The organism is Streptomyces sp. NPDC107538 (assembly GCF_055657445.1).
This window is the reverse complement of record NZ_JBVKAY010000005.1, coordinates 214,403-264,265: the sequence shown is the minus strand read 5'-3', so window position 1 is coordinate 264,265 and position 49,863 is coordinate 214,403. Positions and strand designations below refer to the sequence as shown.

Here is a 49,863-nt window from a genome sequence, read left to right as displayed (position 1 = left end):
CGACCCACCGGTTTGTCCGACTCCGGGGGCGTGTCAAAGGTCCCCCCCCCCCCCTTGTGTTTCCCTTTTCCCCCCCCTTTTCCCCCCGCCGCCCTTCAGGGGCGCGGGGAACTGCGCGACCAGCCCGAGCGGACCCGCAGTCGTGGACGGCCGTCAGCGCCACGGCGCCCCACGGCTCACCCGGCGGAGCCCTACCGCAGCCAGGGCAAATCCGCCCCCGCCTCCGACGGCTGCAACCCCTCCGCCAAGATCCCCATGATCTCGCCGAGGGCCCGCTGCTGCTCCACCGACAACCGGTCGAACAACGCCTGCCGCACCGCCGCCACATGCCCCGGCGCACTCTTCGAGAGCATCTCGTGACCGCCGTCCGTGAGCACCGTGAACTGCCCCCGCTTGTCCGAGGGGCAGTCCTCGCGCCGTACCCACCCGTTCTTCTCCAGCCGGGCCACCGCGTGCGACAGCCGCGACCGCGTGATCTTCGTCCGCATCGCCAGCTCGGTCATCCGCAGCCGCCGCTGCGGTGCCGAGGACAGCACCACCAGCAGGTGGTAGTAGAGGTGCGGCATACCCGCGTCGCGCTGCAACTGACGGTCGAGATGGTCCTCGAACAGTGCTGTGGCGTGTACGTAGGCGAGCCAGATGCGCTGCTCCTCGTCGGTGAGCCAGCGGGGTTCTTCCTCAGCGGATGGGGTCTTCATGCCCCCACTGTACGAGGGTCCTTCTTGAAATTTGAACTATAGAGATGTAAGGTGAAACAACAAATATTGAGACTTCAACTACTGGGGAGTCAGCGGGAGTCTCAAGGAGACAGAAGCGACCACCGGGCCCGCCGAAGCGCGTGAGGCGTATGGGGCGTATGTGTCGTGTGCGTCGCGTGTGTATAGAGGGAGTCACCCCTATGTCCGCCGCCACCGCCGCCACCGCCGAGCGCATGCCCGCCCTGTATCTGAGCCACGGGGCCCCGCCGCTCGCCGACGACCCGATCTGGCCCGGCGAACTCGCCGCCTGGTCCGCGACCCTGCCCCGCCCCAAGGCGGTCCTCATGGTCTCCGCCCACTGGGAGGAGGCTCCCCTCGCCCTCGGTGCGGTCGACCCCGTACCCCTGGTTTACGACTTCTGGGGCTTCCCCGAGCACTACTACAAGGTCCAGTACGGGGCCCCGGGCGCCCCCGAGCTGGCCGCCTCGGTCCGCAAGCTCCTCCAGGCCCCCGGCATTCCCGTCCAGGACATCCCGGACCGGGGCCTCGACCACGGCGCCTACGTCCCCCTCGTCGAGATGTTCCCGGACGCCGACATCCCGGTCCTGCAGATCTCCATGCCGACCCTGGACCCCGTGAAGCTGATGGACATCGGCCGCAAGCTCGCGCCCCTCCGCGACGAGGGCGTGCTGATCATCGGCTCCGGCTTCTTCACCCACAACCTCGCCGCCCTCCGCCAGCCCGGCACCCCCACCTGGTCCGCCGAGTTCGACGACTGGGGCCACCGCGCACTCGAATCCCGCGACTGGGACGGCCTCCTCGACTTCCTCCACAAGTCCCCGGCCGGGCAACTGGCCCACCCCCGCACCGAGCACTTCGCCCCGCTCTTCGTCACGATGGGCGCGGCCGAGGCCGCCGGTGAACTGGACGCCCAGAAGTCGGTGATCGACGGCTTCTGGATGGGCCTGGCGAAGCGCTCGGTGCAGTTCGGCTGACCCCGCGTCGGTGCCCCCGGGTCGGCTGACCCCAGGGGGACCGGTCCCCGTGCCGGTCCCCGTACGGGTACGGGCGCGGTCCCGGGCCCGGGTCGATTACCCGCGAGGTCATCGACCCGGGTCCGTACGGCTGCCAGGCTCGTCGGCGTAGGAACACCCCGGCTCGCCCGCCGGCCGGACCGCCCGAAAGGACGCCTCATGCCCGCCTACGCCATCGCCCACCTCAAGGACGCCGCCCCGCACCCGGAGATCGCCGAGTACATCGAGCGGATCCCCGCCACCTTCGAGCCGTACGGCGGCCGCTTCCTCGTCCATGGCACCGCGCACGAGGTGAAGGAGGGGAGCTGGCCCGGAGCCGTCGTGGTGATCGGCTTCCCCGGCATCGCCGAGGCGCGGAGCTGGTGGGACTCGCCCGCGTACCAGGAGATCGCCCCGCTGCGGTCACGCCACATCCAGGGCAACATCATCCTGGTCGAAGGGGTACCCGAGGACTACGACCCCCGGGCCACTGCCAAGGCCATGAGGGAGCCCCTGTCCGCCGAGCGGTGACCCCGGCCCGGCCCCGCAGGACCCCTCACAGCACCCCTCACAACCCCTTCTCGTACCAGGCCACGTCCCAGTACCGCCCGAACTTCCGCCCGACCTCCCGGTACGTACCGACGTACCGGAACCCGAACCGCTCGTGCAACCGCGTCGACGCCTCGTTCGGCTGGGCGATCCCGGCGTAGGCGCGATGCACGTCCTCGTCGGCGAGCGCCTCGAACAGTGCCTTGTACAGCAGCGTGCCCACGCCCCGGCCGCCCGCGTCCGGGGCCAGGTACACCGACACCTCCACCGAGGTGTCGTACGCCGGTTTCCCGCGAAACGCGCTGCTCGTGGCGTACCCAAGAATCCGCTGTGAGTCGTTGGAGGTGGCAACCATCAGACGATGCGGGCCGTCTTCAGGGTGGGAGAGCAGCCAAGGGCGGCGCTCTTCCGGAGTGAGGACAGCGGTATCGAAGGTGATCGGCGTCTCACGGACGTAGTGGTTGTAGAGGTCGGTGAGGGCGGCGAGGTCGGTCTCGACTCCTGGTCTGACCTGCACCTCTGCGGCCTTCGCGGACATCTCGCCTCCCCTTGTGGCGGCACAGGGTACTGCAAGATCAGAAAAATAGTGGGACGGGTTGGGAATTCTGTCCTGATTCCAGTCGTTGTTTCCTTCGGAAGCAGGGCACTCGGAAGAGTGTCCGGGCGGCCACCTCACCACCCCGTAGGAACACGTACGACCAGACAGCCAGATACCACCCTGCCAGCCCACCATCGCAAGGGAGCACGCATGGCAACCCGTGCCGTCGCCGCTCGTCGTTCGTCCGCCTCCGGCCGGACCGACGCGGCTCGCAGCGTTCGCGCCTCTGGCGGCGAGATCGCCGACCGCGACCTGGTCGGCATGTACCTCGACGAGATCGCGCGTACACCGCTGCTCGACGCCGCCAAGGAAGTCGAGCTGTCCCAGATCATCGAGGCGGGTGTGTTCGCGCAGCAGATCCTCGACGGCGAGGAGGAGCCCAAGGCGGACGCCACCCGTGAGGAGCTCGAAGCCCTCGTCGCCGACAGCGAGCGGGCCAAGGACATCTTCATACGGTCGAACCTGCGGCTCGTCGTGGCCGTGGCCCGGCGCTACCCCCGCAGCGGCCTGCCCCTGCTGGACCTCATCCAGGAGGGCAACGCCGGCCTGGTCCGCGCGGTCGAGAAGTTCGACTACCGCAAGGGCTTCAAGTTCTCGACGTACGCCACCTGGTGGATCCGCCAGGCCATCACCCGTTCGATAGCGGACCAGTCGCGCACCATCCGGCTGCCCGTTCACCTCGTCGAGGAGCTGGGCCGGATCCGCCGCGTGCAGCGCGAGTTCAACCGCGAGCACGGCCGCGACCCCGAGCCCCAGGAGATCGCCACCGAGCTGGGCTCCAACCCGGACCGTGTCGTCGACGTCCTCGACTGGGCCCGCGACCCGGTCTCGCTGAACATGTCGGTGGACGACGACGGCGACACCCAGTTCGGCGACCTCCTGGAGGACACCTCCGCGGTCTCGCCCGAGCAGTCCGTCCTCACGCTGCTGCGCAGCGAGGAGCTGGACGGCCTGATCGGACGCCTCGACCAGCGCACCGCGTCCATCATCAAGATGCGGTACGGCATCGAGGACGGCCGCGAGCGCACCCTCACCGAGGTCGGCAAGGAGCACGGGCTGACCCGCGAGCGGATCCGCCAGATCGAGAAGCACGCCCTGCTCGAACTGAAGAAGCTCGCCCGCGACACGGGCTTCGACGCGGTCGCCTGATCCACCCGGTACGGACCAAGGCCCCGTATGGCCCAACCCCCGGGGCCGCCACGGGGCCTGGCCGTACTCTGCCGCTACTTGGCCGTACTACGCCGCTTCAACTCCCCGTTCCCGGGGCACAAGACATCCGGGCCCACGACTCACGGGCCCGGAGCCGCCAGGCCCGGGACCCGAGTTCGACCGCCACGACCACGACTACGACCATGACCGCGAGTACGGCCGCGAGTACGGCCACGACCGTGACCGCGGCCATCCGAAGCCGAGTCCCGACGCTCTCCCCCCAGCGCCGGGACTCTCCCAGAGCCGGGCTTCGGCGCCTCCCCCCCCCTGGCGCCGGAGCCCGGCTCCATGCGCACGACAGGATGCACGACAGCATGAATGACGGGACGCACGACAGGATGAATGACGGGACGTAAGACGGGTCGCCCCGGACCTGAACCCCGGGGCGACCCGAACGGCAGATTCTGTCACAGCGGCCCACCCCACCGGAGCCCCGCCGACCAGCAAACCCGCACGTCAACGCCCGGTTCTCACTCCCTTCACCCCTCCTCGGCCCCCGCCGCCCGAGCCAGCCGCGCGCCCAACTCCCGTACGTACCCGACCAGTTCCGGCGGCTCGTGCACCGTGAAGTCGCAGTCGACCACGGCCAGCCGTACGGCCAGCCACTCCACGGAGTCACCGACGGAGGCCCGCAGCCGGCAGCTGTGCTCGTCGACCGGCTCGGGCGTACCGAACCAGCGGGGGAGCCGCGCCGCGATGAACTCGGCGGGCGCGGCGAAGCTGACGTCGAACGCGTACGTCTCCTGCCGCCGGTACATCGACTGCCGCAGATACTCCTCCGCGCTCCCCGTCGGCAGCTCCCGCGGTGCGAAGCGGGCACCCGTGGCGAAGGGTTCCCCGACCCGGTCGACCCGGAAGGTGCGCCAGTCGTCGCGTTCGAGGTCGTACGCGACGAGGTACCAGCGGCGGCCGGTCGACACCAGCCGGTACGGCTCGCAGTGGCGCCGTGAGTCCGTGCCGTCGCCGGCCCGGTAGGCGAAGCGCAGCCGCTCCCGCCCCGCCACCGCCGACGCCATCACGGTCAGCGTCTCGGGTGTGACGGTCGCCCCGTCGCCGCTGGTCAGGGGAGTGGTGGCGGCCTGCAGCGTGGAGACCCGGTGGCGCAGCCGCGACGGCAGTACCTGTTCCAGCTTGGCGAGCGCCCGTACGGACGCCTCGTCCACGCCCTCCACCGCGTGCCCGGCCCCGGCCCGCAGCCCCACCGCGATCGCCACGGCCTCCTCGTCGTCCAGCACCAGGGGCGGCATAGCCTTCCCCGCCACCAGCCGGTACCCGCCCTCGGCCCCCATCGTCGCCTGCACCGGATACCCCAGCTCGCGCAGCCGGTCGATGTCCCGCCGCACGGTCCGCCGCGAAACCCCGAGCCGCCCCGCGAGTTCCCCACCGGGCCACTCACGGGGCGTCTGAAGGAGGGAGAGAAGCTGAAGAAGCCGCGCCGGAGTGTCAGTAGTCATGCGATGAGCATCCCGCGAAAGTAGGACACCATCCGACCTACTGGGCCTCTACTTTCAAGGCATGACCTCGACAACAAGCGCCCTTGAGGGGCGCGGGGAACTGCGCGACCAGCCACGAACCACCCGCACGGAACCCCCGACAGAAACCCCGACGGCGCTCGACGCATCCCCCGGCGGAGCCCACCGCGGAGCCCACCACGGAGCCGACCGCCGCCGCTGGATCGCGCTCGCCATCGTCATGACCGCCGCCTTCATGGACCTCGTCGACGTCACCATCGTCAACATCGCCATCCCCTCCATCCAGCGAAGCGAACACGCCAGCTTCAGCCAGATCCAGTGGATCACCGCCGGCTACGCCCTCGCCTTCGCCGCCGGCCTCGTCACCGGCGGCCGTCTCGGCGACATCCACGGGCGTCGGCGGATCTTCCTGATCGGCATCGGCGGCTTCACGCTCGCCTCCGCGCTGTGCGGCCTCGCCGCGAACCCGGAGATGCTGGTCGCGGCGCGTATCGCACAAGGCGCGACCGCCGCGCTGATGGTGCCTCAGGTGCTGTCGATCGTGCACGCGACCTTCCCGGCGCACGAACGCGGCAAGGTCTTCGGGCTGTTCGGCGCGATCGTCGGCCTCGGCGCGGTCTCCGGCCCGCTGCTCGGCGCCCTGCTCATCGAGTGGAACCCGCTCGACCTCCAATGGCGGGCGATCTTCCTGATCAACCTCCCGGTCGGCATCGCGGGCCTGATCCTGGGCCGCCGTTTCATCGCCGAGTCGAAGGCCCCGCACGCCCTGAAGCTGGACCTCGTCGGCGTCGCCCTGGTCACCGCCGGCCTGCTGATGCTGCTGTATCCGCTGACCCGGGGCCACGAGACGGGCTGGCCGCTGTGGGGCTACGTCTCGATGGCCGGCTCGCTCGCCGTGTTCGCGGCGCTGGTGGCGTACGAGCGGCGCAAGTCGGCGCGGGACGGGTCTCCGCTGATCGAACTGTCGCTGTTCCGGGTGAAGAGCTTCGCGGCGGGCATCGCCGTGCAGACCGTCTTCGGTGTCGCCCTCGGCGTCTTCTTCCTCGTCTGGACCCTCTACCTCCAGACCGGCCTCGGCTGGAGTGTGCTGAAGGCCGGCCTGACCGGCATCCCGTTCTCCCTCGCCGTCTCGGTCGCGGCCGGGATCTCGGTCCAGAAACTGGTCCCGCGCTTCGGCCGCAAGGTCCTCCAGGCGGGCGCCCTGCTGATGGCGGCCGGGGTGCTCCTCTACCTCGCGGAATCGGAACGGTACGGCCTCGCCATCACCCCCTGGCAGATGGCGTTGCCGCTGGTCGTGATGGGCGCGGGCATGGGGCTCATCGTGGCCCCGCTGACCGACGCGATCCTCTCGGGGGTGCCGCGTGAGCACGCCGGTTCCGCGTCCGGGCTGATCAGCACGGTCCAGCAGATGGGCAACGCGCTCGGCCTCGGCCTGGTCGCCGTCGTCTTCTTCGGCGTCATGGACGACCACCTCGCCCCGGCCGACATCGGCCCCGCCTTCGTCGACTCCTTCGAGTACGCGCTCGGCTGGGTGGCCGCGGTCCTGATCGCGATCTTCCTGCTGATGTTCGCCCTGCCGGCCCGGCCCGCCGGGGAGAGCGAGCAACTCGACGTAAGCCCGATCATGTCCGAGTAGGCCCGAATGTTGCCCGAACCTGTTTACTTTCTGGAAATCCGGGCGTAGCCTCCGAGCGAAACCACAGAATCGGGCATCGGGCATCGAGCATCAGGCATCGGTCGGAGGCGAACGGACATGTACGCACCGGAGCGGCAGCAGGAGATCCTCCGGCTCGCCCGTGACGGCGGCCGGGTGGACGTGGTGTCGCTGGCGGAGGAGTTCCAGGTCACGGCGGAGACGATCCGCCGTGACCTGAAGGCCCTCGACCGCGCCGGCCTCGTCCAGCGGGTGCACGGCGGCGCGATCCCCGCCGGACGCCTCGACTTCGAGCCCGACCTCGCCGAACGCGAGGGCACCGCCGCCGACGAGAAGGACCGCATCGCCCAGGCGGCCCTCGCCGAACTCCCGAACGACGGCACCGTCGTCCTCGACGCCGGTACGACCATCGCCCGCCTCGCCGCCGCCATCCCGCTGGAGGCCGCCCTCACGGCGGTCACCCACAGCCTGCCGATCGCGGCCCGCCTCGCCGACCACCCCGGCATCCAGCTCCACCTGGTCGGCGGCCGGGTCCGCCACCGCACCCGCGCCGCCGTCGACGCCTGGGCGCTGCGGGCGTACGGCGAGATCCGCGCCGACGTCCTCTTCGTCGCCGCCAACGGCTTCTCCGCCGACCACGGTCTGACCACCCCCGACCTCGCCGAGGCCGCCGTGAAGCGGGCCGCGATCGCCGCCGCCCGCCGGGTGGTGCTGCTCGCCGACTCCTCCAAACACGGCCAGGAGCACTTCGCCCGCTTCGGCGACCTGAGCGACGTGGACCTGCTGATCACCGACAGCGGACTGAGCCCCGAGGACGCCCTCACCATCGAACGCAAGGGCACCCAGGTGCTGCGCGTCCCCGGCGGCGCCAACGGCGGCACCGGCGGCGGCCTCGGCGCCGGCATCAGCGCCGGCACCAACGGCCGGAAAGACCACCGCTCATGATCCTCACCGTCACCCCGAACCCCTCCCTCGACCGCACCTACGAGGTCCCCTCCCTCGACCGTGGCGAGGTCATCCGGGCCACCGGCGAACGCATGGACCCCGGCGGCAAGGGCGTCAACGTCTCCCGCGCGGTCGCCGCCGCCGGGCAGCGCACCGTCGCCGTCCTGCCGCTCGGCGGAGCCCCGGGCGCGCTGGTCGCCGACCTGCTCGACGCCCAGGGCATCGAGGTCGCCCGGGTCGCGGTGGCCGGGGCCACTCGCTCCAACATCGCCCTCGCCGAGTCCGACGGCGTCCTCACGAAGATCAACGCGCCCGGCCCCGAGCTGTCCCCCGCAGAACAGGAACTCCTCCTGGAGACCGTCCGCGCCCAGTCCGCCGACGCCTCCTGGATCGCCTGCTGCGGCAGCCTCCCGCGCGGCCTCGCCCCGTCCTGGTACGCCGAACTCGTCGCCCGCGCCCACGCCGCCGGCGCCCGTATCGCCCTGGACACCTCCGGCCCGGCCCTGCTCGCCGCCCTCCGCGAACGCCCCGACGTCGTCAAGCCCAACGCCGAGGAACTCGCCGAAGCCGTGGGCCGCCCCCTCGCCACGGTCGGCGACGCCGTCAAGGCCGCGGAGGAACTGCGCGAGATGGGCGCCGCCGCCGTCCTGGCCAGCCTCGGCGCCGACGGCCAACTCCTCGTCGACGCCTCGGGCGCCTGGTTCGGCACCGCCCGCGTCGACGCCGTCCGCAGCAACGTCGGCGCCGGCGACTCCTCCCTCGCCGGCTTCCTCATCGCCGGCGGCCACGGCCCCGAAGCCCTCGCCTCCGCCGTCGCCCACGGCGCCGCCGCCGTCCAACTCCCCGGCAGCGTCATGCCGACCCCGTCCCACCTGAACCCGGCGGCGGTGACCGTCACGCCGGAGGTACCGGTGGACCGGGTGTTGCGGGAGCCGGTGTCATGAGGGGGCGATCGCGAGCGAACGTTCGTTTTGGCGGAGTTGGCGGAGCTGGTGGCCGACCTCCGCGAACGAACATTCGTTTTGCCCGCCGGGTCGAGCCAGATGACTCCGCCGGTCCGAGCGCAGCGCGAACGAACCTTCGTTTTCCCTTAGCCGCCGCTGCCCCACCCCTCCTCCCCACCCTCCTCTCCACCCCCCTCCCTTGGCCGGCCCCCATGGCCCGCGCCCCCCACACTTCCGTCCCCACCCCCGCCCACCACACCCCCCGGGCGATACGCGTGCGAAGGAGCCCGCGATGAGCGAGATGATCACCGCGGACCTGGTCGATCTCGACCTGTCCGCCGATACGAAGGAAGCGGCGGCGCGTGCCCTCGCCGAGCGCATGGTGGCGAAGGGCCGGGTCACCGACCTGGACGGCTTCCTCGCCGACGTGGCCGCCCGTGAGGCCCAGATGCCGACCGGCCTCGACGGCGGCATCGGCATCCCGCACTGCCGCAGTGAGCACGTCACCGAGCCGACCCTCGCCTTCGGCCGCAGCGCGGCCGGCGTCGACTTCGGCGCGCCCGACGGCCCCGCCGATCTGATCTTCCTGATCGCCGCCCCGGCGGGCGCGGACGACGCCCACCTCACGATCCTTTCCTCGCTCGCCCGTCAGCTGATGAACACCGAGTTCACGGACGCCCTGCGCGCCGTGGACGACGCGGCCCGCGCCGCCGCCCTCATCCGGGGCGACGCCCCGGCCGAGGGCACCGAAGACTCCGCGGCGGCGTCGGGCGGAACGGCCTCCCCCGACGCCGCCGCGGGCAACACCACCCCGGCCCCGGCGACCCCGGCCCCCGCCGAGACCCCGGCCGCGCCGGAAGCCGCGGCCCCCGCCGAGGCCCGCCGCCCGTTCCGTATCGTCGCCGTCACCTCCTGCCCCACCGGCATCGCGCACACCTACATGGCCGCCGAGTCGCTGGAGAACGCGGGCCGGGACGCCGGTGACGTCGAGATCGTCGTCGAGACGCAGGGCTCGGCCGGCTTCAGCCGCCTCGACCCGGCCGTCATCGCCGCCGCGGACGGCGTGATCTTCGCCCACGACGTGCCCGTACGGGAGAAGGACCGGTTCGCCGGGAAGCCCACCGTCGACGTCGGTGTGAAGGCGGGCATCAACCGCCCCGCCGCACTGATCACCGAGGTCCGGGAGAAGGCCGAGCGCGGCGAGGTCACGGCGGCCCGCCCCGGCGGCACCCCGGTCGACCGCGCGGGCGACTCCGGCGACGGCTACGGCACCAAGCTGCGCAAGTGGCTGATGTCCGGCGTGAGTTACATGGTCCCCTTCGTCGCCGCCGGCGGTCTTCTCATCGCCCTGGGCTTCGCGATCGGCGGCTGGGAGATCAACCAGGCCAAGCCGGTCACCGAGCACTTCGACTGGCTCCAGGTCGACAGCTGGGCAGCGCTGATGTTCCAGATCGGCGGCGTCGCCTTCGGCTTCCTGATCCCCGTCCTCGCCGGTTACATCGCGTACGGCATGGCGGACCGGCCCGGTCTCGTCCCCGGCTTCGTCGGCGGCATGATCGCCGCCAACATCAACGCCGGTTTCCTCGGCGGTCTGGCCGCCGGTCTGATCGCCGGTGGTGTCGTCCTCGCCATCCAGCGGATCAAGATCCCGCCGGTGCTGCGCGGCATCATGCCGGTGGTCGTGATCCCGCTGATCTCGTCGTTCGTCGTCGGCTTCCTGATGCTGGTCGTGATCGGCAAGCCCATCGCCGAGGCCCAGAAGGGCATGACGGACTGGCTCGGCAGCCTCTCCGGCTCCAACGCGATCCTGCTCGGTGTCCTCCTCGGCCTGATGATGTGCTTCGACCTCGGCGGCCCCGTCAACAAGGTGGCGTACGCCTTCGCCACCGCCGGTATCGCCGTGCAGGACCCCAGTGACTCCGCGATGAAGATCATGGCGGCGGTCATGGCGGCCGGTATGGTCCCGCCGCTGGGCATGGCCCTCGCCACCACGATCCGCAAGAAGCTGTTCACCACCGCCGAGCGCGAGAACGGCAAGGCGGCCTGGGTGCTCGGCGCCTCGTTCATCTCCGAGGGCGCGATCCCGTTCGCCGCCGCCGACCCGCTGCGGGTGATCCCGGCCTCCATGGCGGGCGGCGCGGTCACCGGAGCGCTGGCCATGGCCTTCGGCTCGACCCTGCGCGCCCCGCACGGCGGCATCTGGGTCACCCCGCTGATCGGCAAGCCGCTGCTCTACCTGCTGGCCATCGCCATCGGTACGGCGATCACGGCCGGCCTGGTCATCGTCCTCAAGGGCCTGCGCAAGGCCCCGGCGGACACGGCGCCCGAGTCGGCCCCCGCGGCCGCCGAGACGGCGGCGAAGGAGCCGGTCGCGGCCTGAACCCGGGACCGTACGACGGCCGCGGCCCCCTCGCACCCGAGGGGGCCGCGGCCGTCAGCCTTTCCACCCCGTGCGCCCCTTTGGGTGCGATTGGGATCCTTTACAGCCCGTGTGACGTGTAAGCCGTACCTGCGAGATACATCACGGTCCGGGCTCAAAGTCCCATCCGGTGGTGTCTACTGGACGGCATGCCTGAGCACGTGTCGATCCTCCAGCCGTTGGGCGTGGCCGCCCTCGTCCTCGCGGCGGTCATCTGGGTCGCCGTCCTCGTCCGCGTCCTGCGCCGCGACCGCGAGGTCCACCGGGGCCGCTTCGCCGACCTGGCCCGCGGGCGCGGACGACGGCTGCGGGGCCTGCCCCACCAGCGCCGCAAGGGCCCCCACGTGGAACATGTGGAGCTGACCCCGGCGGAACAGGACGCCTTCGCCTTCCTGGCCCGCCAGTTCAGCGACGACCGCCTGGCCTGAGCCTCCGCCGTCGCAGGCCCGGCCAGGGCCCGCTGCCGGGAAGTCGACCGGGCGGTTAGCCGAGCGTCCCCGCCCGCCGCTCCATCGCGTCCCGGGCCGCGTCCTCCGACGCGTACACCTCGCACATGTGACGGCCGTCCGGCGTGGCCGTGTGCTCGACCTCCCACAGGGAGATCTCCTGCCCGTCCGTGAGCAGGAACGCGTGCTCGTAGAGCGAGAAGCTCAAGCCCGGCCGGCCACGCCGCGCGGGGCGGTGCGGGCGGCCGAAGGCCTGCGTGATCTCGTGCGCGAACGCCGTCCGCAGCAGCAGTGTGGCCAGCTCGTCCCCGGGCGGGTCCGGGTTCTCCGCCCGCCGCAACAGCCGACGGGCGTGGTCCGCCGAGTCGTCCGGCACGTACTCGTGGCGCGGCTCCGGGAACGCCGCCAGCTCCACCATGACGGGCAGGTCGAAATCGGGGGCGTCCGGCGGCAGCGGCAGCCGCGCGGTGGCGGCCCGCAGCTCCTCGTCGTCCGTGTAGACCTCGTGCTGGGTGTCACTGCCGAGGACCGTGTTGTGCACCAGCTCCCACAGGGTGACGGCGGAGCCGTCGGCGAGCAGCCAGGTGTGCCGGTACGTCGCCCGGTGCAGCCCCGAACTGTAGTGCGCGGAGTGCAGCGAGCTGTCGTGCGCGAGGGCGCAGTCGAGCTGCCGTATGGTCTCGTCGGGCAGCTCGAAGGAGTTCAGGGCGCGGCCGAGGAGTCGCGCGAGGTGCTCCTCCGGAGACTCGGGCGACTCGGGTGGCTCGTACGCTGCCGTCTCGTACGGAACGCTCAAGGTTTCTCCCGGCGTTGCTGCATGTCACCTTGTGGGTGCATACCGTAGCCCCTCGGTCGGACATCATGTCCGGGAACCGAGAAAACGTACGTCCCTAAAACGCCGGAGCCGCGCGATTGGTTCCCGCGCGGCCCGACGAACTCCCTGAACTACATGGTCAGATGGCGTCCCCCGCCGTCCACTCGCTCCACGGCATGTTCCAGCCGTTGAGGCCGTTGTCCGGCGCGACGGTCTTGTCGGGGGAGTTCTTGACGATCACCACGTCACCGATCAGCGAGTTGTCGAAGAACCACTTGCCGTTCGTGTCGCTGTTCGCGCCCTGGGCGTCCGCGAGACCGACACAGCCGTGGCTGGTGCCCTCGCGCCCGAACGGCGGGTTGCCCCTGTTGTACCAGTAGTTGCCGTGGACGAAGGTGCCCGACGTCGTCAGCCGCATCGCGTTCGGCACGTCCGCGATGTCGTACTCACCGCCGAAGCCGACCGTCGACCCGTTCATCCGCGTCTGCCGGAACTTCTCCGAGATCACCATCTGCCCGTTGTACGTCGGGTTCGCGGCGGCGCCCGCCGAGATCGGCACGGACTTGAGCGTCTTCCCGTCCCGCACGACCGTCATCGTCTGCGTGTTCACGTCGACCGTGGACACCTGCGAGCGCCCGACCGTGAAGGTGACCGTCTTGTCCTGCACGCCGTAGAGGCCGTTCGCGCCCTCCACCCCGTCCAGGTCGATCTTCATCGTGACCTTGGAACCGGCCTTCCAGTACTCCTCGGGCCGGAAGTCGAGCCGCTGCTCCCCGAACCAGTGCCCCACCACCTCCTGCCCGCTGCTCGACGTCACCGTGATGTGCGACTGCACGGCCTTCCGGTCCGTGATCGCCTTGTCGAAGGTGAACGACACCGGCATCCCCACGCCGACCGTGGTGCCGTTGTCCGGCGTGTACGTCCCGATGAAGCTGTTGGCCGTGGACACGGTCGTGAAGATGGAGTTGGCGGCCGACGTCTTGCCCTCGGCGTTCTTCGCGGTCGCGGAGATCCGGTACTTGGTGCCCCGCTCCAACTGCTCCTTCGGCTTCCAGGACCGCCCGTCCGCGGCTATCTCGCCCGCCACGGCCGCGCCACCCTCGGCGGCGGTCATCTCCACCTTCGTCAGCTCGCCGCCGCTGACCTTCACGCCGGTGGCGTTGATCGACGCGCCCGTCGAACCGTCCTTCGCCGAGATCGTGATCCGCGCCGCCGCGTCCGCGGCCGAAGTCCCCTTCCCGTCACTCTTGTTGTCGGCCTGGGCGTCCCCGCCACAACCGGTGAGGGTCAGCGCACCGACCACCAGCACGGCACAGGTCCCCAGCACACGCCGCACAGCAATCTTCGGCCTCGTCACGATCTGCTCCAGCTTCTTCGCGCCTACGTGATCCGCTCCCTTACGAGGACGAAGAGCACCCGAAGCCCAAGAGGGTTCCCCGAACCCGGGCCTGACACCACCGCGTGACAGAACCGGGACAATCGCCCCTGTCGCCCTCTGCTGGAACTACTGGAACTGGCCGTACAACTCCCCGTACGACGGCCACACTCCGCCCGGGCCGGCGACCGGCTCGGCTGCTCTCACCGCCCGTACGATCGCGCGGGTCACCAAGTCGGCGCTTGCCGCGAGGAGTTCGTTGAGGGCGAGAGGGCCCGCCTCGGGGGGCAGGGGGCGGCTGCCGGTCGCCAGGGTGAAGACCGTGTCGCCGTCATTGAGGAGGTGGACGGGGCGTACGGCGCGGGCGATGCCGTCGTGTGCCGTGCCGGCCAGTTTCTGGGCCTGGGCGCGGGTCAGATCGGCGTCGGTGGCGACCACGGCCAGGGTGGTGTTCAGCGGAGGAGGCGGGCTCTTCGCGGCGGCCTCGGCGATCCGCCGCCGCGCGTTGTCGTGGACCTCCGGCGCCGGATACGCCACCCGGCCCTGGAACAACTCCCCGTACAGCACCCCCGTCTCCGCGTCCATCACCGATCCCGCCGCGTTGGCCACCACCAGCGCGGCCACCGTGATCCCCGAGTCCAGCACCGTGCTCGCGGTGCCGATGCCCCCCTTGAGCAGCCCGACCGTCGCCCCCGTCCCCGCGCCCACGCATCCCTCCGCCACCGGCGCCCCGGGCCCGCTCGCGTCGGCCGCCTCGACCGCGGCCCGGCCGGTGGCCGCGTCCGGTCTGGCCCCGAAGTCCCCGCCCCGGCCCAGGTCGAAGACACAGGCGGCCGGCACGACCGGCACCACATGCGCCGGGTCGGGCCCGACCCGGACCCCGCGTCCGCGCTCCTCCAGCCAGGCCATCACGCCCGACGCGGAGTCCAGCCCGTACGCGCTGCCCCCGGTCAGGACCACCGCCTCGACCTTCTGCACGAGGTTGCGCGGGTCGAGGGCGTCCGTCTCCTTGGTGCCGGGCCCGCCCCCGCGCACATCCACCGCCGCGACCGCGCCGCCCTCCGGGGCCAGCACGACCGTGGTGCCCGTGAGCCAGCCCCCGCCGACCCGGGTGGCGTGCCCGACCCGCAGGCCGGGGACATCCGTCAGCGCGTCAACTGCCATGGGAGTCACGGGAGTCATGGGGGTCATGGGAGCCGTGGGCGCCGGAGACGGCCTGGGCGCGGTGGTCGTGGTGGGTGAGGTGCCCTCGGGCCGTGAGTATCACTCCGGCCGCGACCGTCACGGTCGTCACGAGGCCCGCCGCCAGCACCGCCCAGTGGCCCAGGAACGTGCACAGCACCACGGCCAGCGCGGCGAGCGGCAGGACGGTCTGCTGGGCCGTGCCCACCTTGTAGTGGCGGGCGTGCAGTGCCCACACGGAGAGGAGGTACAGCGCCGTCGGCAGGGTCACCGCGGCGGACGCGGCCAGCGTGGAGATGTGCGCCTTGTGCACCGCCTCCTCCACCGAGACCTCCAGCCCGGCGCCGATCGCGGCGGCCGAGGCGAAGATCAGGTAGTGGCCGTACCCCCACAGGAAGCTCTCCTTGTTGGAGCGCAGATGACCGTGGATGGGCACGGTGAAGTAGACCCACCACGCCGAGAACACGATCAGCAGCCCGCCCACCGCGATCGGCAGCAGCTCGCCCAACGCGTCGTTCTCGTCCACCGCCGACTTCACGGCGACCGTCGCCGCCAGGATCGTCTCGCCGAGCACGATGATGGTGAACAGGCCGTACCGCTCGGCGATGTGATGCGGATGCCAGGACGTCTGGAAGCCTCTCTCCGCGTACACCGGGACGGACAGTTCGGCGATCGCCATCACCAGGAACAGCCACGGTCTGGCCGGCTCGGGCAGGACCAGCAGCCCCAGCCAGCCGATCTGGCACAGCGCCACACCGCCCGCGTACCGCAGGGCCGTGACCCGCTCGGCGCCCGTCGCCGTGCGCGCGGCCCGCAGCCACTGCGCGGTCATCGCCAGCCGCATGATGATGTACCCGAGTACGACCAGCAGCCAGTCGTGGTCCTCGAAGGCCCGGGTGACGCCGGCGGCGAGCACCAGCACACCCGCTATCTGGACGAGGGTCACCAGGCGGTAGGGCACGTCGTCGTTGTCGTACGCCGAGGCGAACCAGGTGAAGTTCATCCAGGCCCACCAGATCGCGAAAAAGACCATCGCGTAGTTCACGATGCCCTCGGCCGCTTGCGCCTCCGCGACGGAGTGCACCAGTTGGACGCCCGCCTGGGCGACGGCGACCACGAAGCACAGGTCGAAGAAGAGCTCCAGCGGCGAGGCGACCCGGTGGATCTCCTCACGCCCCCGCGCGATCAGCCTGCGCACCGGCGCCCGGCCGGGGCCGGCAGCCGAGGAGAGGGGCGGGGGCGAGGCCGGGGGCGGGGGACTGGACGTCATGGGGCCAAGCACACCAGAAAATCCGGTGGAATTCTCGCTCGGGTGTTCACCGGTGCCTGGACGGACCGAGGCAGTGCGCGGACGGGTCCGACGCGGGTGCGGGCGGGCCGGGGGAGGGGCCGCGGCGGGACGGGCCGCGGCCTTCGGTGGTCCGTGCCGGGGGCCGTACCCTGGAGGCATGACCACCGCCCCGCCTCCCGCCCCCGAACCGCGTGACCCCAAGGCCGCGCTGGTCTTCGACGACCCGCTCAGCCGGCCGTCGTCCGACGACACGGACCGCGGTTGGGGCGAACGGCCCGGCGACGGCGGCGGCGACAGCGCGGCCGACCTGCGGCGCTTCCTCGACGAGAAGCCGCCCCACCACATCTGACACCGCCGGCCGAAGGCCCTGAGCGCCGCTACGGGCGGTCGTGGCCCGAGCCGCGCTGGGCCACCAGGGCGTCGCGGATCTCCTTCAGAACCTCCAGCTCGGTCACCTCGATGACCTCGTGGGTGCCCTCCTTCGCCTTGCGGCGGGCCTCCTGACGGGCCAGGTACTTGGCCATGGGGAGCACCATCAGGAAGTAGACGACGGCCGCGGTGATGAGGAACGTGAGCGTCGCGTTCAGCACCGTGCCCCAGAGGATCGCGACGCCGTCGGTGACCGTTCCGTCCGCCGCCACCGTGCAGGGGTCCTTCAGACACGAGCGGTACTGGTCGAGGTTCTTCGTGCCGAACGCCCCCACCAGCGGGCTGATGACGCCCTTCACCACCGAGTTGACGATGTTGGTGAAGGCCGCGCCGATGACCACGGCGACGGCCAGGTCGACGACGTTCCCCCGCATCAGGAAGGCCTTGAAGCCCTCCCAGACGCTCGGCTCGTTCTTCTCGCTCACCACGAGGCCTTTCTGCGCTGGTTGTGGAACAAACGACTCCGCAACCTACGTCAGGGCCGGGCCCGGGTGTCGAATGGGGTCCCTCCATCGTGGGACTTGACCGATGTGGGACCACGCCGGGGCTCTTGATCACCACAGGGTCACCGCCAGGCGGGACGTGGCGCTCGCACCGGCCAGCCGGGCCGCCGTGCGCCGGGGCACGCTCAGCACGACCAGGGCTCCGCTCTCGGCGGCTTCGTCGGCCGACGGCACTTTCGACACCCGGGCGCCGCGCGCGACGACCCGTACGGCACCGGCACCCGTCGCGGACTCCTCGGCCGCGATCACGTCGACGCGGTCGCCGGGGCGCAGCAGCCGTACGGTCGCGCCGTCGGCGATGCGGACCGGGGCCGTCACCGTCTCGACCCGGGTGGGGTGCTCGGGGACCGGGTCGGCCACCGGGTGCCCCCTGACCCGTTCCGCTTCCCTCGGGCCCGCCCCCGTCACCAGCAGGGCGGCGGCCGTCACCGCCAGGCCCGCCGCCATGGCGCGCCGCCGGCAGCGGGCGAGGCGACGGAGCCGCTGGGCGCCGCCCCTCACCCGTAGCGGCGCGAAGTGCGGGACCTCGCAGGTGGGAGGTGTATCGGTGCCGGGCGGGCCGGCGGCCCAGGAGGGGCGGCGGCTGGAGGCGGAGGAGGACGGGGACGAGGGACGGGACATGGGGTCACCACCTGCTGTGTGAGATCGGCTTGCGGTCCCACGATGAGGCTTCGCGGCGAAGCCCGCTGAAGCCTGTGGACCACTCACCGACTGTGGAAAACCCCGCCACCCGAACGAGGAGTTCCGCCCCTCACCCTCCCCGGCCGAGCGATGTGGTCACCCCGTCACGGCAGCTCGAACCCCGGGTCCATCCCGCCCAGCGCCTTCGCGCACAGGCAGTCGCGGCCGTCGTTCGACGGCAGGGCGGCGACGGCGTCGAAGAGCACGCCGCGCAGGCGGTCGATGTTGGCGGCGAAGACCTGGAGCACTTCCTCGTGGGAGACGCCCTCGCCGGTCTCGGCGCCGGCGTCGAGGTCGGTGACGAGGGTCAGGGAGGTGTAGCAGAGCTCCAGTTCACGGGCGAGGATCGCCTCGGGGTGGCCGGTCATGCCGACCACGGACCAGCCCTGGGCCCGGTGCCACAGGGACTCGGCGCGGGTGGAGAACCGGGGGCCCTCGACCACGACGAGGGTGCCGCCGTCCACCGGCTCCCAGTCGCGCCCGCGCGCCGCTCCGAGGGCGGCCTCGCGGCCGACGGGGCAGTAGGGGTCGGCGAGCGAGACATGGACGACGTTGGGGACGGCGCCGCCGGGCAGCGGAAGGCCGTCGAAGTAGCTCTGGACGCGGGACTTCGTACGGTCCACCAGCTGGTCCGGGACGAGCAGGGTGCCCGGTCCGTACTCCGGCCGCAGACCGCCCACCGCGCACGGGCCGAGCACCTGGCGGGCCCCGAGGGAGCGCAGGGCCCACAGGTTGGCGCGGTAGTTGATGCGGTGCGGCGGCAGATGGTGGCCGCGGCCGTGCCGGGGCAGGAAGGCGACCCGGCGGCCCGCGATCTCACCGAGGAAGAGGGAGTCGCTGGGCGGCCCGTAGGGGGTGTCGACCTGTATCTCGGTCACGTCGTCGAGGAAGGAGTAGAACCCCGATCCGCCGATGACGCCGATCTCCACGTGCTCCGTGTTCGCCATGCCCGCACCCTAACCGGGCCCCGGGACGCCGAGAGACGCCGAGGACCCCGCCGGTCGTCGTACGACGGCGGGGTCCCGGACGAAGAACACACACGCGGCGGCAGCGCCACGCGGCGACAGGCCTGTTACGCGGTGGCAGTGCTGCGCGGCGACAACGCGCTACGCGGCCGACGTGCTGCTGGCGGAGGAGGACCCCGAGGACGACGACTTCGACTCGGAGGACGACGAGGACGAAGAAGAGGACGACTTCGTGTCCGACGAGGACGACGAAGACTTCGCATCCGAGGACGAGGAGGACTTCGACGCCGGGCTGCTGCTCGACGACGAGCCGCGGCTGTCGTTCCGGTAGAAACCGGAGCCCTTGAAGACGATGCCGACCGCGGAGAACACCTTCTTGAGGCGTCCGTTGCAGCTGGGGCACTCGGTCAGGGCGTCGTCGGTGAACTTCTGCACCGCTTCGAGGCCCTCACCGCATTCGGTGCACTGGTACTGGTACGTCGGCACTGGTCTTCCTCCTGGCACTCTCACTCGATGAGTGCTAACGACGGTCCATAGTGGCCTATTCCCCGGGTATCAGTCCACTGTCACCGGCACTCGGTGACCGACGACACGCGCGACGGTACGGCTTCCGGCCCTGCCCACCAGCCGTGTACGCAGCGCCAACAGGGTCGCCAGCGCCAGTACCGTACCGGCCGCCGGCACCAGGAAACCGGCGCCGGTCCACAGCCGGTCCTCCAGCTGTCCGGCGGTCGTGACGGCCGCCGCCTGGCCGAGGGCGACCGCGCCGGTCAGCCAGGTGAAGGCCTCCGTGCGGGCCCCGGAGGGGACCAGGGAGTCGACCAGCGTGTAGCCGGTGATCAGGGCGGGGGCGATGCACATGCCGACGAGCAGGCCGAGCGCGGCGAGGACCAGGACCGAGTCGGCGGTCCACAGGGCGGAGGCCACCAGGGCGAGGGCCGTGTAGCCGATGATCAGGCGCCGTCGCGGGGACACCTTCCAGGCGATCGCGCCGCAGATGATGCCCGAGAGCATGTTGCCGGCGGCGAAGACGCCGTACAGGACGCCGTTCAGGCCCGGTTCGCCGATCGACTCGGAGAAGGCGGCGAGGGAGACCTGCATACCGCCGAAGACGGAGCCGATGCCCAGGAAGGTGACTATCAGGACGCGCACCCCGGGGACGGACAGGGCGGAGACATGCTCCACGCGCGCGTGGGCCGAGGGAACGACCTTCGGCTGGGTGGAGCGCTGTGCGGCGAACAGCAGGCCGCCGACGAGGGTGAGCCCCGCCTCGGTGAGCAGGCCGGCGGCCGGGTGGACGGCGGTGCAGAGCGCGGTCGCGACCAGCGGGCCGAGGACGAAGGTCAGCTCGTCGGTGACGGACTCGAAGGCGGCCGCGGTGCCCATCAGGGGCGAGTCCTGGAGCTTGACGCCCCAGCGGGCCCGCACCATGGGGCCGACCTGCGGCACCGAGGCGCCCGTCGGCACGGCGGCGGCGAAGAGCGCCCACAGGGGGGCGCCCGTCAGGGCCAGCGCCGTCAGGGACAGGCCCGCCGCCCCGTGGACGAGGATGCCGGGGATCAGGACGGCCCGCTGGCCGTGCCGGTCGGCGAGACGGCCGCTCCAGGGAGCGAACAGCGCCATGGAGACACCGGTCACGGCGGCCACGGCGCCGGCCGCCCCGTACGAGCCGGTGGTGTGCTGGACCAGCAGCACGATGGAGATGGTCAGCATCGCGAACGGCTGGCGTGCCGCGAAGCCGGGCAGAAGGAACGTCCACGCGCGCGGGGTGCGCAACAGCTGCCCGTAGCCCGGGCGGGACGCCTTCGAGTTGTTCGACGTGTTCGAGGAGACCGTGGATGCCACGGCCGTGCCTTTCCGCCGCCTGGTAGCGCGCCCGTGCGGGGGCGCCGAGAGCTGTCCTCTTGCGCTACTGCGGTAGATGCCGGGCCCTGGAGAGGGGTTGTGACGGCCGCCATACGGTCGCGCCAGCTCTGCGTCAGACAGAGTTGGTCCGATCAAGTGCGCCTTCATCGTACAGGGGGATCAGTCGGCTCACCTGTGAAAGTGAGCACCATGGGCGGCCGCGCCCGTGATTCCAGGGGGGTGTGAACGGTATGAAACTCGCATTTAACGACGGGGGCCGCCGTGCCCCTTCCCCCGCCCGTTCCCGTCGCCGTTCCCCGTCCCCAGCCAGTCGGCCAGCTTGCCGCCCTGGCCGACGGCCCTGAGGCGGCGTTCGGCCTGGTCCCGCACGGGATCCGTGGCGACGACGAGCAGTTCGTCGCCACGGCGCAGCACGGTGGTCGGCAGCGGTACGAAGGACGTGCCGTCGCGGACGACGAGGGTGACGGCGGCGCCCGCGGGCAGCCGTAGTTCGTTGACCTCGACGCCGTGCATGCGGGACTTCTCGGGGATGGCGACGGACAGCAGATGGCCGCGCAGCCGCTCCAGGGGAGCCGACTCGATGCCGAGGTCGGCGGCCTCGTCGCCGGAGCCGCCCAGCCGCAGCGTGCGGGCCAGCCAGGGCAGTGTCGGGCCTTGGACGAGGGTGTAGACCACGACCAGCACGAAGACGATGTTGAAGATCCGGTGGCTGCCCTCGACGCCGCTCACCATGGGGATCGTCGCCAGGATGATGGGCACCGCGCCGCGCAGTCCGGCCCACGACAGCAGGGTCTGCTCACGCCACGGCACCTTGAACGGCGTCAGCGCGACGACGACGCTCAATGGTCGCGCCACCATCGTCAGCACCAGGCCGATGACGAGCGCGGGCCAGATGTCGTCGCCCATCTCGTGCGGGGTGACGAGCAGTCCGAGCAGGACGAACATGCCGATCTGGGCGATCCAGCCGACGCCTTCGGCGAAGCCGCGCGTGGCCGGCCAGTGGGGCAGCTTGGCGTTGCCGAGGACCATGGAGGCCAGGTAGACGGCGAGGAAGCCGCTGCCGTGGGCCAGGGCGCCGGCCGCGTAGGCGGTGACGGCGATGGCCATGACGGCGATCGGGTAGAGGCCGGAGGCGGGCAGGGCGATGTGCCTGAGGCCCCAGGAGCCGAGCCAGCCGACCGCGAGACCGATGGCGGCGCCGATCGCCAGTTCCAGCACTATCTCGCCGATCAGGACGTACCAGTGTTCGACCGGTCCGGCCATGGAGAGCGAGGCGACGAGGATGACCACCGGGGCGTCGTTGAAGCCGGACTCGGCCTCCAGGGTGCCCGTCACGCGCGCGGGGAGCGGGATGCGGCGCAGCACGGAGAAGACGGCCGCCGCGTCCGTGGAGGAGACGACCGCGCCGATGATGAGTGACTGTCGCCACTCCAGCCCGATCAGATAGTGCGCGCCCGCGGCCGTGACGCCGACGCTCGTGGCGACTCCGACCAGCGCCAGTGAGGTGGCGGCCGGCAGGGCCGGCTCGATCTCCTTCCACTTCGTGCCGAGGCCGCCCTCCGCCAGGATCACGACGAGGGCCGCGTAGCCGATGACCTGGGTCAGTTCGGCGTTGTCGAAGTGGATGTCGCCGATGCCGTCCTGGCCCATCGCGATGCCTATGCCCAGGTACACGAGCAGGCTGGGGAGCCCGCTGCGCGACGAGATCCGGACCGCGGCGACCGCGACGAGAAGGACGAGCGAGCAGACGAGCAGGAGCTGGTTGAGGTCGTGGACAGTCAGCGGGCCGTACCTTTCTTGCCGAACCGCACGTGGTTCCGAGTGTGGGATGCCGATGCACCGGGTGCGGGCACGCGCGCGTGTGGGCATGCGAAGCCGATCACGGAAACCGTGCGGTTGCGGTTACATCAGTGCAAGTACTTCGTTACCTTACCTAACTCTTGACGATTTCTTGACGCTTGCGAGGGCAAGATCGAACGGCCGTCCGTGCCAGTTCCCGACTCCGCGTCAAGTCGTGTCGGACCCTGCGCCTATGGTTGCTCCAGCGTTCAGTACAAAGCACAGCCCGACCTGCCGCTCGTGTTAGGACAGCAAGGACAGCGATGCCCACCGACAATCCCGCCTCCTCCGGCCAGCAGTCCGGCAAGTCCGGCAGGAAGAAGAGGGGACGCAAAGTCCGCCTTCTCCTGATCGTCCTGGTCCTGGCCATCATCGGTGGCGTCGGCTATGGGGCGTTCTGGTCCGTCTCCACCGTGCGCGCCTCCTTCCCGCAGACCAAGGGGTCGATAACCCTGGACGGTCTGTCGGGACCGGTCGACGTCAAGCGCGACGGCAACGGCATCCCGCAGATCTACGCCTCCTCCGACGAGGACCTGTTCATGGCCCAGGGCTTTGTCCAGGCGCAGGACCGGTTCTACGAGATGGACGTGCGCCGCCACATGACGGCCGGCCGCCTCTCGGAGATGTTCGGCGAGGGCCAGGTCGACAACGACGAGTTCCTGCGCACCCTCGGCTGGCACCGGATCGCCGAGGAGGAGTACAAGAAGACGCTCTCGGCGGAGACGAAGAAGTACCTCGACGCGTACGCCAAGGGGGTCAACGCCTACCTGGCAGGCAAGGACGGCGACGAGATCTCCCTGGAGTACGCGGCCCTCGGCTTCGCCAACGACTACAAGCCCGAGGAGTGGACCCCGGTCGACTCCATCGCCTGGCTGAAGGCGATGGCCTGGGACCTGCGCGGCAACATGCAGGACGAGATCGACCGCGCCCTGATGACCAGCCGCCTCGGCCCCAAGCAGATCGCCGACCTGTACCCGCAGTACCCGTACGACCGCAACAAGACGATCGTGCAGGAGGGGCAGTACGACGAGCTGACCAAGACCTGGTCGGACGGGTCCGGCTCGACACAGAGCACCGACGGCTCGACGCAGGGCACGAGCGGCACCGGTGGCACCAGCGGCACGGCGGGCTCCACGCAGGGCACCGGCGGCACGGGGACGGGCACGGGCACCGCCGGGACCTCCACCGACTCCTCGGCCCTCCAGACCCAGCTGGACGGCCTCTACACCGTCCTGGAGGACCTGCCCGAGGCCGTCGGGGTGAACGGCAACGGCATCGGCTCCAACTCCTGGGTCGTCTCCGGCGACCACACGATCACCGGCAAGCCGCTCCTCGCCAACGACCCGCACCTGTCGGCCACGCTGCCCTCGGTCTGGTACCAGATGGGCCTGCACTGCAAGTCCGTCTCCGAGAAGTGCCAGTACGACGTCTCCGGCTACACCTTCTCCGGCATGCCCGGCGTGATAATCGGCCACAACGCAGACATCTCCTGGGGTATGACCAACTCCGGCGTCGACGTCACCGACCTCTACCTGGAGAAGCTCACCGGCGACGGCTACCAGTACGGCTCCAAGGTCCTGCCGTTCGACACCCGCGAGGAGACCATCGAGGTCGCCGGCGGCGAGTCCAAGAAGATCGTCGTCCGTACGACCAACAACGGTCCGCTGCTGTCCGACCGCAACGACGAACTCGTCCAGGTCGGCAAGAAGGCCACCGTCGACCAGGACGCCCCCGACCGCGGCGACGGCTACGGCATCGCCCTGCGCTGGACCGCGCTCGACCCCGGCACCTCCATGGACGCCGTGTTCGCCATGAACAAGGCCAAGGACTGGGACGACTTCCGCGAGGCCGCCGCCCTGTTCGACGTCCCCTCGCAGAACCTGACCTACGCCGACATCGAGGGTCACATCGGCTACCAGCTGCCCGGCAGGATCCCCACCCGCGGCAAGGGCGACGGCTCGCTGCCCGCGCCGGGCTGGGACCCCGCGTACCGCTGGACCGGCTACATCGACCAGGACGAACTGCCGTACGAGTTCGACCCGGAGCGCGGCTACATCGTCACCGCCAACCAGGCCGTCGTGGACGACAAGTACCCGTACACGCTCACCGCGGACTGGGGCTACGGCACGCGCGCGCAGCGGATCACCAGCCTCATCGAGTCGAAGATCAAGGGTGGCGGCAAGATCTCCACCGACGACATGCGGCAGATGCAGATGGACAACAGCAGCGAGATCGCCAAGCTGCTGGTGCCGCTGCTGCTCAAGATCGACGTGAACGACAAGAACGTCCGCCAGGCGCAGAAGCTCCTGGAGGGCTGGGACTACACCCAGGACGCCGACTCGGCGGCCGCCGCGTACTTCAACTCGGTCTGGCGCAACATCCTCAAGCTCGCCTTCGGCAACAAGCTGCCCAAGGAGCTGCGCGTCGAGGGACAGTGCCTGTCGGTCGAGCCGGTCGACTCCACCGGGCCCGCCGACGAGGACCAGCGGGTGCGCGAATGCGGCAGGCGCGACGCGGACCAGGCGCAGCCGGACGGCGGCGACCGCTGGTTCGAGGTCGTCCGCCGGATCATCGACGACCAGGACAACGCCTGGTGGTCCACGCCGAAGACGCGCACCCAGAAGGCCGTCGACACCCGTGACGAGCTGTTCAAGCGGGCCATGCGGGACGCCCGTTGGGAGCTGACCGCCAAGCTCGGCAAGGACATCGACACCTGGAGCTGGGGCCGGCTGCACCGCCTGTTCCTGAAGAACCAGACCCTCGGCACCGAGGGCCCCGGTTTCCTCCAGTACATGCTCAACCGCGGCCCCTGGAAGCTCGGCGGCGGCGAGGCCACGGTCAACGCCACCGGCTGGAACGCGGCGGGTGGCTACGAGGTGGTGTGGGTGCCCTCGATGCGCATGGTGGTCAACCTCGGGGACCTCGACAAGTCCAAGTGGATCAACCTCACCGGCGCCTCCGGGCACGCCTACAACGCGCACTACACCGACCAGACCGACAAGTGGGTCAAGGGCGAACTGCTGACGTGGTCGTTCACGGACAAGGCGGTCCAGGCGAACACGAGCGACACGCTGCTGCTGAAGCCGTAGCGCCCGCCTGAGCACGCAAAGCGGCCTCCACGCACGCGTGGAGGCCGCTTTCGCGTCCGGATCACCGGAAGCGCCGTACCCCCGACGGCGTCACCACCGCGTGCACCGGGCGGTCGTGCGGCTCCGCCGGGACCTGGTCCACGACCTCCGTGTCGTACAGGAGCACCACCAGCGCCGGGTCCGCGCCCGCGCGTTCCAGCCGGGCCAGGACCCGGTCGTAGGAGCCGCCGCCCCGACCCAGGCGCATCCCGCGCGCGTCGACTGCCAGGCCCGGCAGCAGGACGGCGTCGGCTGTGGTCACGGCGTCCGGGCCGAGCCGCTCACCGGCCGGTTCGAGGAGCTCCATACGGCCGCCGTGCCGCACGCGCGCGAGGGAGGCCTCTCCCTCGTAGACACCCCAGTCGAGGTCGTTGTCGGGCAGCAGCGCGGGCAACAGGACGCGCACGCCCCGCGCGCGGAGTGTGTCGAGCAGCGCGAGGGTGCCGGGCTCGCTCCCCACGGAGACGTACGCCGCCACCGTGCGCGCGTGCGCCAGTTCGGGCAGATCGAGGGCCCGGTCCGCAAGGGCGCCGGTCGTTCTCCGGACGTCATCCGGCGTCAACCCGTTCCTCACCAGGAGGAACTCTCGGCGCAACATTCGCTTGGCAGAGTCCGGTCCGGATCCCATCTGGCTCACAGGTTGCTCCAGTACTGTTCGTAATCAGCTCATATGAGAGCGAATTCATCGGAGCCACAGATTCCCCACAAAGGCACCCGATAGGGTTCGGGCCATGAGTGAGGCGAACCCCAGGATCAGCAAGGCTGTCATCCCCGCCGCGGGTCTCGGAACCCGGTTCCTGCCGGCCACCAAAGCGACTCCCAAGGAGATGCTGCCGGTCGTGGACAAGCCGGCGATCCAGTACGTGGTCGAGGAGGCGGCATCGGCCGGCCTCGACGACGTCCTGATGATCACCGGCCGCAACAAGCGCCCCCTCGAAGACCACTTCGACCGCAACTACGAGCTGGAGTCCGCCCTCCAGAAGAAGGGCGACGCCCACCGGCTCGCCAAGGTCCAGGAGTCCAGCGACCTCGCCACCATGCACTACGTCCGCCAGGGCGACCCCAAAGGCCTCGGCCACGCCGTCCTGTGCGCCGCCCCGCACGTCGGCGACGAACCCTTCGCGGTCCTCCTCGGCGACGACCTGATCGACCCCCGCGACCCGCTCCTGCGGCGCATGGTCGAGATCCAGGAGGGCAACGGCGGCAGCGTCATCGCCCTCATGGAGGTCGCACCGGAGCAGATCCACCTCTACGGCTGCGCGGCCGTGGAGCCCACCGAGGACGGCGACGTCGTCAAGGTCACGGGCCTCGTCGAGAAGCCGGACCCGGCCGACGCCCCGTCGAACTACGCGATCATCGGCCGCTATGTCCTCGCCCCGCAGATCTTCGACGTCCTGCGCCGGACCGAGCCCGGCCGCGGCGGCGAGATCCAGCTCACCGACGCCCTCCAGCAGCTCGCCGCGGACGAGAAGGTCGGCGGCCCCGTGCACGGCGTCGTGTTCAAGGGCCGCCGCTATGACACCGGGGACCGCGGCGACTACCTGCGTGCCATTGTCAGACTCGCATGCGAACGTGAAGACCTGGGACCGGACTTCCGGACCTGGCTTCGCAGTTACGTAGCCGAGGAGATGTAGCCACATTGAGCACCGCCGCGACCCGCACCACCGGACCGGGCCACCTCTGGTCGGTGACCGAGCACCTGGAGGACATCCTCGCCACCGTCCGCCCCCTGGAACCCATCGAGCTGCAACTCCTCGACGCCCAGGGCTGTGTGCTGGTCGAGGACGTCACGGTGCCGATCTCGCTGCCGCCGTTCGACAACAGCTCGATGGACGGGTACGCGGTGCGGGTCGCGGACGTCGCGGGCGCCAGCGAGGAGTTCCCGGCCGTGCTCACGGTGATCGGGGACGTCGCGGCGGGCCAGGCCGAACAACCCCACGTGGGCCCCGGCGAGGCCGCCCGCATCATGACCGGCGCCCCCCTGCCGCCCGGCGCGGAGGCGGTCGTCCCCGTGGAGTGGACCGACGGCGGCCTCGGCGAGGGACCCGTCTCCGGCATGCGCGCCCGCAGCGCCGGCCCCGAGGGCGCCACCGGCCAGGTCGCCGTGCACCGCGCCGCCGAGGCACGCGCGCACGTACGCGCGAAGGGCAGCGACGTGAAGGCCGGGGAACGCGCCCTGGCCGCCGGGACGATCCTCGGCCCGCCCCAGCTCGGCCTGCTCGCCGCCATCGGCCGCGCCTCCGTACGCGTACACCCGCGCCCGCGCGTGGTCGTGCTCTCCACCGGCAGCGAACTGATCCCGCCCGGCGAGACACCCGCCACCGGCCAGATCTACGACTCCAACAGCTTCGCCCTCACCGCCGCCGCCCGGGACGCGGGCGCCATCGCCTACCGCGTCGGCGCCGTCGCCGACGACGCCGAGACCCTCCGCTCCACCATCGAGGACCAGCTCGTCCGCGCCGACCTGGTCGTCACCACCGGCGGGGTCAGCGTCGGCGCGTACGACGTGGTCAAGGAGGCCCTGGAGTCCGTCGGCGACGAGGACGAGGAGGGCGCCGGCATCGACTTCCGCAAGCTCGCCATGCAGCCCGGCAAACCCCAGGGCTTCGGCACCATCGGCCCCGACCACACCCCGCTCCTCGCCCTCCCGGGCAACCCGGTCTCGTCGTACGTCTCCTTCGAGATCTTCGTCCGGCCCGCCATCCGCACCCTGATGGGTCTGTACGACGTCCACCGGCCGACGACCACCGCGACCCTCCAGGCACCCAAGGCCCTGACCTCGCCCGCGGGCCGTCGGCAGTACCTGCGCGGGACGTACGCGGACGGCGAGGTCAGCCCCGTCGGGGGCGCCGGATCGCACCTCGTGGCGGCCCTCGCGCACGCCGACGCGCTCATCGTGATCCCCGAGGACACCGAGTCGGTCGAGCCCGGTACGGAGGTCGAGGTCGTCCTGCTCGGCTGAACCGTCGAGGGTGGCGTACCGTGTCGCGCACAACGCACCGCGCGCCGCACCGCGACGGGCCCCGACCGGGAGCGCCACACCACCATGAGTACGCCGCAGGACCGACTGACCCACATCGACGACGCCGGCGCCGCCCGCATGGTCGACGTCTCCGGGAAGGACGTGACCGCGCGCACCGCACGCGCCAGCGGCCGGGTCCTGGTCGCGCCGAAGGTGGTCGAACTGCTGCGCGGCGAGGGGGTGCCCAAGGGCGACGCCCTCGCCACCGCGCGCATCGCCGGCATCATGGGCGCCAAACGCACCCCCGACCTCATCCCCCTCTGCCATCCGCTGGCGGTGTCGGGCGTCAAGGTCGAGCTGTCGGTCGCGGACGACGCCGTCGAGATCCTCGCCACCGTGAAGACCACCGACCGTACGGGCGTCGAGATGGAGGCCCTCACCGCGGTCTCCGTCGCCGCCCTCACCGTGGTCGACATGGTCAAGGCGGTCGACAAGGGCGCGGTCATCACGGACGTCCGCGTCGAGGAGAAGACGGGCGGCAAGTCGGGCGACTGGAGCCGGACATGACGGCCCCGGCGGAACCGTCCCTCGGGGGCGCCCTCACCACTCCGTACGCCGCACTGGTCGTGACCGCCTCCAACCGGGCCGCCGCCGGGGTCTACGAGGACAAGGGCGGGCCTCTGATCGCCGAGGGGCTCAGGGCGTTCGGCTTCGCCGTCGACGGCCCGCAGATCGTGCCGGACGGCGACCCCGTGGAGGCGGCGCTGCGGGCGGGCGTGGACGCCGGGTACGACGTGATCGTGACGACCGGCGGCACCGGCATCTCGCCCACCGACCGCACCCCCGAGGCCACCCGCGCCGTCCTCGACCACGAGGTGCCCGGCATCCCCGAGGCGATCCGGGCGTACGGCCGGGACAAGGTGCCCACGGCCGCGCTCTCCCGGGGCCTCGCCGGAGTCGCGCGCGGCACGCTGATCGTCAACCTGCCGGGCTCGACGGGCGGCGTACGGGACGGCCTGGCCGTACTGGAACCCCTGCTGACGCACGCCGTGGACCAGATCCGCGGCGGGGACCACCAGAGGCCGGCCCCCGGCGGCTCCCCGGCCGAGGAGGACCCCTCCAGACCCCGTGGGGGTGCGAGCTGAACAGCCCATCCTGGCCCGTGGCGCTGGTGGACGGCGACGTCGTCCTCCGGCCCATAAAGATGCGTGACCAGCGGGTCTGGCGCGAGGTCAACCGGCGCAACCGGGACTGGCTGCGGCCCTGGGAGGCGACCATTCCGCCGCCCACGCCCAGCGGCCCCATCGCCCACCGGCCGACGTACCGTCAGATGGTCCGCCATCTGCGGGCGGAGGCGAACGCGGGCCGGATGCTGCCGTTCGTGATCGAGTACCAGGGGCGGCTGGTCGGGCAGTTGACGGTCGCCGGGATCACCTGGGGGTCCATGTGCTCCGGGCATGTCGGCTACTGGGTCGACGAGTCGGTGGCCGGGCGGGGCGTGATGCCGACGGCGGTCGCGCTCGTCGTGGACCACTGCTTCCGGACCGTCGGACTGCACCGCATCGAGGTCTGTATTCGGCCCGAGAATCGGCCCAGCCGACGGGTCGTGGAGAAACTCGGATTCCGCGAGGAAGGCATTCGTCCACGATATCTTCACATCGACGGCGCCTGGCGTGACCATCTCGTCTTCGCGCTCACCGCGGAAGAGGTCCCCGAGGGCCTGCTCGGCCGCTGGCAGCGGGAACGGGCCCGGAAGGCGCGGAACGCGGGCTCCGACGCGGGGAAGCCCGGACAACCCCAATAAATGAAATACGTGTTCGAAAAAAATGCCCGAACGGCGATCCGGTGAGGATCGGAACGCGATCGGCTTGAACGAGTCGGGACGTTCTCGGCGCGTTCTCGACACGTTAATTTCGCGCTCTCGGCGGCCTGCTGATCGGATCGGTCACAAAAAAAGCTCGAAATATCAGCCAGATCGTGCGACACACCGGCCCAATTGGCAGATGGCCTCACGCAAACCCCTCTACCGTGTGAGGCGTGAGCAGCAGCGGCCTCATCTACGCAGTCATCGTCGGGGCCTGGGCCGCCTACTTGGTGCCGATGTGGCTCCGTAGGCAGGACGAGCTGAACGAAGCCCGTCCGACGGAACGCTTCAGCACCGCCATCCGGCTGCTTTCCGGCCGGGCGGGGATGGAGCGCCGATACGCCAAGGACCTGCGTGCGCGCTCCACCGACGAGGGGGAGCCCAGCGCCGAACCGGACGGCGTCACCGATTCGGTGGACGTCCGGGCCTTCGCCATGCCCCCGCACCGGGAGCACACGAGGGCACAACTCCCGGTGGAGCGGGGTGAGTCACCGCAGCAGGGCCGGCAGCCGCAGGCCCAGGCCCAGGCTCAGGCGAAGCAGGTGCCTCAGCAGGGCGACGCTCCGTCGGCGCAGAAGCAGCAGCAGATGCAGCAGAAGCAGCAGGGGGCGGCCCAAGTGCCCGCTCCCGCGCGGGCGAAGCGTCCGGGCAAGCAGACCGCGGGCGGCGCGCGCCGGGACGACTCGGCGGAGGCCAAGGCGCGGGCCCAGCGCTTGAAGGTGCTCGCGCGCCGACGGCGTACGACCGTGATGCTCTTCCTCGCCTTCACGCTCGGCGCGGTCGTCGCGGCGGTCGGGGGACTCGCCTTCCTGTGGGCGCCGGCTGTACCGGCGGCGCTGCTGAGCACCTACATCGCGCATCTGCGCCGCCAGGAGCGGAAGCGCTTCGCGTACACGATGGACCGGCGGCAGGCCGAGGTGGCGGCGCAGCGACTGCGGGAGCGGCAGCCCCAGCGGCGGCGCCCGGCACCGGACCCGGTGGACACCGACGAGCCGGAGGACGGACCCGAGAACGAGGAGAACCGGGCCGAGCTGACCGCGCTCGCGGCCGACCGCCGGGCCCTCGTCGAGCAGACCGACCACGCCGAGTGGGTCGACCAGCAGCGGGAGCGCCAGCGGCGGCCCGGCCAGGGCGACAGCTGGGACCCGGTCCCCGTGCCGCTCCCGACGTACGTCACCGCGCCGGTCGCGCCTCGGGCCACCTCCGGGGTCGACCTCGGCGCCCCGGACGCGTGGAGCAGCGCGCGCTCCAGCGCGGCCGACCCGCACGGCTCGTCGGGCGCGCCCTCGGCCGCCGCGGGGGGCGCGCATGCCTCCGCGAGCGCCTCGGCGGGTTCTCCCGCGAACGCCTCCGCGAACTCCGGGCGGGAGTCGGAGGGGGAGCGCGGTGGTGAGGCGTGCGTGGACGACGCGGGCGCCGGTGACTCGGCCGAGGCTCCCGCCGGCGGCCGTTCCGACGCCCGCCGGGCGGCGTCCGCGCGGCGCTCGCGCGAGCGGGGGCGCACGCCGCTCTTCGACCAGTACGAGGACGGCGACCGCCCCCGCGCGGCCAACGAGTGACCTTCGCCGCCCCGGATCCCCCACTCCGCTGACCAGCCACGAGGCCGGTCGGAAGCCGGCCGGAGATGGCCCGGAGGCCGCCCGGGAACGGATTTCCAAGCACCGCGATCGGGATGCTAGAGTTTCACTCGTTGCAAGGGCCTGTGGCGCAGTCTGGTAGCGCACCTCGTTCGCATCGAGGGGGTCTGGGGTTCAAATCCCCACAGGTCCACGCACAGATCAGAGCCCCCAGTGGTGATTACCACTGGGGGCTCTGACGTGTTGTCAGGACGTCACGGTTTCGGTGATCGCGTCGAAGTACGGCCAGCCGTCCAGTTCCACCGTGCGGGCCTCCGGGTGGAGGTCCAGGGTCGGGGCGGCGTCCAGGAGGCGGCGGACCGTGCCGGGCTCGTGGAGGTTGAGGTAGGTGTGGTCCGAGCGGCGGACCAGGGCGCCGGAGTCGAAGTAGCAGTTCGAGACGACGCGGTTCTCGGACGGGCTGAAGAGCAGGACCAGGCGGCGGCCCCGGGGGCCGTCGGGGTAGAGCGACAGCTTGAGGTGGCAGTGGTCGTAGGCGACCCGGGAGCGTTGGCGGACGGTCCAGTGCCAGGTGGTGTCGCCCACGACGAGACGGCGGAGGCGGGTGTTCTTCTTCACGGGCACACCGTAGGGGCCCGACACCCCGGCGGGCACCGGGATTTACCGGCGCGGGGGCGCGGGACCCGGGGTGAATCAGGGAAGCGGGGTCACGGGTGCAGCGGCTTCGCGAAGCACAGGCTCAGTTCGTGGAAGCGGTAGTAGCCGAACTTGGCGCAGGGCTCGTAGCCGCTGGAGGCGTAGAGGGACACGGCCTCGGGCTGCTTGGTGCCGGTTTCGAGGACCATGCGGGTGCGGCCGCCGGCGCGGGCGTCGGACTCCAGTTCGGCGAGTATGCGGCGGGCCAGACCCAGGCCGCGCGCCTCGGGGGTGACATACATCCGCTTGATCTCGGCGTCCCCGTCCTGGTACCCCTCGTCATTGGCGTTCTGGGAGCGCCAGCCGCCCGTGGCCAGGGGTCTGCCGTGCTCGTCGTAGGCGATCAGGTAGAGCCCCGCCGGTGGTGCGAAGTGCGCCGGGTCCATGAAGGTGGCGTCGCCGTCGTCGCCGTAGCGGACGCTGTACTCGGCCTGGACCTCGTCGTTCAGCTTGACGGCGTCGGGGTGGTCGAAGGTCACGCGACGGATAATCATGTTGTGCATCGTACATCTATGCATGTGCGAGGGCGGGTATCGTGCCCGGGTGCTGACTGTGACCTCTGTGAATGTGAACGGGCTGCGGGCCGCGGCGAAGAAGGGCTTCGTGGAGTGGCTCGCCGGGACCTCTGCGGACGTGGTGTGCCTCCAGGAGGTGCGGGCCGAGCCGGAGCAGCTTCCTGAGGAGGTGCGGCGGCCCGAGGGGTGGCACGTCGTGCACGCCCCGGCCGCCGCCAAGGGGCGCGCGGGGGTGTCGCTCTACAGCCGCCGTGAACCCGACCGGGTCCGGATCGGGTTCGGGTCGGCCGAGTTCGACGGGAGCGGGCGGTACGTCGAGGCCGACCTGCCCGGTGTCACCGTCGCCAGCCTCTACCTGCCCTCCGGGGAGGTCGGGACCGAGCGGCAGGACGAGAAGGTGCGGTTCATGGACGAGTTCCTGCCCTATCTGAAGGACCTGCGGGAACGGGCCGCCGCCGATGGGCGCGAGGTCGTGGTGTGCGGCGACTGGAACATCGCCCACCAGCGGGCCGACCTCAAGAACTGGCGGGCGAACCAGAAGAACTCCGGGTTCCTGCCGGAGGAGCGGGAGTGGCTGGGGCGGGTCCTCGACGAGGGCGACGGCGCGTACGTCGACGTGCTGCGCGCCCTGCATCCGGACGTGGAGGGGCCGTACACCTGGTGGTCCTACCGGGGGCGGGCCTTCGACAACGACAGCGGATGGCGCATCGATTATCAGATGACCACCGCCGGGCTCGCCGGCAAGGCGGTCAAGGGGTTCGTGGAGCGCGCCGCGACCCACGCCGAGCGGTGGTCGGACCATGCGCCGGTGACGGTGGTCTACGACCTCTGAGGCGGCCCCGGGCCCCGGCCGGCGATCGGCGGCGCAGGTCTTTGACACTCTGTGCCGCACTGCACCGGTTGTTCGATTGCTGTGCGGAAATACTCATCCTCAGAGGGCGGTGCTCACCGGTCGGAGGGGGAGACGTGCGGGGGCAGGGGCCAGGCGGTCACAACGAGCTGAGCGGCGTCGTGCACGGTCCCAGCGTGCAGGCCGCCGTCGTGTACGGCGGGGTCCAGGTCCGCACCGGTGACGCGGTCGCGGCAGGGCCGCGCACCGCGGTGCCGTGGCAACTGCCGCCCGCGGTCCCCCTCACCGCCCGCACGGCCGAGGTCGAGCGGCTGGAACACCACCGCCTCTCCGTCTCCCGCAGGGGCCACCCCGTCCTCGCCGCGGTGAGCGGACTGGGCGGGGTGGGAAAGACCGCCCTCACCCTCTCCTGGCTGCACGGACTGCGATCCGACTTCCCGGACGGCCAGTTGTACGTGGACCTGGGCGCCCAGTCGCCGTCCGGGCCGGCCGATCCCGCCGAGGTGCTGAGCGGATTCCTGCGCGGTCTGGGTGTGCCGCCGCGGCAGGTGCCCCACGGCCCGGAGGAACGGGCGGCGCTGTACCGGTCGTTGACCGCCGAGCGCGCGCTCGTGGTCCTCCTCGACGACGCGGCGACGGCGGCGCAGGTACGGCCGCTGCTGCCGGGCGGCCGCAACCTCACCCTCGTGACCAGCCGGCGGCGGATGTCCGGCCTGGCCCTCGAAGGCTGCTACCAGCTGCAGTTGGAGCCCCTCACGCCGGAAGCGGCGCTGGAACTCCTCGCGGCGACCCTCGGCGACGACCGGGTGGCGACCCAGACCGACGACGCCCGGGCCCTCGTCCGGCTGTGCGCCGGGCTGCCGCTCGCCGTGCGCGTCGCGGGCGCGCGGCTCGCCGCTCGGCCGGGCAGGCGGATCGGCGCGATGGTGCGGGCCCTCGCCGCGGAGCGGGGGAGACTCGACGGGCTCGCGATCGAGGGCGATCACGGTGTGCGGGCCGCGCTGGATCTGTCGTACCGGGGCCTGCCCGAGACATCGGCCCGGCTCTACCGGTTGCTCGGAGTGCATCCCGGCCGGGAGTTCCAGAGCGTGGTCGCGACGGCGGTGCTGGCGCGCGGGCCCGCTGCCGGCGGAGTCGCTGCCGGCGGGCCCGGTGCCGGTGGGGCGGGTGCCGGTGGGTCCGACGTCGGCGGGCCGGGGCCCGTAGGTGCCGCTGGGCCGCCCGGTGCGGAGCGTGCGTTGGACAACCTGTACGACGCCAATCTGCTGATCGACGCGGGTGAGGACCGCTACCGCTTCCACGACCTGGTCCGGCTGCACGCGGCCGAGAAGGCCGCGCAGGACGAGTCCGCGACGGAACGGGCGGCCGCGTTCCGCCGTCTCGCGGACCACTATCTGGCCACCGCGACCCGGGCGGAGAAGGCCGTCGAGCCGTACCACCCCTTACGGGAGCGGTCCTACGGCCCCGGTCCGGTGGTCGAGGCGGACCCCGGATCCGGGCCACGGGCCGCGCTGGACTGGCTGGAGCGGGAACTGCCCCAGCTGATGGCGGTGGTCCGCCGTGCCAGGGCGGCGGGCGCGGCGGAGGCCTGCTGGCAGCTCGCCGATGCCATGGGGCCGCTCTTCGTCCGGCGCAAGCACTACGACGAGTGGCTCGCCGCGTACGAGGAGGGGCTGGCGGCGGCGCGCGAGGTGGGCGACGTCCAGGCCGCGTGCCGGATGCTGACGTCGGGCGGCCAGGGCGCGCTGGGGCGTGGCGGGCACGGGCGGGCGCTGGAGATGTTCGAGGAGGCGGCCGGGCTCTTCGCCTCCATCGGGGACATGCTCGGCCACGCCCGTACGCTCAACTACCGGGGGCTGGCCCACCAGCGGCTGGGGCAACTGGACGAAGCGGCCGCCCTGTTCGCCCGCGCGGCCGTCGAACTGCCCCGGCACGGGGACGAACGCGCGGGCGGGCTCGCCCGGCTCAACGCCGCCGACGTCGACCTCGACCTCGGCCGTCCGGAGCGGGCCGCCGAATCGGCCGCGGCGGCACGGGAGACGTTGCTGGCCGTGGACGACCCCTACAACGCCGCGCGTGCCGCCACGCTGCTGGGCCGCTCGGCCCTGCTGCGGGGCGGGCTCGACGAGGCGGAACGCCTGCTCTCCGGAGCACTCGCCGATCTCGGTGCCGTGGGGGCGGACTCCGAGACCGCCCGGGTGCTCGGTGCGCTGGGCGAGGTCGCCGAGCGCTGCGGCGAGCGCGCCCTCGCCCGGGAGCGCTACGGCCGGGCGCTCGCGCTGGCCACCGCGGCGAACCAGCCGGGGCAGGCCGATGAACTGCGCGAGCGGTTACGGCTGTTGGCCGATGCCGATGCCGATGCCGATGCCGATGCCGATGCCGATGCCGATGCCTAGGGCGACAGCGATTGTTTGGGCTGATGTTGACGACGGTGCCGATGCCTAGGTCCACACCGACACCGAGATGCCTGGGCCGATGTCGACGGCGGCGGATGGCCGGGGCGCGCGGTGGGGCGTGGTGCGCCGGGGGTTCCGGACCGCCGTGGCCGCCGGCGGTCTTCGGTGTCGATGGCTGATGCCGCTCCGGCGGGGGCCGCGGCCCGGTGGTCCGGCGTACGCCGTTCATCGGGTGCGTGTCACCAGCCAGGTGTGGGCCAGGGACGCCCAGACCGGCCAGGGGTGCAGGGCCGCGTGGTGTTCGGTGAGGCGCAGTCGTAGCGGGACGCGGCCGTGGGGGCCCACGCGCAGCCAGCATCTCCCGGCCCCCGAGGGGCCCGTGTGCACCGCCACCACCGCCGTGCCCGGGTGGGCGGCGGCCAGCGCGTCGGCCGCGCCGTCTCCCGATCCGGGTGCCACCAGTACATCGGCGAGGGCGGGCCAGGGCCATGGGGCGGGCAGTTCCACTCGCAGGTGTTCGTCGACGAGCGGGGGGCGGTCGGCCGGTCCGGGAGGAGCGAACCGGACGTAGTGGCCCCACGGGCTCGGCGGTGCCTCTTCGCCCGCTCTGTTCACGATCCGGCTCCGCCCGGCTCGCCGTAGCGGACCAGGACCGGCGGCGGTGCCGCCTCCGCGGCGGGGCGGGCGACCGGGGCGCGCAGACGCAGCTTCCGGTAGAGCAGGGTGCGCATCCGCCGGGCGAACCGGCCCGGTTCCGAACTGATCCGGGCCGCGACCCGCGCGTACCGGTCCGGGCGGTGGGCGACGGAGCTCTGCCGCAGCTGGCGGAGCAGCGGCCGGTCCGTGTCGATCCACGGCACCAGCGAGCGCAGTTCGGCCATGGGCGAGGAGGGGTCGAGGTCGGTGTCCGGTGAACCCGAGGTCAGGAGACGGGCGCCGGTCATCGTCCCGTACAGCGACACAGAGCCGTGGTCCCCGACGATGAAGTCGGCCGCGACCACGGCGCCGCACCACTCCGCGTGCTGGCTGACCAGGCCGATGCCGCAGCGGCTGAGGCCGGCGAACGCGCTGCGGATGTGCCATTCGCTGTGGGCGTTCCAGACGTTCGAGTGCAGCATGACGACGATGCGGAAGTCCTCCCGGGGGAGCTGGTCGGCCAGGTGTTCCAGGAGGTCCCAGTGGCGTCCGAGCAGAGACTCGGGGCCCCAGGTCGAGCAGACGAGGACGAGTTCCTGCCAGGGCGCCGCGCCCAGCGCGCGCCGGTACAGGTCGCGGGCGGGCAGGCTCGCCGCGACGCGGTCGTAGCAGGGGTCCCCGACCACCTCGGCCACGGGCAGGGCCTCGGGGCACGCCCGGCCGAGGCGGGTGCGGTCGTCCTCGTGGGCCAGGACGATCGCGGCGGGCACCACCACACCGTCGCGGACCAGCCACTGCCGGCCCAGTCCGTAGACCTCGGGCGCGGCGGGGAGCCGGCCGCGACGGTCGTCGGGCACGGAGACACGCTTGTTGTACGAGGCGCCGTGCGGCAGCACGATCACCGGGACGTTCAGTTCGTGCAGGCTTCCGTAGCTCGCGGTCAGCGCGAGGTCGAAGCGGGTGTGCACCGCCTGGCCCCAGGGCACGACCAGGGCCCTGGTGTTCTCCAGGAACTCGTCGACGCCGTGGTTGAAGACGTCCCCGGCCACCGTGAAGAGCACCTGGACCCGCGGGTCCCCTTCCAGCAGGCGGACGGCGTCCAGCAGCCGGCGGGCGGAGGTCACGGTGTGGACCACCGCGAGCACCCGCTTGCGGATGCGGAAGGTCGCCCAGCGTTCGACATCCAGACGCAAGGGCACGGCAGGGCGCCGGTCGGCGTCCGGCATCAGCAGGCTCATCTGAACTCCCCCGTGAATCACCAGAGTTGAGGTGCGGCCCGGCGGTTGGTCCGGCGCCGCTGTCCTGGGTCTCCCCGGTCGGTTGGACGGCCGGCTTGCAGAAAACTTGCACCTCGGGAGCGCGGGTCCCTCAGCCCGCCCCGTGCGCCCCTTCACGCGACTGTGCGCCCTGCCTTGCACCTCTGTTCCGTCCGGCGCGGTGGCGACAGTGAGACACGAGGTGGACAGATGTGCGATCCGCCGGCCGCCCGTGCGGAGACCGCCGGCGCGAGGACAGCACGACCGCGACACACGCCTGGACGAAGCGAACCACCTGGGGGAAGTGGTGCACCTTCTTGCGCTCGGGCCGCTCGAACTGTGGCACGGGGGACGGCAGTACCCGCTCGGATCTCTGAAGGAGCGCCGGGTGCTCGCGGTCCTGCTGTACGCCCAGGGGGATCCCGTCGCCGTCGACACGCTCGTCGAACGGGTCTGGGACGACGACGAGGTACCCGTGACCGCCGTGGAGACGCTGCACACCTATCTTTCCCGGCTGCGCACCCGGCTGCGGCGCGCCGTCGGTGATCTGGCGGTGCTGGAGCGTCCGTCCCCGCGCCGCTACCGGCTGCGCGTGCGGCACGCGGACGACGTGGACTTCGTACGGCTGCAGCGGTTGCGTGGCGAGGCCCGGGCGGCGGCCGGGCGGGGGGACCGGGAGTACGCCGTCGGGCTGCTGCACACCGCCGCGTCGCTGTGGCGGGGGGAGCCGTTCGCCGAGTTCACCGGCGACTGGGCCGCCTCCGCCCGGGCGCGGCTGACCGAGGACCACCGGCGGGTGCGTGAGGAACGTATCCGGCTGGAACTGGAGCTGGGCCGGCACGCCGACCTCCTCGGCGAACTCCACGAACTGGTCTCCCTGAACCCGCTGGCCCAACAGGCGGTCACCGCCCTGATGCTGGCCCTGTACCGGTCCGGCCGGGACGGCGAGGCGCTGGCCCTGTACCGCACCACGCGCCACCGGCTGAACGAGGAACTCGGCATCGACCCCGGCACCGAACTCCAGGAGCTGCAGCGGCGGATCCTCGGCCAGGACCCCGCCCTGCGCGAACTCCACGTGGCGGAGGCCGAGCCCGGGACGGGCGGTCGGGGCGAGGGAGCCTCGCGGGCGGCGGACCGTGCGGCCGGGCATCCGGGCAGCAGCCTGCCGCGTGACACCAGGGACTTCACCGGGCGCACGAGCGAGCTGGGCATCCTGCTCGCCGACCACGGAACCGACGGACACAGACCCGACGGACACGGACCCGACGGCCACGGGACGGCGCTGCCGGTCACGGTCGTGCACGGCATGCCAGGCGTCGGCAAGTCCGCGCTGATTCTGCATGCCTCGCACCGGATGCGCGAGCGCTACCCGGACGGCCAGTTCTACGTGGACCTGCGCGCCTACAGCGACCAGCCGCCCTACGATCCCGCGGACGCTCTGGCGTTCCTGCTGCACACCGTCGGAGTGCCCGACCCGCTGCCCGTCACCCTGGACGAGCGGACTGCCCGCTGGCGGGAGTGGACGGCCCGGCACCGGGTGCTGGTGGTGCTCGACAACGCCCGGGACGCCGAGCAGATCCGCCCGCTGCTGCCCGGCTCGCCGGACTGCCGCGCGATCGTCGCCAGCCGTAACCGGCTCACCGAACTGGACGGCGCCACATCGCTCTCGCTGGACGTGCTGTCCGTGTCCGAGGCGGGTGCGCTCTTCGCCCGGATCGCGGGGGCGGCCCGGGTCTCCGACACCGCCGCCCTGCGTCGGGTCGTGGAGCTGTGCGGTCGCCATCCGCTCACGCTGTCCCTGCACGCGAGCCGGTTCCGGCACCGGGACACCTGGGACCTGGAGTACGTCGCGGACCGGCTGGACGGGGCGGGCGACCGGCTGGAGGAGTTCGACGAGCGGGTCGCCGCCGCCCTGGAGATGTCCTGCGCCGATCTGGACGCGCCGGCGCGCGGGCTGTTCCGCCGGCTCGCGCTGCATCCGGGCCCCGACATCACCCTGGAGGCGGCGATGGCGCTGTCCGGTGACGTCGAGCCGGGCGCGGTGCGCCGCGCGGCCGAATCCCTGCTGGACCGCCATCTGCTGGACGAGCCCGTCCGGGACCGCTATCAACTCCACGATCTGGCCCGCGTGTTCGGCGTTCGCCTCGGTCGCCGTGAGGACCCGCGGACCGAGCGGCGCGCGGCGCTGCGGCGGCTGTTGTCGTACTACCTCACGGCCGCCGACCGGGCGGACCGGCTCGCCCACCCGCGGCGCCGCAGACGACCGGTCCCGACGGAGCTGGTCGCACCGATCGCGCCCGGTTTCGCCGCGGGGCCGCACATCGAGCCCGCCGCCGACGAGGCGTCGGTGTGGCTGACCGTGGAGCGGGCCAACCTGCTGGCGGTGGCGCGTACGGCCGCGGCGGAGTTCCCCGAGTTCGCCGCTCTGTTCCCGCACGTCCTCGCGCACTCCCTGCAACGCTGGGGCACGCACGACATCACCGCCGAACTGCAGGCCGCCGCGCTGACCGCGCTGCGCTCGGGCGAGGACCGGCCGGCCCTCGCCCGGACCCTGGTGGAGCGGGCGAGCGTCCTGGCCCGGGAGAACCACAGCACGGCGCTCGACTCCGCGACCGAGGCGCTGACGCTGTTCGAGGAACTCGGTGATCCCCGGGGCCGGGCCGACGCGCTGCTGGAGATCGGCCGTGCCCATCTCGGGGCGGGCCGCGGCGAGGCGTGTCTGCGGGAACTCGACCGGTGCCTCGTGCTCTACCGCGCGGTCGACGACCGGCACGGCATCGCCGCGACCCTCAACGTGCAGGGCACGGCGCGGGTGCACCGGGCGGAGTACGCCGAGGCGACGCACTGCTTCCGCACGATGCTCGGCATCAACCGTGAGCTGCGTGACCGTCACGGTGAGGCCGTCGCCTGGAACAACCTGGGGGACATCCGGCTCGCCCTGGGTCTCCCCGAGGAGGCCGGCCACCACTACGAGCACGCCTTCGTCCTGATGCGCGACATCGGAGGGAAGAAGGACCTCGCGATTCTCGACACCAATCTCGGTGCCGTGTACTCCGCCACCGGTCAGCCGGGGCGGGCGCTCGCCTGTTTCCGCCGGGCCCTGGCCAGCCACCGGGCGGCCGGGGACGCCATCGGTGAGGTCAACACCCTGATCTCGCTGGGTGAGACCTGCGCGGGTTCCGGACGTACGAAGGATGCCCTCGCCCACTTCGGTGCGGCGGAGAAGGTCGCCCGTCGTATCGACAATTCGTACGAGCGGCAGAGAGCGCTTCTCGGAATTGCTGACACGTATTACCGGGAGAGGCGGTGGGGCATCTCGCTGGAGACCTATCGGAAGGCGCTTTCTATCGCGCACGAGCACGGTTATTCGCTGTGCTCGGCGCGGGCGCTGGCCGGTATTTCCCGGGTGGGTCTGCGAATGCACGACATTCCGTCCGCCCGAGCCCACGCGGAGCGCGCGCTGGCCATGTACCGGAGGCTCGGGGCGGACGGGGAGGCGGCTGAACTGGGCCGCTTGTTCGACGACTGGGGGGCTACCGGCTCGTGAGGGCCGGTGGGGTCACCAGATGCACTCGGCGCTTGCGGCGGTCATGTTCATGACCGTAATAGCGGCGGTGGCGAGAAGGATGGAAAGTGTACGCACTTTTCTCCTGGTTCGAGCGAGCGTCCTAAACTAGAGCGCCTGTGCGGCTCATTGCGGGAGAGATTAGCGCACATGAGTGGTTTGGCTGAACGGATGTAGCTCGAACGGGTGAATTTTATGTCGGCCGTTAGTCGCTCGTCGACTCACGCAGTCGCCGGTCCAAGGCCAGAGAAAGTTCCGCTTCGGCCACGCTCTTCGCCAGGGGCCGTAGGCGGGCGAGGTCTTCGGGGGTGTGGTTGGGCTGGGTGAGGATGAGGTCGGTGAAGAGGGTGGCGAGGGCTTCGGCGTGTTCGCGGACGCGGCGGCCGGCGGTGAGGACGTCGGTGAGGGGGACGCCCTCGCGGACCAGGGCGGCCGAGACTTCCAGGAGACGGCGGCTGATGTGGACGATCTCGCCGCCGTCGGTGCCGAGGTAGCCGAGTTCGAGGGCGGTGGCGAGGTTCTCCGAGGTGGCCTGGTCGCCGAAGTGGTCGGCCAGTTCCTCGGGGGTGAGGCGGACCGGGATCTCCTCGGTGGGGGCGCCGACGCCCAGCAGGTCGCCCACGTCGCGGCCCTGGTCGAACGCCTCGGCCAGCTCCGCTATCCCGCTGAGCGTGTGGCCGCGCTCCAGCAGTGCGGCGATCGTGCGCAGCCGGGCGAGGTGGGTGTCGTCGTACCAGGCGATGCGGCCCTCGCGGCGGGGCGGCGGGATCAGTTTGCGCTCCCGGTAGAAGCGCAGGGTGCGTACGGTGATGCCGGCCTCCTCGGCCAGCTCCTCCATGCGGTACTCGTGCCGGTCGCCGTCTCGCTCGCCGTCGCGCTCGTCGTCCCGTTTGCCGTCTCGCTCGCCGTCTTCTGCCACGCGCGCAGCCTATGTCGTACCGCTGGTAACTCCAGAGTGTCGGACCCCTACCCATCGGTACGGTCCTGCCCTACGCTCCCACTGCGCCAGTGATTACTGGCGCGGACGTGAGGTGCGAACGCGGTGGGCGCACGCGATGAGGCGTGGAGGTACCGGATGGGCGAGCACAAGGGCGGGAACGAGGGCGGGGACCGGCCGCATGTGCGGGTGGCGGTGGTCGGATCCGGGTTCGGCGGGCTCGGGGCGGCCGTACGGCTGCGGCGCGAGGGGATCACCGACTTCGTCGTCCTGGAACGGGCCGGATCGGTCGGCGGCACCTGGCGGGACAACGACTATCCCGGGTGCGCCTGTGACGTGCCGTCGCATCTGTACTCGTTCTCCTTTGCGCCCAACTACGCCTGGCCGCGCGCCTTCTCGGGGCAGGAGCACATCCGGGCCTATCTGGAGCATGTGGCGGACACCTTCGGGCTGCGGCCGCACATCCGCTTCGACTCCGAGGTCGTCAGGATGGCCTGGGACGCGGAGCGGTTGTGCTGGGACATCGAGACCAGTGGTGGGGCGCTCTCCGCCGACTTCGTGGTCTCCGCGACCGGGCCGCTGTCCGACCCGAAGGTGCCGACCGAGGCCGAGTTGCCGGGGCTCGGCTCCTTCCCCGGGAAGGTGTTCCACTCCGCGCGCTGGGACCACGGGTACGACCTGCGCGGCAAGCGGGTCGCGATGATCGGGACGGGTGCCTCGGCGATCCAGATCGTGCCCGCGATCCAGCCCGAGGTCGGCCGGCTGACCCTCTTCCAGCGGACCCCGCCCTGGGTGCTGCCGCGCGTCGACCGGCCCATCAGCGGCGCCGAGCGATGGCTGCACGAGCGGCTGCCGTTCACCGCGCGGGCCCGGCGCGGACTGCTGTGGGGCGTGCGGGAGTTGCAGGTGCAGGCCTTCACCAAGCGGCCGAACCAGCTGGGGCTGGTGGAGCAGTTGGCGAAGCGGCACATGGCGCGGAGCGTCGAGGACCCGGAGCTGCGCGCCCGGCTCACCCCGGACTACCGCATCGGCTGCAAGCGCATCCTCCTCTCCAACACCTACTATCCGGCGCTCACCCGGCCCAACGTCGACGTGGTCGCCTCCGGGCTCGCCAAGGTCGACGGCTCCACGCTCGTCGCCGCCGACGGGTCCGCCGCCGAGGCCGACGCGATCGTCTTCGGCACCGGGTTCCATGTCACCGACATGCCCATCGCCGACCGGGTCGTGGGCGCCGACGGCCGGACCCTCGCCGAGGCCTGGGCGGACGGCGGCATGCGGTCGCTGCGCGGGGCGTCGGCCGCCGGGTTCCCCAACTGGATGACGATCATCGGGCCCAACACGGGCCTCGGGAACTCCAGCATGATCCTGATGATCGAGTCCCAGCTGAACTACATGGCGGACTTCGTACGGCAGTTGGGCGTGCTGGGGGGTCGAGTGGCCCTGGACGCCCGGCCCGCGGCCGTGGACGCCTGGAACGAGCGGGTGCAGAAGCGCATGGAGCGGACGGTGTGGAACACCGGGGGGTGCACGAGCTGGTATCTCGACGCGGACGGGCGCAACACGACCGTCTGGCCGGGGACCACGACCGAGTTCCGCGGTGCGACCCGGCGGGTCGATCTGAGTGAGTACACCGTCCTGCGGGTAGCCCGGCGGGATACGGAGAACAGCGGCGGGGCGACGGATATGGATCCGGACACGGAGAAGGTGGAGGCCGGGGCATGACCCGACTGACGCATGTGAAGCACGGGCCGTACGCGCCGCCCGTCGCCGTACGGGAGTTGGCGGCCGTCTCCGCCGACGGGGCGCGGCTGCACGTCGAGATCCACGGTCCGGAGGGCGCCCCCGCCGTGGTGCTCGTGCACGGCTGGACGTGTTCGACCGCGTACTGGGCGGCGCAGGTCCGGGACCTCGCCGTCGACCACCGGGTCGTCGTCTACGACCAGCGCGGGCACGGCCGCAGTCCCGCCTCCGCCCTGTGCAGCGCGGACGGCCTCGCCGACGATCTGGAGGCGGTGCTCGCGGCGACGCTCGCGCCCGGCGAGAAGGCGGTGCTGGCCGGGCACTCCATGGGCGGGATGACGCTGCTGGCCGCCGCCGGGCGGCCCCGCTTCCGGGAGCACACGGCGGCGGTCCTGCTGTGCAGCACGGGCAGTTCGCGGCTGGTCGACGAGTCATTGGTCGTGCCGCTCCGGCCGGGGCGCGTACGCACCTGGCTCACCCGGCAGGTCCTCGGCTCCCGGGCGCCGCTCGGGCCGGTCACACCGGTCGCCCGGCGGATCCTCAAGTACGCGACCATGGGCCCCGGTTCGTCACCGGTGATGGTCGAGGCCTGCGCGCGGATCGTGCACGCCTGCCCGGCCCGGGTGCGGCACGCCTGGTCGCACGTCCTCGCCACGCTCGATCTCGACCACGGCGTACGGGAGTTGACGGTGCCGGCGGCCGTCGTCGTGGGCACGGCGGACCGGATGACGCCGCCCGTGCACGCGCGGGCGCTGGCCGCCGCGCTGCCCGACTGTGTGGGGGTGAGCGAGCTGACCGGGGTCGGTCACATGGCGCCGGTGGAGGCGCCGGAGGCGGTCACCGCCCGGATACGCGGGCTGGTCACGGCACATGTACGGGTGGAGCGGGACGAGTTGGAGGAGGCGGGCGCATGAGCAGCACCCTGGAGGGGCGGGTCGCGGTCGTCACCGGGGCCGCGCGGGGCGTCGGGGAACTCCTCGCGCGCAAGCTCTCGGTGCGGGGGGTGAAGGTCGCGCTCGTCGGCCTCGAACCGGACGAGCTGAAGCGGGTGTCGGAGCGGCTGTACGGGGACTGTGCGTACTGGCACGCCGATGTCACCGACCAGGAGGCCATGACGCGGGTCGCGGGGGAGGTGAAGGAGCGGTTCGGGCGGGTCGACATCGTCGTCGCCAACGCGGGCGTCGCCAACAGCGGGCCGTTCGTGGACTCCGACCCCGACTCCTGGCGGCGGGTCATCGAGGTCAACCTCATCGGATCGGCCGTCACCGGGCGGGCGTTCCTGCCGGCGCTGATCGAGAGCCGGGGGTATCTGCTGCAGATCGCCTCCCTCGCGGCGATCACCCCGGCGCCGATGATGACGGCGTACTGCGCGTCCAAGTCGGGCGTCGAGGCGTACGCGCACTGTCTGCGGGCCGAGGTCGGGCATCAGGGGGTGGGGGTCGGGGTCGGGTATCTGTCCTGGACCGACACGGACATGGTGCGCGGGGCCGACAAGGACGAGGCGCTGCGGGAGTTGCGGGAGCGGTTGCCGTGGCCGGCCGGGAAGACGTATCCGCTGGGGCCGGCCGTGGACCGGCTCGTCGCGGGGATCGAGCGGCGATCCAGTCATGTGTACGGGCAGTGGTGGCTGCGGGGGATGCAGGGCGTGCGCGGGTATCTCCCGGGGCTCATAGGGACGTTCGCGCCGCGTGAGGTGCGGCGGATGGAGCCTCGGCTTCGGGGGGTGGCCAAGGGGTTGGTGGGGGCCGGTGGGGCGGCGGACGAGCGGACTCGGGGGGTGGGGGTGCCGGGGGCCGAATAGGCGCCGGGGGCCCAACTGGTGTGCGTCACCGAGTGTTACTGATCGAAATGCGTGGGATGTTCGCCCGTGTTTGTCTGGTCGAGGCCCGATCCCCTCACCCAGTACGGGAGTGAATCCACATGGGCATGAAGGACCAGTTCCAGGACAAGGCCGAGTCGCCGCGGCGGGCTCAGCAGGAGCGTGAGCCGCAGCGGCCTCAGCGGGGTGGTGAGCGTCCGCCGCGCCCCGAGCATGGGCAGCGGACTGAGCGGCCGCAGCGGCCCGAGCGGGCGCAGCGGCCTGAGCATGGGCAGCCGGAGCGGGGGGCTCGGCGGGACGAGGAGTCCGAGCGGTTGATGCGGGACGAGGATGATCGGTTCCGGCAGGAGTACGAGGCCTAGTCCGCGGGCTCGGTTGTTCGATGCGTGGGGCGCCCTCATTTGCTTGGGGGCGCCCTTCGTTGGTGTTCGGGGTGGGGTGGGTTGTCGGGTGCGCTGTCGGGTGCGGGTGGGTGGGGCTTCTCGCGCAGTTCCCCGCGCCCCTAAAAGACGCGCAGTTCCCCGCGCCCCTGGAGCGCCCTGGTTCCTCGCGCCCCTGGAAGGCCGGAGCTGTGCCCCGAGTCCCGAGAGCGTCCCGGTTCCTCGGGCTCCTGGGAAGGCCGGAGCTGTGCCTCGCGTCCCGAGAGCGTCCCGGTTCCTCGGGCCACTGGAAAGACGCGCAGTTCCTTGTGCCCCTGGAACGCCCCGCTTCCCCGCGCTTCTTGAAGGCGGGCAGTTCCCCGTGCCCCTGGGAGTCCCCGGTTCCCCGCGTCCTGAAAAGGCCGGATCCGCGCCCCGCGTCTTTTCGTCCTCCCCGGGCCCGTGAAAAGACGCGCAGTTCCCCGTGCCCCTGGAAGCCCCCGGCCCCCGGCGCCCCTGAAAAGACCGGAGCCGCGCCCCGTGCCCTTGGTCTCAGGCGCGCTTCGGCAGCTTCGGGCGGGCGCGATTTGGGGTGTTCGTGTAGTCGGGGGGGTCTGCCGGGGGGTGGGTTTTTAGGAGGGTCAGGGCCAGGGTTACTGCCGCCTCCAGTTGGGTGTTGCGGCCCTCGGCCCAGTCGATGGGGGTGCGGAGGACTTCCTCGTCGGGGGTGACGCCTCGGTTTTCGATGGTCCAGCCGTACGCGTCGAACCAGGCGGCGTTCATGGGGACGGTGATGACCGTGCCGTCGCCGAGCTGGTGGCGGCCGGTCATGCCGACGACGCCGCCCCAGGTGCGGAGGCCGACGACCGGGCCGAGCTGGAGGAGCTTGAACGCGGCGGTGATCATGTCGCCGTCGGAGGAGGTCGCCTCGTCGGCGAGGGCGACGACCGGGCCGCGCGGGGCGCTGGAGGCGTACGACACCGGCTGGGCGCCCCGGGTCAGGTCCCAGCCGAGGATCGTGCGGGACAGCTTCTCCACCACCAGCTCGCTGATGTGGCCGCCCGCGTTGCCGCGTACGTCGACGATCAGGGCGGGCCGGGAGACCTCCCTCCGCAGATCGCGGTTGAACTGGGCCCAGCCGGAGCCGCCCATGTCCGGGATGTGGAGGTAGCCGCAGTGGCCGCCGCTCAACTCCCGTACGGCGTCGCGGCGTTTGGCGACCCAGTCCTGGTAGCGCAGGGGGCGTTCGTCGAGGAGGGGGACCACGGCGACGCGGCGGGAGCGGCCCTCGCCCTCGGCGGGGGTGAAGGTCAGCTCGACGGTGGTGCCGCCCGCGCCGGCCAGCAGCGGGTAGGGGCCCGTCGTCGGGTCCACCGGGCGGCCGTCGACGTGGGTCAGCGCGGCGCCCTCGCGGATGCCGGTGCCGGCCAGCGGGGAGCGGGCCTTGGAGTCGGAGGAGTCGCCGGGGAGGATGCGGCGGATCGTCCAGTCGTCGTCCCGGCGGACGAGGTTGGCGCCCAACAGGCCCTGGCGGCGCTGGTAGTGGGGCGGGCCCTCGTTGCGGCGGGCGGCGGAGACGTAGGCGTGGGAGGTGCCGAGTTCGCCGAGGACCTCACGGAGGAGGTCGGCGAACTCGTCGGGGGAGGCGACCCGTTCGACCAGCGGGCGGTACTGGTCGAGGATCGCGTCCCAGTCGATGCCGCTCATGTCCGGGTCCCAGAAGTACGCGCGGATCAGGCGGCCCGCCTCCGCGTACGACTGGCGCCACTCCGCCGCCGGGTCGACCTCGTGCAGGACGCGCCTCAGGTCGATCCACACGGTCGAGTCGCCGTCGCCGGACTCGGTGGAGGGGACGGCCCGCAGATCGCCCTCGTCCACGACGACGAGCCGGGAGCCGTCGCCGCTGACCGCGAACCAGTCCAGATGGTCGACGAGTTCGGACTTCTTCGCCTTGCTGATGTTGAAGTGTTCGAGGGTCGGGCGGCCGGTCATGTCGTCCGGGTTGGCGAAGGTCTCGCCCAGGGCGCCGGAGATCGGCCAGCGCAGCCAGACCAGTCCGCCGCCCGCGACCGGGTACAGCGCCGAGTACTTGGAGGCGGTGACCGGGAACGGCGTGACGCGGTTCTCCAGGCCCTCCGTCTCGACGGTCACCGTCCCGTCGGTGTCCTCGTCCTCGCTCGGCTCCATGCCTCCGGCGACCGGGCGGCCGTCGGGGTTCAGGGCGAAGGGGGAGGGGGTGGCGGAGGAGAGGGGGACCAGATAGGGGCGGCAGCCGAGCGGGAAGGAGAGGTCGCCGGTGTGGACGTCGTAGACCGGGTCGAAGCCGCGCCAGGAGAGGAAGGCCAGGTAGCGGCCGTCGCGGGTGAAGACCGGGTTCTCGTCCTCGAAGCGGCCGTCGGTGACGTCGACGATGAGGCGGTCCTTCATCCGGGCCATCTTGATCTGGCGGAGCGTGCGGCCGATGCCCGGGTGGGACCAGGTCAGCCAGGCGCCGTCGGGGGAGAACGCCAGGTCGCGGGCCGGGCCGTTGAGGGAGGTGATGAGTTCGGTGACCTCGCCGTTCGACTCCTCGGTCGCGTCCAGCAACAGGACGCGGCCGTCGTTCGCGGCGACGGCGAGGCGTTCGCCGCGCGGGTCGGACACCAGTTCCAGGACGCGGCCCAGGTCGCCG

Annotated in this window: 43 protein-coding genes and 1 tRNA gene (1 of these 44 running past the window's edge); 24 read left to right on the top strand and 20 right to left on the bottom strand. The window is 71.7% G+C overall.

Annotated features, from left to right (window positions below; all coding sequences use genetic code 11):
* Positions 1 to 191: 191 nt before the first annotated feature.
* Positions 192 to 698, bottom strand: coding sequence for a MarR family winged helix-turn-helix transcriptional regulator (locus ACZ7MG_RS19535; protein ID WP_471393686.1), 507 nt, complete (start codon positions 696 to 698; stop codon positions 192 to 194).
* Between the two features lie 200 nt (positions 699 to 898).
* On the opposite strand from ACZ7MG_RS19535, the gene ACZ7MG_RS19530 reads away from it, so the two are divergent.
* Together ACZ7MG_RS19530 and ACZ7MG_RS19525 are read left to right on the top strand one after the other, a co-directional pair.
* Entirely contained in the window at positions 899 to 1,693 is a 795-nt protein-coding gene (locus ACZ7MG_RS19530; RefSeq protein ID WP_471393688.1) for a dioxygenase family protein, read from the top strand.
* 198 nt (positions 1,694 to 1,891) lie between these two features.
* Complete coding sequence (locus ACZ7MG_RS19525; protein WP_471393690.1) at positions 1,892 to 2,242, top strand: DUF1330 domain-containing protein; 351 nt, start codon at positions 1,892 to 1,894, stop codon at positions 2,240 to 2,242.
* Positions 2,243 to 2,279: 37 nt separating this feature from the next.
* On the opposite strand, the gene ACZ7MG_RS19520 is transcribed toward ACZ7MG_RS19525, so the two are convergent.
* A complete protein-coding gene (locus ACZ7MG_RS19520) occupies positions 2,280 to 2,798 on the bottom strand; it encodes a GNAT family N-acetyltransferase (protein WP_471393692.1) in 519 nt (172 codons plus the stop codon).
* 210 nt (positions 2,799 to 3,008) lie between these two features.
* On the opposite strand from ACZ7MG_RS19520, the gene ACZ7MG_RS19515 reads away from it, so the two are divergent.
* On the top strand, positions 3,009 to 4,007 hold the full coding sequence (locus ACZ7MG_RS19515) for a sigma-70 family RNA polymerase sigma factor (RefSeq protein WP_471393695.1): 999 nt from the start codon (positions 3,009 to 3,011) through the stop codon (positions 4,005 to 4,007).
* Between the two features lie 539 nt (positions 4,008 to 4,546).
* Here ACZ7MG_RS19515 and ACZ7MG_RS19510 read toward each other — a convergent pair.
* Positions 4,547 to 5,521 (bottom strand): helix-turn-helix transcriptional regulator, encoded by a 975-nt coding sequence (locus ACZ7MG_RS19510; RefSeq protein WP_471393698.1) that lies wholly within the window; start codon positions 5,519 to 5,521, stop codon positions 4,547 to 4,549.
* Positions 5,522 to 5,582: 61 nt separating this feature from the next.
* Between ACZ7MG_RS19510 and ACZ7MG_RS19505 the strand changes: the two genes are divergently transcribed.
* From ACZ7MG_RS19505 to ACZ7MG_RS19485, 5 genes are all read left to right on the top strand, one after another.
* Complete coding sequence (locus ACZ7MG_RS19505; protein WP_471393700.1) at positions 5,583 to 7,175, top strand: MFS transporter; 1,593 nt, start codon at positions 5,583 to 5,585, stop codon at positions 7,173 to 7,175.
* A 117-nt stretch (positions 7,176 to 7,292) separates the two neighbouring features.
* Positions 7,293 to 8,138, top strand: coding sequence for a DeoR/GlpR family DNA-binding transcription regulator (locus ACZ7MG_RS19500; RefSeq protein WP_471393702.1), 846 nt, complete (start codon positions 7,293 to 7,295; stop codon positions 8,136 to 8,138).
* Positions 8,135 to 9,082, top strand: coding sequence for a 1-phosphofructokinase (gene pfkB / locus ACZ7MG_RS19495; RefSeq protein WP_471393704.1), 948 nt, complete (start codon positions 8,135 to 8,137; stop codon positions 9,080 to 9,082). The genes ACZ7MG_RS19500 and pfkB overlap by 4 nt, the downstream gene beginning before the upstream one ends.
* A gap of 292 nt (positions 9,083 to 9,374) precedes the next feature.
* On the top strand, positions 9,375 to 11,462 hold the full coding sequence (locus ACZ7MG_RS19490) for a PTS fructose transporter subunit IIABC (RefSeq protein ID WP_471393707.1): 2,088 nt from the start codon (positions 9,375 to 9,377) through the stop codon (positions 11,460 to 11,462).
* Positions 11,463 to 11,650: 188 nt separating this feature from the next.
* Positions 11,651 to 11,929, top strand: coding sequence for a hypothetical protein (locus tag ACZ7MG_RS19485; RefSeq protein WP_471393709.1), 279 nt, complete (start codon positions 11,651 to 11,653; stop codon positions 11,927 to 11,929).
* A 55-nt stretch (positions 11,930 to 11,984) separates the two neighbouring features.
* On the opposite strand, the gene ACZ7MG_RS19480 is transcribed toward ACZ7MG_RS19485, so the two are convergent.
* The 4 genes from ACZ7MG_RS19480 to ACZ7MG_RS19465 all read right to left on the bottom strand — a co-directional run bounded on the left by ACZ7MG_RS19480 (position 11,985) and on the right by ACZ7MG_RS19465 (position 16,588).
* Complete coding sequence (locus tag ACZ7MG_RS19480; protein ID WP_471393711.1) at positions 11,985 to 12,743, bottom strand: DUF6227 family protein; 759 nt, start codon at positions 12,741 to 12,743, stop codon at positions 11,985 to 11,987.
* Between the two features lie 157 nt (positions 12,744 to 12,900).
* Positions 12,901 to 14,118 (bottom strand): L,D-transpeptidase, encoded by a 1,218-nt coding sequence (locus tag ACZ7MG_RS19475; RefSeq protein WP_471393712.1) that lies wholly within the window; start codon positions 14,116 to 14,118, stop codon positions 12,901 to 12,903.
* A gap of 147 nt (positions 14,119 to 14,265) precedes the next feature.
* On the bottom strand, positions 14,266 to 15,300 hold the full coding sequence (locus ACZ7MG_RS19470) for a P1 family peptidase (protein WP_471393715.1): 1,035 nt from the start codon (positions 15,298 to 15,300) through the stop codon (positions 14,266 to 14,268).
* Positions 15,290 to 16,588, bottom strand: coding sequence for a low temperature requirement protein A (locus ACZ7MG_RS19465; protein ID WP_471393717.1), 1,299 nt, complete (start codon positions 16,586 to 16,588; stop codon positions 15,290 to 15,292). Before ACZ7MG_RS19465 ends, ACZ7MG_RS19470 begins: the two co-directional genes overlap by 11 nt.
* A 178-nt stretch (positions 16,589 to 16,766) precedes the next feature.
* Between ACZ7MG_RS19465 and ACZ7MG_RS19460 the strand changes: the two genes are divergently transcribed.
* Positions 16,767 to 16,958 (top strand): hypothetical protein, encoded by a 192-nt coding sequence (locus tag ACZ7MG_RS19460; protein WP_471393718.1) that lies wholly within the window; start codon positions 16,767 to 16,769, stop codon positions 16,956 to 16,958.
* A 28-nt stretch (positions 16,959 to 16,986) separates the two neighbouring features.
* Here the strand turns inward: ACZ7MG_RS19460 and mscL are convergent, their stop codons facing one another.
* From mscL to ACZ7MG_RS19430, 6 genes are all read right to left on the bottom strand, one after another.
* Positions 16,987 to 17,463: a large conductance mechanosensitive channel protein MscL gene (gene mscL, locus ACZ7MG_RS19455; RefSeq protein WP_471393720.1), complete on the bottom strand. Its 477-nt coding sequence runs from the start codon at positions 17,461 to 17,463 to the stop codon at positions 16,987 to 16,989.
* A gap of 129 nt (positions 17,464 to 17,592) precedes the next feature.
* Positions 17,593 to 18,162, bottom strand: a complete 570-nt coding sequence (locus ACZ7MG_RS19450; RefSeq protein WP_471393722.1) for a hypothetical protein — start codon at positions 18,160 to 18,162, stop codon at positions 17,593 to 17,595.
* 164 nt (positions 18,163 to 18,326) lie between these two features.
* Positions 18,327 to 19,169, bottom strand: a complete 843-nt coding sequence (locus ACZ7MG_RS19445; protein ID WP_471393725.1) for an S-methyl-5'-thioadenosine phosphorylase — start codon at positions 19,167 to 19,169, stop codon at positions 18,327 to 18,329.
* Positions 19,170 to 19,328: 159 nt separating this feature from the next.
* The gene (locus ACZ7MG_RS19440; RefSeq protein ID WP_471393728.1) at positions 19,329 to 19,673 is read right to left on the bottom strand and encodes an FmdB family zinc ribbon protein; all 345 of its coding nucleotides are present in this window, start codon (positions 19,671 to 19,673) and stop codon (positions 19,329 to 19,331) included.
* Between the two features lie 69 nt (positions 19,674 to 19,742).
* The gene (locus ACZ7MG_RS19435; RefSeq protein ID WP_471393730.1) at positions 19,743 to 21,032 is read right to left on the bottom strand and encodes an MFS transporter; all 1,290 of its coding nucleotides are present in this window, start codon (positions 21,030 to 21,032) and stop codon (positions 19,743 to 19,745) included.
* A gap of 264 nt (positions 21,033 to 21,296) precedes the next feature.
* Entirely contained in the window at positions 21,297 to 22,922 is a 1,626-nt protein-coding gene (locus ACZ7MG_RS19430; RefSeq protein WP_471393732.1) for a potassium/proton antiporter, read from the bottom strand.
* A 233-nt stretch (positions 22,923 to 23,155) separates the two neighbouring features.
* Between ACZ7MG_RS19430 and ACZ7MG_RS19425 the strand changes: the two genes are divergently transcribed.
* Positions 23,156 to 25,981, top strand: a complete 2,826-nt coding sequence (locus ACZ7MG_RS19425) for a penicillin acylase family protein (protein WP_471393734.1) — start codon at positions 23,156 to 23,158, stop codon at positions 25,979 to 25,981.
* Positions 25,982 to 26,042: 61 nt separating this feature from the next.
* On the opposite strand, the gene ACZ7MG_RS19420 is transcribed toward ACZ7MG_RS19425, so the two are convergent.
* Positions 26,043 to 26,618, bottom strand: a complete 576-nt coding sequence (locus ACZ7MG_RS19420; RefSeq protein ID WP_471393737.1) for a 5-formyltetrahydrofolate cyclo-ligase — start codon at positions 26,616 to 26,618, stop codon at positions 26,043 to 26,045.
* A 133-nt stretch (positions 26,619 to 26,751) separates the two neighbouring features.
* On the opposite strand from ACZ7MG_RS19420, the gene galU reads away from it, so the two are divergent.
* From galU to ACZ7MG_RS19385, 7 genes are all read left to right on the top strand, one after another.
* Complete coding sequence (gene galU / locus ACZ7MG_RS19415; RefSeq protein WP_471393740.1) at positions 26,752 to 27,654, top strand: UTP--glucose-1-phosphate uridylyltransferase GalU; 903 nt, start codon at positions 26,752 to 26,754, stop codon at positions 27,652 to 27,654.
* A 5-nt stretch (positions 27,655 to 27,659) separates the two neighbouring features.
* Complete coding sequence (gene glp, locus ACZ7MG_RS19410) at positions 27,660 to 28,982, top strand: molybdotransferase-like divisome protein Glp (RefSeq protein WP_471393743.1); 1,323 nt, start codon at positions 27,660 to 27,662, stop codon at positions 28,980 to 28,982.
* An 84-nt stretch (positions 28,983 to 29,066) separates the two neighbouring features.
* On the top strand, positions 29,067 to 29,549 hold the full coding sequence (gene moaC / locus ACZ7MG_RS19405) for a cyclic pyranopterin monophosphate synthase MoaC (RefSeq protein WP_471393747.1): 483 nt from the start codon (positions 29,067 to 29,069) through the stop codon (positions 29,547 to 29,549).
* Positions 29,546 to 30,127: a MogA/MoaB family molybdenum cofactor biosynthesis protein gene (locus tag ACZ7MG_RS19400; protein WP_471393750.1), complete on the top strand. Its 582-nt coding sequence runs from the start codon at positions 29,546 to 29,548 to the stop codon at positions 30,125 to 30,127. Before moaC ends, ACZ7MG_RS19400 begins: the two co-directional genes overlap by 4 nt.
* Positions 30,128 to 30,153: 26 nt before the next feature.
* Positions 30,154 to 30,786: a GNAT family N-acetyltransferase gene (locus tag ACZ7MG_RS19395; protein ID WP_471393901.1), complete on the top strand. Its 633-nt coding sequence runs from the start codon at positions 30,154 to 30,156 to the stop codon at positions 30,784 to 30,786.
* Positions 30,787 to 31,019: 233 nt separating this feature from the next.
* Entirely contained in the window at positions 31,020 to 32,405 is a 1,386-nt protein-coding gene (gene sepX, locus ACZ7MG_RS19390; protein ID WP_471393753.1) for a divisome protein SepX/GlpR, read from the top strand.
* 137 nt (positions 32,406 to 32,542) lie between these two features.
* Positions 32,543 to 32,616 (top strand) — tRNA-Ala (locus ACZ7MG_RS19385).
* 53 nt (positions 32,617 to 32,669) lie between these two features.
* On the opposite strand, the gene ACZ7MG_RS19380 is transcribed toward ACZ7MG_RS19385, so the two are convergent.
* Together ACZ7MG_RS19380 and ACZ7MG_RS19375 are read right to left on the bottom strand one after the other, a co-directional pair.
* On the bottom strand, positions 32,670 to 33,041 hold the full coding sequence (locus tag ACZ7MG_RS19380; protein ID WP_471393756.1) for a hypothetical protein: 372 nt from the start codon (positions 33,039 to 33,041) through the stop codon (positions 32,670 to 32,672).
* Between the two features lie 89 nt (positions 33,042 to 33,130).
* Entirely contained in the window at positions 33,131 to 33,613 is a 483-nt protein-coding gene (locus tag ACZ7MG_RS19375) for a GNAT family N-acetyltransferase (RefSeq protein WP_471393759.1), read from the bottom strand.
* A gap of 49 nt (positions 33,614 to 33,662) precedes the next feature.
* Here ACZ7MG_RS19375 and ACZ7MG_RS19370 point away from each other — a divergent pair, with 49 nt between their 5' ends.
* Together ACZ7MG_RS19370 and ACZ7MG_RS19365 are read left to right on the top strand one after the other, a co-directional pair.
* Entirely contained in the window at positions 33,663 to 34,466 is an 804-nt protein-coding gene (locus ACZ7MG_RS19370; protein ID WP_471393761.1) for an exodeoxyribonuclease III, read from the top strand.
* Positions 34,467 to 34,660: 194 nt separating this feature from the next.
* A complete protein-coding gene (locus tag ACZ7MG_RS19365) occupies positions 34,661 to 36,880 on the top strand; it encodes an ATP-binding protein (RefSeq protein WP_471393763.1) in 2,220 nt (739 codons plus the stop codon).
* Positions 36,881 to 37,105: 225 nt separating this feature from the next.
* Here ACZ7MG_RS19365 and ACZ7MG_RS19360 read toward each other — a convergent pair whose 3' ends face one another.
* Complete coding sequence (locus ACZ7MG_RS19360; RefSeq protein WP_471393765.1) at positions 37,106 to 37,495, bottom strand: hypothetical protein; 390 nt, start codon at positions 37,493 to 37,495, stop codon at positions 37,106 to 37,108.
* Positions 37,492 to 38,754 carry a hypothetical protein gene (locus tag ACZ7MG_RS19355; protein ID WP_471393768.1) on the bottom strand — a complete coding sequence of 421 codons (1,263 nt, stop codon included), beginning with the start codon at positions 38,752 to 38,754 and terminating at the stop codon, positions 37,492 to 37,494. The genes ACZ7MG_RS19360 and ACZ7MG_RS19355 overlap by 4 nt, the downstream gene beginning before the upstream one ends.
* Before the next feature lie 322 nt (positions 38,755 to 39,076).
* On the opposite strand from ACZ7MG_RS19355, the gene ACZ7MG_RS19350 reads away from it, so the two are divergent.
* Entirely contained in the window at positions 39,077 to 42,319 is a 3,243-nt protein-coding gene (locus ACZ7MG_RS19350) for an AfsR/SARP family transcriptional regulator (protein WP_471946147.1), read from the top strand.
* Positions 42,320 to 42,542: 223 nt separating this feature from the next.
* Here the strand turns inward: ACZ7MG_RS19350 and ACZ7MG_RS19345 are convergent, their stop codons facing one another.
* Positions 42,543 to 43,175, bottom strand: a complete 633-nt coding sequence (locus ACZ7MG_RS19345; RefSeq protein WP_471393905.1) for a MerR family transcriptional regulator — start codon at positions 43,173 to 43,175, stop codon at positions 42,543 to 42,545.
* 237 nt (positions 43,176 to 43,412) lie between these two features.
* On the opposite strand from ACZ7MG_RS19345, the gene ACZ7MG_RS19340 reads away from it, so the two are divergent.
* The 4 genes from ACZ7MG_RS19340 (at position 43,413) to ACZ7MG_RS19325 (ending at position 47,195) form a co-directional block, all read left to right on the top strand.
* Entirely contained in the window at positions 43,413 to 44,996 is a 1,584-nt protein-coding gene (locus ACZ7MG_RS19340) for a flavin-containing monooxygenase (RefSeq protein WP_471393770.1), read from the top strand.
* A complete protein-coding gene (locus ACZ7MG_RS19335) occupies positions 44,993 to 45,928 on the top strand; it encodes an alpha/beta fold hydrolase (protein ID WP_471393773.1) in 936 nt (311 codons plus the stop codon). Before ACZ7MG_RS19340 ends, ACZ7MG_RS19335 begins: the two co-directional genes overlap by 4 nt.
* On the top strand, positions 45,925 to 46,815 hold the full coding sequence (locus ACZ7MG_RS19330; RefSeq protein ID WP_471393776.1) for an SDR family oxidoreductase: 891 nt from the start codon (positions 45,925 to 45,927) through the stop codon (positions 46,813 to 46,815). The genes ACZ7MG_RS19335 and ACZ7MG_RS19330 overlap by 4 nt, the downstream gene beginning before the upstream one ends.
* 119 nt (positions 46,816 to 46,934) lie before the next feature.
* Entirely contained in the window at positions 46,935 to 47,195 is a 261-nt protein-coding gene (locus ACZ7MG_RS19325) for a hypothetical protein (protein WP_471393778.1), read from the top strand.
* A gap of 549 nt (positions 47,196 to 47,744) precedes the next feature.
* Here ACZ7MG_RS19325 and ACZ7MG_RS19320 read toward each other — a convergent pair.
* Positions 47,745 to 49,863, bottom strand: the 3' portion of a protein-coding gene (locus tag ACZ7MG_RS19320; RefSeq protein WP_471393781.1) for a S41 family peptidase. It continues 1,199 nt past the right edge of the window; the window shows 2,119 of its 3,318 coding nt (coding positions 1,200-3,318); its start codon lies beyond the right edge, outside the window; it ends in the stop codon at positions 47,745 to 47,747.

Coding starts and splice junctions, on each gene's coding strand:
- ACZ7MG_RS19535 (WP_471393686.1), bottom strand. CDS start 698: ATGAAGACCCCATCCGCTGAGGAAGAACCCCGCTGGCTCACCGACGAG.
- ACZ7MG_RS19530 (WP_471393688.1), top strand. CDS start 899: ATGTCCGCCGCCACCGCCGCCACCGCCGAGCGCATGCCCGCCCTGTAT.
- ACZ7MG_RS19525 (WP_471393690.1), top strand. CDS start 1,892: ATGCCCGCCTACGCCATCGCCCACCTCAAGGACGCCGCCCCGCACCCG.
- ACZ7MG_RS19520 (WP_471393692.1), bottom strand. CDS start 2,798: ATGTCCGCGAAGGCCGCAGAGGTGCAGGTCAGACCAGGAGTCGAGACC.
- ACZ7MG_RS19515 (WP_471393695.1), top strand. CDS start 3,009: ATGGCAACCCGTGCCGTCGCCGCTCGTCGTTCGTCCGCCTCCGGCCGG.
- ACZ7MG_RS19510 (WP_471393698.1), bottom strand. CDS start 5,521: ATGACTACTGACACTCCGGCGCGGCTTCTTCAGCTTCTCTCCCTCCTT.
- ACZ7MG_RS19505 (WP_471393700.1), top strand. CDS start 5,583: ATGACCTCGACAACAAGCGCCCTTGAGGGGCGCGGGGAACTGCGCGAC.
- ACZ7MG_RS19500 (WP_471393702.1), top strand. CDS start 7,293: ATGTACGCACCGGAGCGGCAGCAGGAGATCCTCCGGCTCGCCCGTGAC.
- pfkB (WP_471393704.1), top strand. CDS start 8,135: ATGATCCTCACCGTCACCCCGAACCCCTCCCTCGACCGCACCTACGAG.
- ACZ7MG_RS19490 (WP_471393707.1), top strand. CDS start 9,375: ATGAGCGAGATGATCACCGCGGACCTGGTCGATCTCGACCTGTCCGCC.
- ACZ7MG_RS19485 (WP_471393709.1), top strand. CDS start 11,651: ATGCCTGAGCACGTGTCGATCCTCCAGCCGTTGGGCGTGGCCGCCCTC.
- ACZ7MG_RS19470 (WP_471393715.1), bottom strand. CDS start 15,300: ATGGCAGTTGACGCGCTGACGGATGTCCCCGGCCTGCGGGTCGGGCAC.
- ACZ7MG_RS19465 (WP_471393717.1), bottom strand. CDS start 16,588: ATGACGTCCAGTCCCCCGCCCCCGGCCTCGCCCCCGCCCCTCTCCTCG.
- ACZ7MG_RS19460 (WP_471393718.1), top strand. CDS start 16,767: ATGACCACCGCCCCGCCTCCCGCCCCCGAACCGCGTGACCCCAAGGCC.
- ACZ7MG_RS19450 (WP_471393722.1), bottom strand. CDS start 18,162: ATGTCCCGTCCCTCGTCCCCGTCCTCCTCCGCCTCCAGCCGCCGCCCC.
- ACZ7MG_RS19445 (WP_471393725.1), bottom strand. CDS start 19,169: ATGGCGAACACGGAGCACGTGGAGATCGGCGTCATCGGCGGATCGGGG.
- ACZ7MG_RS19430 (WP_471393732.1), bottom strand. CDS start 22,922: ATGCCCACACGCGCGCGTGCCCGCACCCGGTGCATCGGCATCCCACAC.
- ACZ7MG_RS19425 (WP_471393734.1), top strand. CDS start 23,156: ATGCCCACCGACAATCCCGCCTCCTCCGGCCAGCAGTCCGGCAAGTCC.
- ACZ7MG_RS19420 (WP_471393737.1), bottom strand. CDS start 26,618: ATGTTGCGCCGAGAGTTCCTCCTGGTGAGGAACGGGTTGACGCCGGAT.
- galU (WP_471393740.1), top strand. CDS start 26,752: ATGAGTGAGGCGAACCCCAGGATCAGCAAGGCTGTCATCCCCGCCGCG.
- moaC (WP_471393747.1), top strand. CDS start 29,067: ATGAGTACGCCGCAGGACCGACTGACCCACATCGACGACGCCGGCGCC.
- ACZ7MG_RS19400 (WP_471393750.1), top strand. CDS start 29,546: ATGACGGCCCCGGCGGAACCGTCCCTCGGGGGCGCCCTCACCACTCCG.
- ACZ7MG_RS19375 (WP_471393759.1), bottom strand. CDS start 33,613: ATGATTATCCGTCGCGTGACCTTCGACCACCCCGACGCCGTCAAGCTG.
- ACZ7MG_RS19355 (WP_471393768.1), bottom strand. CDS start 38,754: ATGAGCCTGCTGATGCCGGACGCCGACCGGCGCCCTGCCGTGCCCTTG.
- ACZ7MG_RS19345 (WP_471393905.1), bottom strand. CDS start 43,175: ATGGAGGAGCTGGCCGAGGAGGCCGGCATCACCGTACGCACCCTGCGC.
- ACZ7MG_RS19340 (WP_471393770.1), top strand. CDS start 43,413: ATGGGCGAGCACAAGGGCGGGAACGAGGGCGGGGACCGGCCGCATGTG.
- ACZ7MG_RS19335 (WP_471393773.1), top strand. CDS start 44,993: ATGACCCGACTGACGCATGTGAAGCACGGGCCGTACGCGCCGCCCGTC.
- ACZ7MG_RS19330 (WP_471393776.1), top strand. CDS start 45,925: ATGAGCAGCACCCTGGAGGGGCGGGTCGCGGTCGTCACCGGGGCCGCG.
- ACZ7MG_RS19325 (WP_471393778.1), top strand. CDS start 46,935: ATGGGCATGAAGGACCAGTTCCAGGACAAGGCCGAGTCGCCGCGGCGG.